The sequence below is a fragment of the Streptomyces sp. AA1529 genome (genome assembly GCF_000280905.1).
Lineage (GTDB): Bacteria > Actinomycetota > Actinomycetes > Streptomycetales > Streptomycetaceae > Streptomyces.
The window spans coordinates 1-57,671 of sequence record NZ_ALAP01000018.1 but is presented as its reverse complement, the minus strand read 5'-3'; the positions used below and the strand labels follow the sequence as shown (position 1 = coordinate 57,671).

Sequence of the window (57,671 nt, the reverse complement as noted above, 5' to 3'; positions counted from 1 at the left end):
CGGCCATCACGGGCGTGCCGTAGCTGACGGGGAAGTCGATCCCGGTGTGGATCGACATCCAGTTGACGCCTGCCTGGCCGTAGCGCGCGCTGAGCGTGTGGTTCTTGACGGGAATGACGAACTTGGGGCGCATTGCCTCCTTGCGGGCCGCCTCCTTCGCCTTGCGCTCCTTCTCCGCTTCCTGGCGCTCCTTGAGGTCGATGCGCTCCTGGGTGCGGCTGGCGCGGTCGGCGAAGTCGTCGGCGTCGGCGGAGAGCCCCTGGAGCTGGGTGTCCAGCTTGCTGTTGACGTTCGAGGGCTTCACGGGAGAGGCGTCCGGCGCCGCGACAGTGGTGCTGTCCTTGTCCTTGCCGTCGTCGCCCATCACACTCGCCGCCGCCGCGCCCGCGACCCCCATGACGGCGACGGACGGAACCGCCACGGTCATCAGCGCCCGGCGCCGGGGCTTGGGGGAGCGTCGCCGCCCGCGCCCGTGCGAGCCACCACCGCCGCTGGGCACGGCAGGCGCGTCGAGGTGCCCGTCCCGGACCTCCTCCGACTCCGACTCCGACGCCACGAAAAAGTCGGGCTCGGGGGAGTCGAACCCGTGCTCATGCGGCGGCTCGTGGCCGAAGGCATCGGCCTGCTCGTGCTCGTCCGCTCCGTGCTCGTCCTGGGCCAGCACGGAGAAGTTCCACTGCGCTGTGGCTTCCTGCTCCTGCTCGGGGTGGTGTCCGGAGGCGGCATAGCCGGGGTCGAAGCCGAACTGCGCGGTCCCGTCCGCGTAACCGGTCTCCGCACCACCGAAAGCCGCGTGGTCCCCGTAGCCGCCCTGAGGGTGGTAGCCGTCCTGCGCGGGGTGGCCGCCGGGGAAGCCGTAGCCCCCCTGGTCGTCCTGCGGCAGATCGTAGCCGCTGAACGCGGCGTGCGCGTCGTAGGCCGGAGGCGCGTCGTACGCGGCGTGCTCGAAACCGCCGTATGCGGCGCCCCCGTACGCGGCACCCTCGTACCCGGGCCGGCCGTCGTAGCCGGGACCGTGGTCGTATCCGGGCTGGCCGTCCTGGCCGAACGCCGTGCCGTGGCCGTCGGTCGTCCAGTCACCGGGTTGCGCGGCTGCGGCCTCCCAGCCGCCGGTGCCCCAGGACGTCGTGTCCCAGTTGCCCGTCTCCTGCGTACCGAAGGTCCACTGGCCGGTGCCGTCGCCCGGGACGGGGTGGCCCTGGCCGTAACCGGGGGCGGCCGAGGCGTTCACGGAACCGTCCGGGCCCGCCATCGGGTCGGGTTGATAACTCCCGGTGCCCCAGGCGGTGGTGGCGTCCCAGGAGCCGGTGGCGGCGTTGCCGCCGTCGCTGCCCGGGAGGGCGCCGAAGAGCGGATCGTCGCCGTAGGAGGGGTACGCCCCGCCCGCCGGGTAGGAGTCACCGGGAGGTGCGTAGGCACCGGCGGAGTACGCGTCGTGCGGACCGGCCTGGTAGCTCTCCTGGGGATAGGCGCCGTACGCGGACTGTCCGTGGTCCACGCCGTAGGTGCCGTACGAGAAGCCGGAACCGGGGTCGTCGTCGGGATTCGGGACTCCCGACGGATGACGGTCGTTCACCACCAACTTCTCTTTCGCCTAGGCGACAGGGGCGGAGCAATGCGGGCGACTGTACCCGGGGGTATGCGACGGCCACAATCTTCGGCAGGTTTTGGCGACGCAGGAAAAGGGCAATCGGCCGTCTTTCGGCGGACTACGGACCGGCCGCGGCAGCTGAGTTCGAAATTCGTTCGAAAGAGTGAGCCGCTCGGACGGACCAGTCCGTCGTCCCGGTGCCCGATCTGACGATCATCGCCACCGGCGCGCCCCCCGCTTCCAACTCACCCCGGAACCGGGCGGACAGGTCGCAAACCACCGGCAGCGCCACATGACCGACACCATCGTCGTCGCCCTCGAGCGCCCTGGACCGGACAACCGCACCGGTCGCTTCCGGCTGTCGGTCGGGGGACCGGGGTCCTCCTCGGAGGAGATCGGTAAGGCTGTGGCTGTGGCTGTGGCTGTGGCCGGGGTCGGGGTCGGGGTCGGGGCCGCGGTCAGGGCACGGGTCGAGGGGTGGTCCGGGCCGCGGGACTTCCGGGGGTCGTGTGTGATTTCCCCCTCCCTTGCGAGCGCGGAGCGGGACGGGTGCGGGATGCTGGAGATAACGTGCGTTCACACCCCGGGGCCCGTTCCGGCCTGGAGGTCGTCCTTGAGGGAGGCAGTGATGGATGTGACGGGTCCGATCCGCGTGGTGGTCGCCAAGCCGGGGCTCGACGGCCATGACCGCGGTGCCAAGGTCATCGCACGGGCCCTGCGCGACGCCGGTATGGAGGTCATCTACACCGGACTGCACCAGACACCGGAGCAGGTCGTGGACACCGCCATCCAGGAGGACGCGAACGCCATCGGCCTCTCCATCCTCTCCGGCGCGCACAACACGCTCTTCGCCCGCGTACTGGAGCTGCTGCGCGAGCGGGACGCCACCGACATCAAGGTGTTCGGCGGCGGCATCATCCCCGAGGACGACATCCCGCTGCTCAAGGAGCAGGGCGTCGCCGAGATCTTCACCCCGGGCGCCACCACCACCGAGGTCGTCGACTGGATCCGCACCCACGTGGGCCCGGTCGCGGCCTGAGACCACGGTCGGTCTCCGGCCTCCGGTCTCCGTTCACCCAGCCGCCCCGAGGGACGGCCCGCCCGCGGCCCGGCGGCCGACCCTTCGGCGCTTCTCCGCGCCCTCCTCGGCACAGCGCCTTCTTCGGCACCTCTCCGTGCCGCGCCCGAAGCCGCCCGCCGCTGGACCGCAGGGTCCCCCGGACCGTCCGGTCCTGGGACCGCCGGGAGCCGGGAGCCGGGAGCCGCGGTCGGGGATCCCGCGGCCCGGCGGACCGCCGCGCGCCGTCCGTCAGCCGGTCGGTCCGGACGCTTCCGGCTCTCTGTACGGCTCCCCGCTCGGCTCGCTGTCCGGCATCTCGACGTCCGGCACCTCGTTCCGGAGCTCCGCGAGCATCACGGCGCGCAACCGCAGGGTGGCCAGGAGCCGCTGGAACGACTCCGCCCAGTACGCGCCCGCACCCGGGGACTCACCTTCCTTCTCGTCGGGCACCGCGGCGAGCGGCGCCAGTCGCTCGGTGTCCGACGGGTCCAGACAGCGCTCGGCCAGCCCCATCACCCCGCTGAAGCTCCACGGATAGCTGCCCGCGTCCCGGGCGATCTCCAGCGCGTCCACCACCGCCCGTCCCAGCGGCAGCGGCCACGGCACCCCGCACATCCCCAGTACCCGGAACGCTTCCGACAGCCCGTGCGCCGCCACGAACCGCGCGGCCCACACACCTCGCTCCTCCTCGGGCAGCACCGACAGCAGCTTGGCCGGGTCGCCGGGCCCTTCGGCGAACGGCTCGGTCGGCTCACCGATGAGCGCACGGGCCCACAGGGCGTTCCGCTGCCGTACGGCGGCACCGCACCAGGCCGCGTGCAGATCGTCCCGCCACCCGTCGGCGACCGGCAGCGCGACGATCTCCGCCGGGGTCGCCCCGCCCAACTGCTCGCCCCACATCTCCAGCGGGGCCGACTCCACCAGCTGGCACAGCCACCAGGCCCGTTCGCCCCGGCCCGACGGTGGCTTGGGCGCGATCCCGTCGCGCTGCATGTCCGCATCGCACGTGCTCGGTGCCGTCACCGCGATGACGTCGCCGCCGGTCGGGTCCGGGGCCACGCAGCCGCGGGCACGGTCCGCCATCCGGGCGGCGAGGGCCGAGCCGGGCAGTGCCGCCAACAGCTCGGCCGCCGTCGCCCGCACGGTGCGGCTGCGGTCGGCCAGCGCACGCTCCAGAAAAGGCTCGTCGGAGGAGTGCAGGCCCTCGCGCAGCGAGTCCAGGAACATCAGCCGGTCCTCGGCGCGCTCGGTCTGCCAGGTGGAGGCGAGCAGTGCCGTCGCGGCGTCCGGATCGCGTCGGCGCACCGTCGTGAGCAGCGCGACCCGCTCGGCGAACAGGCCCTCCTGCCAGACCCTCTCGGTCTCGTCCGGTCCGCCGTCCGGCGCCCGGCGGCGGACGCCGTCGCGCAGCGCGAACTTCCAGTCCGCGTTGTACCGGGCCAGCCACAGCGCCCGCGGGCCGGCGAACGCCAGCGTCTCGGCGCGCAGGTCGGTACGGGCTCGTGCCGCGTCCAACAGGGCGGGCAGCAGGGCGGTCGGCGCCCGGTAGCCATGGGCGTTCGCCTCCGTCAGCCACTGCGGCAACAGCTCGCCCAGATCCGGACCCGCGCCGCGCCGCCCGGACGCCGACGTGCCGCCCGGTGCCCGGTCCGCGAGCAGCGCCGCCAGCCGCCGCGCGGCCGCGCCGGGCAGCGGCGGCCGCTCGTCGGCCGGTGCGGGCGCGGGCCGCTGCCCGGGGACCGCGGGACGGACACCCGCCCGACGGCGGACCGTCCCGGTGGCCGCGGCGTCCAGCAGAGCCGTCACGCTCCCGCCGGGCGGCCGCCGCCGCTCGGCCCCCAGCAGCGCCGCGGCCACCAACTCCCCCCAGTCCTCCCATTCCTCCTGGTTCCCCCGTTCCTCCTGGCCTGCCCGGTCCTCCCCGTGCCCCGGGTCCTCCCCGTGCCCGAGAGCCTCCTGCTTCCCGCCGGTGCCGTCATTCGACGGCTGCGCCTCGCCGAGGTGCCGTCCCGTCTCCGTGCCGACCGTCATGTTCGCCCCTCCCGTCACGCCTGCCATTCGCGGCGCCTTCCACCCGTCCGCCTGCCCGTTCGCCGCCCACCCCGGTCGGGGTCCTCCGCTCCCCTCCGGCTCCGCCGTCCTGCTCCGCTCCCACCCGGTGCCCCGTTCCCCCGCCCGACCGGGCGGGCCCTGCTTCTCCCCGACCGGGCCCACGGCCCCCCGGCGCCGTCCCGGCCGATGCCTGCCCCTTCCCTCACAGCGGGACGGCCCGGCCCTCGTGCCAGGCCGTGTGCGGGGCGAAGCCGCGGTGGCCGCACTCACCGAAGACGGTGACCGGACCCTCCGAGGAGAGCGCCAGCAGTCTCCACAGGGCTGCCGCACCGGTGCCCGGCGCCACCGGCAGTGCGGACTCCTCGTCCGCCGCCGCCAGTTGCCAACCGGCCGCACCCCGACCGGCCCGGCCGCCGCGGCCCGCCCCCGCCGTGTCGGCGTCGGAGGGCGGTACGGGCAGCACACGCTCCAGCACACACGGCCGGCTCTCCGCCCACGGATCCTCCTGGAGCATCCGCGCATAGCCCTCCAGCGCCTCCCGGACGCCCGCGCCGGAGGGTGGGAAGCCCGGCAGCAGTGCGCCATGCCGCCGGCCGAGAGCGGCCCGCAGCGAACCGGAGCCCGGGTAGTAGGCCAGCTCCGCGTCCAACGCCGCGCCCACCGGCAGCGCCAGCTCCGGAGCGCGACCGCCCGCGCCGTAGGACAGCAGCAGGGCGTGCCGTCCCGCCGCCCGGCCGTACAGCCATACGCGGCGGACCGTCAGGCGCCCCTCGTCGGTGTCCCGCTGGGCCAGGACCAGCCACTCGTCCCGGACCAGCGCCTGCTGCTCCGCCAGCAGGTCCGCCGCCTCCAGAGTCAGCCCCACTCGGGTGCGGACGGTGTCGGCCAGCGGCGCGGGCAGCTCCGCAGCCCGCCGCCAGCCGCCGACCAGCAGGTGGAGCAGCGCGCACTCGGCCAGCAGCCGACCGGGCCACCCCTCGCCGGAGCCGGGTATCGCACCCAGCTCGCGTATCCGGGCCGCCAGGCCCGGGGCCTGGGCGTCGACCATGCGGGCCGCCATCTCCTCCCATGGCGCGTACCCCCGCTGCTCCGCGCCCGCCAGCCCGCCGCGCAGCAGATCCGCCAGTCGCTGCTCCAGCTCCTGGGTGCCGGCCGTGATCCGCTCGGCGCGCTGCGCCGCACGGCGTTGCGCGGCCTCGGCCCGTGCCGCGTCGTCCGTGCCGTGCCCGGCGTCTGCCGAGGCCTGTTCGGCCTCCGGCCCGTCCGGTGCGCCGGCCGGACCGGGGCCGGCCTTCCGCTCCGCACGCCGCCTGCGGTCGCCGAGCCAGCCGTCGGCCCACTCCGGCGGCACGCCCCCCTCCACGACCGTCGTCTCGCCGCCTGCCCACAGCAGGAGCAGGCCGAGCGCGTGCTTGCAGGGGAACTTCCTGCTGGGGCAGGAGCACCGGTATCCGGGCCCCTGGCCGCCGTCGAGATCCACCACCGTCTGGTACGGCTTGCTTCCGCTGCCCCTGCACTGCCCCCAGACCGCGCCGTCGGCCCATCCGGCCTCCGACCACGGCCCGGGTGCCGAGAGTTTGTTCCCCGCGCGACGTGACGCATCGTCAGGCGCCAGCGCCATTACCTGCTCCGCCGTCCAGCGGACCGCCTGTCCACCCATGCCGAAGACGGTAGGCGGCGCCACTGACAACACCCCGTCGACCGGGCGGAAGTGCAGGTCAGAGCGATTGTCAGTGCCTGGGTGCAGAGTGGTTCACGGATCGGCCGAGGCGCTGCGGCGCGGGGGTTCCCTTCCTTGGCCATCCCCTTGTCTTTTTCCAGAACCGGTCTGCTCCGAGGGGGAATTGTGACCGAGAGCCATGTCGCGGATCCGGCTGCCGAGTCCGTGGGAGAGCCGGCCTCCGGCCCGGCCGCTCCCGCTGCCGCGCTGCGGCCGCACGCCGAGACAGCCTTCGCCGAGGAGCTGGCGGCCCTCGCCGCGGCCGACGACCGCCCGCGCCCCGCCCGCTGGCGGCTGTCCCCGTGGGCCGTGGCCACCTACCTGCTCGGCGGCGAACTCCCCGGCGGCACCGTCATCACCCCCAAGTACATCGGGCCGCGCCGCATCGTCGAGGTCGCGGTCAGCACCCTGGCCACGGACCGCGCGCTGCTCCTGCTGGGCGTGCCCGGCACCGCCAAGACGTGGGTGTCCGAGCATCTGGCGGCGGCCGTCAGCGGCGACTCGACGCTGCTCGTCCAGGGCACGGCGGGCACCGCCGAGGAGGCGATCCGCTACGGATGGAACTACGCGCAGCTGCTCGCCCAGGGCCCCAGCCGGGAGGCTCTGGTGCCGAGTCCGGTGATGCGTGCCATGGCCGAGGGCATGACGGCGCGGGTCGAGGAGCTGACCCGGATCCCGGCCGACGTGCAGGACACGCTGATCACCGTGCTCTCGGAGAAGACCCTGCCCATCCCCGAACTGGGCGAAGAGGTGCAGGCGGTCGGCGGATTCAATCTGATCGCGACGGCCAACGACCGGGACCGGGGGGTCAACGAGCTGTCCAGCGCGCTGCGCCGCCGCTTCAACACGGTGGTCCTGCCGCTGCCGGAGACCGCCGAGGCGGAGGTGGACATCGTGGCGCGCCGGGTCGGCCAGCTCGGCCGCTCCCTCGACCTGCCGCCCGCGCCCGAGGGGTTCGACGAGATCCGCCGGGTGGTCACCGTCTTCCGCGAGCTGCGCGACGGAGTCACCGGCGACGGCCGTACGAAGCTCAAGTCCCCCTCCGGGACGCTCTCCACGGCCGAGGCCATCTCGGTCGTGACCGGCGGGCTCGCGCTGGCCGCGCACTTCGGGGACGGAGTGCTGCGCGCGGGGGACGTGGCCGCCGGCATCCTCGGCGCCGTCGTCCGCGACCCGTCCGCCGACCAGGTGGTGTGGCAGGAGTACCTCGAGGCCGTCGTCCGAGAGCGGGACGGCTGGAAGGACTTCTACCGGGCCTGCCGAGAGGTGTCCGCATGACGGTCGGCGCAGGGGGCGCGGCAGGTCCGCTGCTGCTGGGGGTCCGGCACCACGGCCCCGGTTCGGCCCGGGCGGTCGGTGCCGTGCTGGAGGCGTACGAGCCGGGTGTCGTGCTGATCGAAGGCCCTCCCGAGGCCGACGCGGTGGCCGCCGCGGCGGGGGACGACGGCATGGTCCCGCCGGTGGCGCTGCTGGCCCACGCCGTCGACGAGCCGGGCCGGGCCGCCTTCTGGCCGCTGGCGGAGTTCTCACCGGAATGGGTGGCGATCCGCTGGGCCGTGCGGCGCGGGGTCCCGGTCCGCTTCATCGACCTGCCCGCCGCCCACACGCTCGCCATGAGCGAGGGCGAGCAGGAGACGGTCCCCGGCGGCACCGACGGGGGTGGTGCCGCCGGGGACGCCGAACCCGATCCCGGTGCCGGCCCGGACGCCGCACCCGAGGACGGCAGCGGCGTCCGGCTCGACCCGCTGGCGGCGCTCGCCGAGGCGGCCGGGTACGACGACCCGGAGCGCTGGTGGGAGGACGCCGTCGAGCACCGGCGCGGCGCGGCCCCCGGCGCCGACCCCTACGAGCCGTTCGCGGCGCTCGGCGAGGCGATGGCCGAACTGCGCGCGGTGCACGGCGCGGGCGGCCACCAGCGGGACCTCGTCCGGGAGGCGCACATGCGGCTGCGCCTGCGCGAGGCCCGCAAGGAGTTCGGGGACGCCGCCACCGCCGTGATCTGCGGGGCCTGGCATGTACCGGCGCTCACCGAGGCCGTCACGGTCACCGCGGACCGGCGTGCCCTCAAGGGACTCCCCAAGGTGAAGGCCGAGGTCACCTGGGTGCCCTGGACGCACCGGCGGCTGGCACGCCGGTCCGGATACGGCGCGGGCATCGCCTCGCCCGGGTGGTACCACCACCTCTTCACCGCCCCGGACCGGCCGGTGGAGCGCTGGATGACCCAGGTGGCCGGGCTGCTGCGGGAGCAGGACCACCAGGTCTCCTCCGCGCACCTCATCGAGGCCGTCCGGCTCGCCGGGACGCTGGCCACGCTGCGCGGCCGCCCGCTGGCCGGGCTGACGGAGACGACGGACGCGGTGCGGTCCGTGCTGTGCGAGGGCTCCGACGTGCCGCTGGAGCTGATCCGGGACCGGCTCGTGGTGGGTGACGTACTGGGAGAGGTGCCCGAGGGGGGTCCGGCCGTCCCTCTCCAGCGCGACCTCGCACGCTGTCAGCGCGCCGTGCGGCTCAAGCCGTCCGCCGCCGAACGCGAGCTCGACCTGGATCTGCGCAAGGAGAACGACGCGGCACGCAGCCGGCTGCTGCACCGGCTCCGGCTGCTCGGCATCGACTGGGGCGAGCCCGTCCGCTCCCGGAGCGGCAGCACCGGCACCTTCCGGGAGAGCTGGCGGCTGCGCTGGGAGCCGGAGCTGTCCGTGCGGGTGGCCGAGGCGGGGATCTGGGGCACGACCGTGCGCGAGGCGGCCACCGCCAAGGCGCGGTCCGGGGCCGTCGAACCCGGCACTGCGCTGGCCGACGTCACCGCGCTCGCCGAACTGTGCCTGCTGGCGCGGCTGCCGGACGCGCTTCCGGTGGTGATGCGGGTGCTGGCCGACCGGGCCGCGCTGGAGTCCGACGTCGGCCACCTGGCGCGGGCCCTCCCGGCGCTGGTGCGCACGCTGCGCTACGGCGATGTGCGGGGCACCGACGCCGGAGCGCTGGCGGAGGTCGCCGGCGGGATGGCCGAGCGCGTCCGGGTCGGTCTGCCGCCCGCCTGCGCGGGGCTGGACAGCGAAGGCGCCCGCGAGATGCGCGGCCATCTCGACGCCGCACATCAGGCGGTGAACCTGCTCGCCCGCGACCGGCCGGCAGCGGACGGTGCGGCGCCGCCGGACACCGAGGGCGGGGCGGCCGGAGATCTGCTGGACCGGTGGCGGACCGTACTGCGCACCCTCGCGGGCCGGGACCGGGTACCCGGCCTGCTGCGCGGCCGCTGTGCGCGGCTGCTGCTGGACGACGGCCAGTTGGCGGACACCGAGGCGGAACGGCTGGTGAGCCTGGCGCTGTCGCCGGGAACGCCTCCGGCGGAGGCCGCGGTGTGGATCGAGGGGTTCCTCGCGGGCGGCGGGATGCTGCTGGTCCACGACGAGCGGCTGCTGGCCCTCGTGGACCGCTGGCTGACGGGCGTGCCGGCGGACGCGTTCACGGATGTGCTGCCGCTGCTGCGGCGGACGTTCGCCGAGTACGAGGCGGGGGTGCGGCGCACGCTCGGCGAACTGGTGCGCCGCGGTCCCGCGGGGGAGGGCGGCCGCCGGGGGAGCGGCGAGCACACGGGACTGCCCGGGTTCGGTGCCGGGCTGGAGGCGCGGCGGGCCGACGCCGTGCTGGAGACGGTGCGGCTGCTGCTCGGCACGGCGTCCGCCGGGGACGGCTCAGGTACGGCGGACGGGAGTCACGAACGGGAGGGGGCGCGGGTATGACGGTCCGCGAAGAGCCGGCGGAGTCCGGCGGGGTGCAGCTCACCGGAGTCGAGGCGGACGAGCGGCTGCGGCGCTGGCGGCTGGTGCTGGGCGGCGGCGCGGCGGACGGCACCGGCTGTGCGCTGGGCGCCGCCGACAGCGGGATGGACGGGGCCCTGGAGGCGGTCTACGGCGGGGCCGGCGGCAGCGGCCCGGCCGGCGGCGGCAGCGGTGCCGGGACCGCGGGCGGGCTCGGCGCCTCGGCGCCGCGGATCTCGCGCTGGCTGGGCGACATCCGCACCTACTTCCCCAGCTCCGTCGTCCAGGTGATGCAGCGCGACGCGATCGACCGGCTGGGACTCTCCGCGCTGCTGCTGGAGCCGGAGATGCTGGAGGCGATCGAACCGGACGTGCACCTGGTGGGCACCCTGCTGTCGCTGAACAAGGCGATGCCGGAGACCAGCCGGGAGACCGCGCGCGCCGTGGTCCGCAAGGTGGTCGCCGAGTTGGAGAAGCGGCTCGCCGCCCGCACCCGCTCGACTCTCACCGGCGCGCTCGACCGCTCCGCGAAGATCAACCGCCCCCGGCACCGGGACATCGACTGGAACCGCACCATCCGCGCCAACCTCAAGAACTACCTGCCCGAGTACGGGACGGTCGTCCCCGAGCGGCTGATCGGGTACGGGCGGGCGGCGCAGTCCGTCAAGAAGGAGGTCATCCTCTGCATCGACCAGTCCGGGTCGATGGCGTCCTCCGTCGTCTACGCGTCCGTGTTCGGTGCGGTGCTGGCGTCGATGCGGACGCTCGACACCCGGCTCGTGGTCTTCGACACCAGCGTGGTGGATCTGACCGAAGACCTCGACGATCCCGTCGACGTGCTCTTCGGCACCCAGTTGGGCGGGGGCACGGACATCAACCGGGCGCTGGCCTACTGCCAGTCCCGGATCAGCCGCCCGGCGGAGACGGTCGTCGTACTGATCAGTGACCTGTACGAGGGAGGGATACGGCAGGAGATGCTGAAACGGGTCGCCGCGATGCAGGCGTCCGGTGTTCGCTTCGTCACCCTCCTCGCCCTCTCCGACGAGGGCGCACCCTCCTACGACCGGGACCACGCGGCCGCGCTCGCCGCGCTGGGCGCGCCCGCCTTCGCCTGTACGCCCGACCACTTCCCGGAGGTGATGGCGGCGGCGATCGAGAAGCGTCCGCTGCCCGTGCCGGAATAGCCCGCCCCGGAAGTCCCCGGGCGTCTCCGGGTGTGCGGGGCCGGTGGCGGTCGGTGCCCCGCGCACCTTCCGGGTGCGCGCTGTGACCGTTGTCACCGCGTATGTGTGAGGTGCGATTTAGGCACCGCACGCACGCAGGGCTAACCTGCAAGGCGGACATGCCGCGCGACCCGTGGACGCCGCGGCCCTGCGGCACGCCCACGCTGACATCGACCGCGAGACCACTGATTAAGGGGACGGACGCGCGTGGACCTGTTCGAGTACCAGGCGAGGGACCTCTTCGCCAAGCATGACGTACCGGTGCTGGCCGGTGAAGTCATCGAGACATCCGAGGCGGCGCGCGAGGTGACCGAGCGGCTCGGCGGCCGGGCGGTCGTCAAGGCGCAGGTCAAGACCGGCGGCCGCGGCAAGGCCGGCGGCGTCAAGCTGGCCTCCGACCCGGCGGACGCGGTCGAGAAGGCCGGCCAGATCCTGGGCATGGACATCAAGGGCCACACGGTCCACAAGGTGATGCTCGCCCAGACCGCGGACATCCAGGAGGAGTACTACGTCTCCTTCCTGCTCGACCGCACCAACCGCACCTTCCTGGCCATGGCCTCCGTCGAGGGCGGCGTGGAGATCGAGGAGGTCGCGGCCACCAAGCCGGAGGCGCTGGCCAGGATCCCGGTGGACGCCATCGAGGGCGTGACCGAGGCCAAGGCCCGCGAGATCGCCGAGGCCGCGAAGTTCCCGGCCGAACTGGTCGACCAGATCAGCAACGTGCTGGTCAAGCTGTGGGACGTCTTCGTCAAGGAGGACGCCCTCCTGGTCGAGGTCAACCCGCTGGTCAAGACGGCCGAGGGCAAGGTCATCGCGCTGGACGGCAAGGTGTCGCTGGACGCCAACGCCGACTTCCGCCAGCCCGAGCACGAGGCCCTGGAGGACAAGGCGGCGGCCAACCCGCTGGAGGCCGCGGCCAAGGCCAAGAACCTCAACTACGTCAAGCTCGACGGCCAGGTCGGGATCATCGGCAACGGCGCGGGGCTGGTCATGTCCACCCTCGACGTCGTCGCCTACGCGGGTGAGGCGCACAGCAACGTCAAGCCCGCCAACTTCCTCGACATCGGTGGCGGCGCCTCCGCCGAGGTGATGGCCAACGGCCTGGAGATCATCCTCGGTGACCCGGACGTCAAGTCCGTCTTCGTGAACGTCTTCGGTGGCATCACCGCCTGCGACGCCGTCGCCAACGGCATCGTGCAGGCGCTGGAGCTGCTCAAGTCCAAGGGCGAGGACGTCAGCAAGCCGCTGGTCGTCCGCCTCGACGGCAACAACGCCGAGCTGGGTCGCAAGATCCTGACCGACGCAGCGCACCCGCTCGTGCAGCAGGTGGACACCATGGACGGCGCGGCCGACAAGGCCGCCGAGCTGGCCGCCAAGTAAGCCCGGACGAGACCGAACGAGGACACCGACACACCATGGCTATCTTCCTCACCAAGGAGAGCAAGGTCATCGTCCAGGGGATGACCGGCTCGGAGGGCCAGAAGCACACCAAGCGGATGCTGGCCTCCGGCACCAACATCGTCGGCGGTGTGAACCCCCGCAAGGCGGGCACCACCGTTGACTTCGACGGCACCGAGGTGCCCGTCTTCGGCGGCGTCAAGGAGGCCATGGAGGCCACCGGCGCCGACGTCACCGTGATCTTCGTCCCGCCGAAGTTCAGCAAGGACGCGGTCATCGAGGCCGTCGACGCGGGCATCGGCCTCGCCGTCGTGATCACCGAGGGCATCGCCGTCCACGACACCGCCTACTTCTGGGACTACGCGGCCCAGAAGGGCAACAAGACGCGGATCGTCGGCCCGAACTGCCCCGGCCTGATCACCCCCGGCCAGTCGAACGCGGGCATCATCCCGTCCGACATCACCAAGCCGGGCCGCATCGGCCTGGTCTCCAAGTCCGGCACGCTGACGTACCAGATGATGTACGAGCTGCGCGACATCGGCTTCTCGACCTGCGTGGGCATCGGCGGCGACCCGGTCATCGGCACCACCCACATCGACGCCCTCAAGGCGTTCGAGGCCGACCCGGACACCGACCTGATCGTGATGATCGGCGAGATCGGCGGCGACGCCGAGGAGCGTGCGGCCGACTTCATCAAGGAGAACGTGTCCAAGCCGGTCGTCGGCTACGTCGCGGGCTTCACCGCGCCGGAGGGCAAGACCATGGGCCACGCGGGCGCCATCGTCTCCGGCTCGTCCGGCACCGCGCAGGCGAAGAAGGAGGCCCTGGAGGCCGCGGGCGTGAAGGTCGGCAAGACCCCGTCCGAGACCGCGCGGCTCGCGCGGGAGCGCCTCAGCGCCTGATGCCTGACGCCTGACGCCTGAGCACCGGCTTCAGCCGCCCGACGGGCCCGCACCTTCCGGGGTGCGGGCCCGTCGGCGTGTCCGGCTGCGTCCGGCTGTGTCCGGCTGTGTCCCGGATGGAGCCAGGGGAGGCCGGCCCCGGCTACCGGAGGTCGCGCAGATGCCCCCGGGTGTTGGTGGACCGCAGCTGGGGGAGATATGCCTGCCCGGCTCCTCCGGCCGGTGCCCGGACCGAGGAGCCCGCGCTGTCCCGCCCGGTCGTGGGCGTGGAGCGCGCGCCCGTCCCGGTCCCGATCCCGGCACCCGTCCCCCGGCCCCCGGCCCCGTTGCCGGGCCGCCCGGGAACATCGCCGGGGCGAACGTCACCCGCGGTACCCGCTCCCGGTCCTGCGCCGGGGCGCTGCCGCCGGTCTGGGTCGTCAGCAGCGTGAACGTGGTCGCAGCGGCCACCGCCGCCGTCAGACCGACCGAAGCGCGCGTCCACAGCCGCGTCGTCCGCGCGCTGCCGCCCCGCACCAGCTGGGCGGGGACCGGGCGCACCGGCTGTGCTGCGGCCAGCTCGCGCAACGTACCGGCCAGCACGGCACCCCGCCGACGACGCGGCGACCGTGCCAGCGGCGGCCAGCTCTCCTCCAGCGCCGCCCGCCCGTGCGCGATCCGTCCGGCCGCCGCCTCGGTGCTGCACTCCGCCTCGGCGGCCGTCTCGGTCAGGGTCAGCCCCAGTCCGTAGTGCAGCAGCAGCGCGGCCCGGTAGCTGCGCGGCAGCTCCAGGAAGGCCTCCAGCACCGCGCTGTCGGCCGACGAACCCCGGCAGACCTCAGGTCTGCGGTGTCTCGGATGGAACTGATGCCAGGGCGAGAGCGCGTAGTCGTACACCGTCGCCCGCACCGTCCGGGTCGGATCGCCCCCTGCCAGCACCCTCGGCCAGTGCTGCCAGGCCTGGTGGAACGCCCAGCGCACGGCCCGTTCCGCCACCCGGCGGTGCCCGCACAGCAGCAGTGCCTGGCGGGTCAGTGCCCGTGCCTGCCACAGGTACAGCTCGTCGAACGCGGCGACCGGATCGTCCGGCAGCGCTGTCGTCCGCCGGGCCGACCGGACGAAATCCTCGACCGGGCCGGGCACCTCCGCCACCACCTCGACCCACGGCTCCGGCTCGGGCTCCGGCTCGCTCCGCGGTGTCGGCGCCGGAACCCGCGCCGAGCCGGTCTGCGGCTGTGCCCCGCTCCGCGGGACCGGTGTGACGGGCTCTGCTTCCTCCCCGCCCCGCGTCTGCGTGTGCGTCTGCGCCGGTGTCTGTGCCGGCGTCCGGGTCCGCCGCTGCGTCTGTGCCTGCGTCTGGGCCTGCGTCTGTGTCTGGGTGTGTGTCTGCTCGGACGGCTGCTCGGGTGGCTTCTGCTGGGGCGGCTCCGGCTCCGACGGCGTGTGTTCGGTCGCGGACGTGGCACCGGCTTCGGGGTCCGGTGCGGTGTCGGATCCGGCCGTGGACCCGGGCGGTTGCGCGGGCGTGGACTCCGGGCCGGACCCGGGTGCGGGTTCGTGAGCGAGTTCGGGTTCGCCCGCGGGGTCGGATGCGGGGCCGGCCTCGGACGCGGGCCGGGCCGGTGTCGTCTCCGGGGCCTGTGCGGTGGCTCCCGGAGCCCGCGCGGCCGCCTTCGGACCCTGGGCCGCCGCCCGGCCGTCGGCGCGCTTCCCCTTCTTCCGGTTCCTCGTCCCGTGCGCCGCCCGCTCCGCGCTCTTCTCCCCGCTCTTCGCCGGCCTCTTCCCCGTCCGGGCTTTCGCCGGGGTCTTCGTCCGGGCTTTCGCCGGAGTCCGCGCGGCCGGAGCCATTCCGGCCGAGGGCGCGTCAGGAGCTTCCGTGGAACGGGGCCGGGCCGTGTTCCGGGCGTCGTCGGAGGAAGAAGAGAGAGGCATACTGCTTAGCTTGTGCGACACAGCGACAAAATGCCTGCTACTAGGGCAAAACGGGTGTTCTTGGCAGCATGGCGCTGTGAGCCCCCTGACGCACCGCGGTCCGTCGCTCTCCCCGGGCCGCCGCCGCCCTCGTCTCCTGCCCCTCACCAGCGGATGGCTGCTGGGCGGTGCGGTGGCCGCCGGACTCGGGCTCGGCCTGTCCGCCGTCGTCGTCCTGCTGCTGTGGACCGTCTCGCCGTATCCCGTCGGGGGAGCGGACGAAGCCCTGCGCACGGCGGCGGACCTGTGGTTGCTGGCGCACGGCGCGCAGCTCGTGCGGCAGGAGACACTCACCGGCCCGGTGGCACCCGTGGGGGTGACACCTCTGCTGCTGACGGCGGTACCCGTGTGGCTGCTGTGGCGCGCCACGCGGGAGGCGCTGGACGCGCGGCCGACCGCGGACGACGACTACGGGCCACCGGAAGTGGCGGTGTGGGTATCGGGCGGCTATCTCCTGGTCACCGCCGCCGTGCTGGCCTCCGCCGCCGGTGGTCCGCTCGAGGCGGAACCCGTCAGCGCGGCCTGCCACCTGCCGCTGTTCGCCCTGCTGGTGACAGGGCTGTGCGCGGCCCGCTGCCTGCCGCCCCACGCGCCGACCAGGAGCTGGGCCGGCCTGCTCGCCCGGCTGCCCGATCCGGCCCGCACCCGGTTGCGCGCCGCCCTGCGACCCGTCACCCGGGAGCGGGCGATCGTGGCCGTACAGGCGGCCGGTACGGCCACCGTGGTGCTGTGCGCCGGTGGCGCGGCACTTCTGGCGGCTGCCCTCGTCTGGAACGTCCGCGCCGTGTTCGGAGCGTTTCCGCAGCTCGCCGGAAACGCATCCGGGTATCTCGGGCTGCTGCTGCTCACCGTCGCGCTGCTGCCCAACGCGGCGCTCTGGGCGGCCTCCTATGCCCTGGGCCCCGGCTTCACGCTGGGCGCCGGTAGCGTCGCGGGCCCGCTCGCCACGACGGCGGCCCCGCCGCTCCCGCCGTTCCCGCTGCTGGCCGCCGTGCCGGAAGCAGGCTCCGGCAGCGTTCCGGAGTGGTGTCTGACCGGCCTGGTACCCCTGCTGGGAGGACTGCTGTGCGGTTGGTGGGTGGGGCGTTCCGAGGTGGCCACCGGGCCCGCAGCACGTCCCGGTCCCGGTCCCGGTCCCGGAGCCGGCCCCCGACCCCGACCCGGACCCGGTTCCGGTTCCGGGAGAGCGCCGGACGGTGTACCGGGCCTGCGCGGCACGGCCGTGACCGTCCTGCTCGCCGCCCTGTGCTGCGGGGCCGTTCTGGCGCTGCTCACCGCGAGTGCGAGCGGCCCACTCGGCGACGGGACGCTCGCTCATGTGGGGCCCCGCTGGTGGCAGGCCGGCGGTGCGGCGTGCGCGTGGATGGCCGCTGTGGGACTGCCCACCGCGCTGTGGGCCGGCTGGTGGACGCGGTACCGCAGGCGCAGGGCGACAGCTGCCGCGGCGCAGGCCCTGCAGGCCGCCGTGCTCGCCGCCCGCGGCTACGGCCCCGACCCCGCATGGCACACCGACGAGGTGCGCCGCGCACGCTGGTCCGTGATGAAGTCCGCCTCCGGCGGTCTGATGCCCGACTTCGCGCCCGACGACTTCGACGGACACCTCGACGGACACCACGGCCTCGAACGGTCCGCAGCGGGCGGGACGGAGCGAGGACGGCGGAGCATGTCGCCGTCCGCACCGCGTACCGACGCCGACCGGCCCGCGCCCGCGCCGGAGCGGCCGCTACCCGGCCGCGCCGCCGTGGCCCGCACTGACACCCCGCTCCGCGGCGACACCCGGCCCTCCGCCGACGGCTCGTCCCCCGTCGGCACTCCGGCCCGCCCGGAGGAGACGGTTCCGGCGGCCCCCGCGAAGTGATCCGCCGGGTGCCGGGGTTCGGCCGCGCGCCACAGGGGCGAGGCCGGGGGGGCCGGCGCCGTGGTGCCGGCCCGGGTCAGCGGTCCTCCAGGAAGGGCCGCAGCTCCTCGGGCAGGTGCCGGGTGCAGTCGTCCCGGGAGGACTGGGTGAGCGCGTCGTTCTGGCAGGCGTAGAAGTCGCTGTACACGAACTGGAACGCGAAGGTGGCCCCGACGATCATCAGGGTCAGGCTCGCGGTGACCAGGCCGCTGATGGCCGCCGTCCGCTTGGCCTTGGCCGCCTGGGCGGGGGTGACGGCCAGCGGTACCCGGGGCTTGCCGTCCGCGTCGTCGCCGGTGCCCTCCTGCTCCGTGCCGCGCGCCGTGCCCGCCACGTCCTCCGCGGTGGCCGCGGCACCCTTGCGTCGGCCCCTGCCGTCCTTGTCCGTCCTCCCGGCCTTCCCGGCCTTCGCCGTCTTCGTCGCGGGCTTGCCTCCCGACTTCGTCGCGGAAGCGGGCAGCTTGCCGCGCAGCGCGTTGCTGCCCCAGTAGAGCGAGAGCGCCCCGAGCAGCAGCGCGACCTGCGGCACGCTCAGCAGCGCGAAGAACAGGCCCCAGATTCCGGCGTGCAGGGAGTAGCGGGCGTGGCGCTGCAGGGGGTCGGTGGGGTCCCAGCGCATCCCGCGGGTGCCGCCGGGGCCGTCCGGGCCGCCGGGGCCGCCCGGTCCGGAAGGTCCCTGGTCGCCGTTGTTCCGGCCGACCCCGCCGCTGCCGCTGTCCGCCTTGCCGGGGCCGCCGCCGAATCCGCCGTTCTGCCGCCCGGGCTGCCGGGCGCTCCACTGGCTGCCCCAGCCCGACGCCTGCCGCTCGCCGTCCGAGTCCCCGGCGCCTTCGCGGTCCCCGCCCTGCGAGCCGCCGTCGGCCGAGCCGTCCCGGCCGTCCGTCGGGCCGCCGTCCGACGAGCCCGCGCCGGTGCCCGGCCCCTGGCCGGAGGATCCCGAGGGCCCCGAACCCGTTCCGCCGGTCCCCGGCGACCCACCGGTGCCGCGCTCGCGCGGCACCCGCGGCTCCCACGGCCGGTCCGGCTGCCCCTCCGGCGGTGGCGCGAAGGGGTTGTCCTCGCGGGAGGTGCTGTCGGATGCGGCCGCACGGCGGCGTCGGTCGGTCATCTGGTGTGTGTCTTCCTCATCGCTTCCGCGTCGCTTCCATGGCCCTGGGCCCCGAGCCCCCGCGGGAACCCAAGGAGACCGTGTCCCTGACGCTACCTTCCGCATGCGCCCCCGTCCCGTGGGGGCCGTTCCGAGTGCCGGTATCGTTGCCGACGGTCGGACGCTTCGTAGAGTTCCCCGGAATCCTCGGGTCCACGTGTTTGTACGACCGCACAATTCCGTCTCCCCGCGAGAGAGAGCCCCGTCGTGGACGCGCAGTCCTTCCGGCCCGTCGCCCCCGTGCGCCTCGTCGTCCTGGTGTCCGGTTCCGGCACGAACCTCCAGGCGCTGCTCGACGCCGCGGCCGACCCCGCGGTCGACGCCCCGTACGAGATCGTCGCCGTCGGGGCCGACCGGAGCGGTGTCGAGGGGCTGGCGCGGGCCGAGCGGGCCGGGATCCCCACCTTCGTGTGCCGGGTCAAGGACTTCGCCGACCGCGCCGAGTGGGACGCCGCCCTGACCGGGGCGACCGAGGCGCACGCCCCGGACCTGGTGGTCTCGGCGGGTTTCATGAAGGTGGTCGGCAGCCGCTTTCTGGCGCGGTTCGGCGGGCGGGTCCTGAACACGCACCCTGCGCTGCTCCCCAGTTTTCCCGGTGCCCACGGCGTACGCGACGCGCTCGCGTACGGCGCGAAGGTGACCGGATGCACCGTCCACTTCGTCGACGACGGCGTCGACACCGGTCCCGTCATCGCGCAGCGCGCGGTCGAGATCCGGGACGAGGACCACACCGACGAGGGTGCCGCCCTGCACGAGCGGATCAAGGAAGTCGAGCGACGGCTGCTCGTCGAGGTGGTGGGGCGCATCGCCCGCCACGGCTACACCCTCGAGGGGCCGAACATGAGAAGGGTACGACTGGGTCATGAGTGAGAATGCTGCGCTGGGCGCCAAGCGGCCGATCCGCCGCGCGCTGGTCAGTGTGTACGACAAGACGGGGCTTGAGGAGCTGGCGCGGGGGCTGCACGCCGCCGGGGTGCAGCTCGTCTCGACCGGTTCGACGGCGAAGCGGATCGCGGACGCCGGGGTTCCGGTCACCCCCGTCGAGGAGCTGACCGGTTTCCCCGAGTGCCTGGACGGGCGGGTCAAGACGCTGCACCCGCGCGTGCACGCGGGCATCCTCGCCGACCAGCGGCTGGCGGCGCACCGTGAGCAGTTGGGCGAGCTGGGCGTCGAGCCGTTCGAACTGGTGGTCGTCAACCTCTATCCGTTCGCGGACACCGTCGCCTCGGGCGCCTCCGACGACGCCTGCGTGGAGCAGATCGACATCGGCGGACCCTCGATGGTCCGCGCCGCGGCCAAGAACCACCCGTCCGTGGCGGTCGTGGTCAATCCGGACCGCTACGGCGAGGTCCTCGCGGCGGCCGAAGAGGGCGGCTTCGACCTGGCGGCACGGAAGCGGCTGGCGGGCGAGGCGTTCCAGCACACCGCGGCCTACGACGTCGCGGTGGCCGGCTGGTTCTCCGGCTACGCCGACGCGGCCGAGTCCGCCGACGCCGGGTCCGGTGCCGCGACCGGGACGGCAGGCGGTGGCGGCCGGGAGAACGACCCGTTCCCGTCCTTCCACGGCGTCACCCACCAGCGCAAGAACGTGCTGCGGTACGGGGAGAACCCGCACCAGCCCGCCGCGCTCTACACCTCGGGCGACGGTGGACTGGCCGAGGCGGAGCAGCTGCACGGCAAGGAGATGTCGTACAACAACTACGTCGACACCGACGCCGCGCGCCGCGCCGCCTACGACCACACCGACCCGTGCGTCGCCGTCATCAAGCACACCAACCCCTGCGGCATCGCGGTGGGCGCGGACGTCGCCGAGGCGCACCGCAAGGCGCACGCCTGCGACCCGCTGTCCGCGTACGGCGGCGTGATCGCCGTGAACCGGCCGGTGTCGCGGGAGTTGGCCGAGCAGGTCGCGGAGATCTTCACCGAGGTCGTCGTCGCCCCCGGCTACGAGGACGGGGCACTGGAGGCGCTCTCCCGCAAGAAGAACATCCGCGTGCTGCGCTGCCCGGAGGCGCCGGCCGCGCCGGTCGAGTTCCGTCCCGTCGACGGCGGCGTCCTCGCGCAGGCCAAGGACGTCTTCCAGGCGGCGGGTGACGATCCGGCGCACTGGACGCTGGCCGCGGGAGAGGCGCTCGGCGCCGACGAACTGGCCGAACTCGCCTTCGCCTGGCGGGCCTGCCGGGCCGTGAAGTCCAACGCGATCCTGCTCGCCAAGGACCGCGCCACCGTGGGCGTCGGAATGGGCCAGGTCAACCGCGTCGACTCGGCCCGGCTGGCCGTCCAGCGCGCCGGTGCGGAGCGGGCGCGCGGCGCCTACGCGGCCTCGGACGCGTTCTTCCCCTTCCCCGACGGGCTGGAGGTGCTGACCGCGGCGGGTGTGCGCGCCGTCGTCCAGCCGGGCGGCTCGGTCCGCGACGAGCAGGTGGTCGAGGCGGCGGCCGAGGCGGGCGTGACCATGTACGTCACCGGGACACGGCACTTCTTCCACTGAGCGCCACGCACCCGGGGCCCGGTCCTGCTCGCGGCGGTCCTGCCCACGAAGGTCCGGCGCAGGAACGGGGTCGGGCCCCGCACCACGGTGCGGGGCCCGACCCCGTTCCTGCGCCCGCGGGCGCCGCCGCCGGACCGCGGGCGGCAGCCGCCGGCTCAGTACTGCGGCCGGTTGAACCACTGACTCGCCGGGCTCAGGCAGCAGAAGACGAGCGTCACGACCGCGGTGGCCAGCCACAGGATGTACCAGAAGAAGATGCTCGCCGCGTCCTCGCCGCCCACGGCACTGCCCAGCGCGCCGAAGCAGCCCAGCAGCGGCAGCAGGGCGTTGACCGACGCGGCGATGATCGCGGTGACGCGGGTGCCGATACGGCCCTTCCCGAACATCGAGGCGGGCACGATGTGCAGCGCCGCGAGGCCGCCGAAGATCAGGAGCCCGAAGAACGCGACGCCCAGTGCGGCACCGCCCGCCGCGTCCACTCCGGGGATGTCGTTGACGGCGTCGTTGGCCACCAGCCCGACGAAGAAGATGAGCACGGCCAGCAGTGCCCACAACGCGCCGGCCACGAACAGCAGCACGCGGGCCGTGACGACCTGGCCCGGCATGCTGACGGTCGGCTGCATGCCCGCGCCGGGACCTCCCGGGTACGGCGGCACTCCGCCGGGGTAGCCGTAGCCCGGCTGGTTGTAGCCGGGCTGCTGGTAACCGGGCTGGTTGTAGCCGGACTGACCGGCACCCTGTCCCGGGTATCCGTAGGGAGCGCCCTGGCCGCCCTGCTGGGGCGCCGAATAGGGATTGGGCTGCTGGCCGGGCGGCGGGGGGTAGCTCACGGGCTGGTTCCTCCGACGGTGTCGAGGAGTGGATGGGGCCGAGCAATTCCGGAGAATCACGGCCTGCCCTCAGCAATGTCGCTCCCCCCGGTACGGCGCCGCACCGTCGGCCCTCCCTGCACTGCCCGACGCCGTGCACCAATGTTGCTGGTCCGACTGTCCGACTGTCCAGCCGACTTCCCCGGCTGTGGCGAAGTCGCAACGCTCAGTACGCCCCGGCCACCCGGACCCCGCTCTCCCATCCCGCGGCGGCGTGGGTCAACTTGCCGTCCAGCACCGGCAGATCCGCTTCCTGCACCAGGTCGAACCGGAGCGCGAACCGCACCAGGGCCTCGCGGACGCTCTCCGCGGCGTCCGGTGCGCGCAGCCGCAGCTTCAGCCGCAGGTAGTCGATGTTCCAGGCGACGGCCGCGGGCGAGGCGTCCGGCCACACCGGGCGCAGCCGCTCCGTCAGCTCCACGACGTCCGGCACCGGGGCCGCCGCGTCCCCGCGCAGGCTCGCCTCGCACAGTGCCGCCAGGACGAGGAAGTAGTGGCAGGTGCGGTCCAACGGGTAGGGCCGCGGGAAGGGGTCGAAGCGCCAGCCCTGCGTCCGGTCCTCGGCCGGGCCGGCGGCCCCGCCCTCGGCCGGTTCCCCGCTCCGGTCCTCGCCCCGGTTCCCGTCCCCGTGCGTCCCGCCGGGGAGGAGCGCGGCGGCGCGCCGCGCCCGGGAACGCGAGCCGCCGACGAGGGAGTCGGCGGACGCCAGGTAGTCGTGGCGCGGCGCCAGTACGTCGAATCCGCAGCCGGCCCCCGATTCGCCCGCGCACAGGCGAACGCGTGCGAACTCGAAGGGGACCGGGGCGTCCGCGCGGCCGGGTGCGACCCGGATGTGCTCCCCCGCGCCCTCGGGATTCTCGACGAGATAGGTCTGATCGCTGCTGAAGTTGGTGAGTATCCAGAAGGCGCCGGTCGCGGTGATCTCCCCGGCCGCGCACGCGACGGCGGGGTGGGAGAGGGCCAGGCCGTTGCCCGTGGGTGCCGTGCGCCCGAAGCGCAGCGTGTGGCCCGGCTCCAGCCGGTGCTGCGCCTCGAGTCCCCGGCACCCGTCCGGGACGATGATCACGCTGAACACGTCCCGCACGTTACTGACCCTCCGTACGCGTTCGCAACGGAGCGTAGGGGGAGCAGGGAGGCACATGAACCGACCTTTGCCGTCCCGTTGCCAACGGGACGCCGCGCGGGTGACGCCGGATCGCACCGCGCACGGCGGGGAGCGCACGGCCGCGCCGCGCGCCCGACCCGGGAGCCGCGGCACGCACCCGGCCTCCGCGCCCGGCCCCCGCGCCCGGCGGCCGCGCCCCGTTCGGCGGCCCCGCCGGGCACCGCGGACCGGGAGCGAGGGCACCTGAGTGGAGACCGGCGGCCCGGATCCGCGAGGATGGTGCGCATGACCGCCCAGATTCTCGATGGCAAGGCCACCGCCGCCGCGATCAAGTCCGACCTGACCACCCGTGTCGAGGCGCTCAAGGCGAAGGGCGTCACGCCCGGCCTGGGCACCCTGCTCGTCGGTGAGGACGTCGGCTCCCAGAAGTACGTCGCGGGGAAGCACCGCGACAGCCAGCAGATCGGCATCAACTCCATCCAGCGGCAGCTGCCCGCGACGGCGAGCCAGGAGGAGATCGAGGCGGTCGTCCGCGAGTTGAACGAGGACCCGGCCTGCACCGGCTACATCGTCCAGCTCCCGCTGCCCAAGGGCATCGACGTCAACCGGGTGCTGGAGCTGATGGACCCGGCCAAGGACGCCGACGGTCTGCACCCGACCAACCTGGGCCGCCTGGTCCTCAACAAGCCCGCACCGCTGCCCTGCACCCCGCAGGGCATGGTGGTGCTGCTGCGCCGCTACGGCGTCGAGCTGAACGGCGCCCACGTGGTGGTGGTCGGGCGCGGCGTGACCGCGGGCCGCCCGCTGCCGCTGCTGCTGACCCGGCGGAGCGAGAACGCCACGGTGACGCAGTGCCACACCGGGACCCGCGATCTGCCGGACCTGCTGCGCCAGGCGGACATCGTCGTCGCGGCCGCCGGGGTGCCGCACCTGATCAAGCCGGAGGACGTCCGCCCGGGCGCCGCCGTACTGGACGTGGGGGTCAGCCGGGACGAGAACGGCAAGATCGCGGGCGACGTGCACCCGGGGGTGGCCGAGGTCGCCGGCTGGATCTCGCCCAACCCGGGCGGCGTCGGCCCGATGACCCGGGCGCAGCTGCTGGTGAACGTGGTGGAGGCGGCCGAGGCGGCGGCCGGCTGAGCGAGGTCGGGGAGAACGCCGTCATGGCAGAGGACGACCGCCGCCCCGCCGCCCGGGGCGAGGGCCGCACCGGCGTCGACGCCGACCGGAGCGCCGACCGGAGCGCCGAGCGGACCGGTGGCGACAAAGCCGCGAGCGGCGCCCGGAGCGACGGCACGGACGGCGACGGGGCCGGGGGCGGCGACCGGAACGGGAATGACGGGCATGACGGGAACGGGGCCGGGGACGGCGGACTGAAGGGAGACTCCGCGATGGCGGGGCAGGAGGCGGCTCCACCGAAGAAGGCGTCGCGGCGCTTCCCGGTGCTGACCCGGGACACCGCGCGTCCCGAGGGCGGAGGGCGCGCCATAGGAGGGCACCGCCCGGCGCCGTATCGGCAGTGGCCACTGCTGGCCGTGTGCCTCGGGGTGCTGGCCGGACTGCTGGTGACCATCGCGGAGTTCCGCGCGGGCACGCTCGTCATCGGCCTGTCGCTGGTCGGCGGGGCGCTGCTGCGCTGGGGCAAGCCCTCGGTCGGCATGCTGGCGGTGCGCTCGCGCTTCACCGACATGATCACCTACGGCGTGCTGGGCCTCGCCATCGTGCTGTTGGCCCTGATGGCGCAGCCGAGCCCATGGCTCTCGCTGCCGTTCCTGGACACCATCGTGCACTTCACCGTGCGCTGACGGGCGCTCCGCGGGGCGCGGCGCCGCAGCCGCGCCCTCCCCGCGACGGTCCGCCGGTCCCGTGCGGCGAACCGGCACGTCGCCGCCTTCAGGTCAGCCGGGCCGCCGCCCGGTGGGTCCGCGGGTCCCTCGGCCTGCCGGCCCGGCGCAGGTGGCTTCCGGCGCTGTCCGAACGGTGCCGGGAGCCCGCTCCCGCACGCGCCGTCGGACGGGACGAGCCATCCGGGGACCGTGCGTGGACCGTCGGCGTCCGGAACGGCTGGCAGACTAGGGGGCGTTTGCGCGAACGAGCACCTGAGGCCGTGGCGCGACACGGGGAAGGAATGTCGAGAGCGCACTCGCGGACAAGGGGGAGGCCATGCCTCGTTGGAGGTCGCTACCGGAGGATCTGGACCCGCAGATCCGCGAGTTCGCGAGCCAGTTGCGGCGGCTCGTCGACCGCAGCGGGCTGAGCGTCGCCACCGTCGCCGACCGCACCGGGTACAGCAAGTCGTCGTGGGAGCGCTATCTGAACGGCCGGCTGCTGCCGCCCCGCGGCGCCACCCAGGCCCTCGCGGAGGTGACCGGGACGGACGTGCGGCACCTCGGCACCATGTGGGAGCTGGCCGAACGCGCGTGGAGCCGGAGCGAGATGCGCCGCGACACCACGCTGGAGGCCATCCAGATCGCCCAGGCGCGGGCCGCGCTGGACGAGGCACCGGAGCAGGCGTCCGGCAAGGGGCGAAAGCGGCGCAAGGGCAAGGGCACGGACCAGGGCGCCGCTCCCCGGGCCGGCACCTCCGCCCGCGGCGAACCCGACACGGACAGCGCTGCCCCCGCGGTGCCGCACCAGGCGCCGCCGCACCGAGCCGCCCCGCCGCAGCAGTCCGCCGCGCCGCACCAGGGCTTCGGGCCCGACGGCGGGGTGCCCCCGCAGCGGGGCACCCCGGGCCAGGGGCCGCCGCCGGGCCGGGGCGGCACTCCGCAGGATGCTCCGGGCGGCCAGGACGTGGAGACGGCGGTCCTGCGCAGGGACGCCATCCGCGCGGCGGGCGACAAGGCGGGCGCCGACCGGCCGGGCCCGGACCAGGCGGGCCCGCACGACACGAGCGCGGACAGCGAGGGCCCGGACAACGCGAGCGCGGAGAAGGCGCGTGCCCGGGAGCGGCGCCACCGGTCCGACGCGACCGACTGGGGCACCGCCGCCCCCGCGACCGGCGGGCGGTCCTCGGGCCCGGTCGGCGGCGGCCCGGCCGGCGGCCAGGGCACCGGCGGCACGCCGGGCGGCACCGGACTGCCCTCCGCCGCGGTCGGCGGCGCACCGGGCGCCCCTGTACCGGCCGCCGCACCGGGTGCCGGGGGCGACCGTGCCGCGCCGGGCGACCGCGCCGCGAAACCGTCGGGCGGCCGGCGCAGAACCACCGTGCTGCTCGCTTCCCTGGTGGCCGTCCTCGTCGTCGCCGCGGGCGCCGTGCTGTTCTTCGGCACCGGCGATGACGGCAAGGAGGAGGCCGCAGCGCCGAAGGCCACCCCCAGCAGCAGTGCGCCGCAGCTTCCCGCCGGGGTGAAGTGCTCGGGCGAGGAGTGCTCGGGCAAGGACCCGGAGGCGATGGGCTGCGGCGGCAAGCACGCCGCGACCAGCAGCTCGGCCTGGGTCGGCAGCAGCTTCGTCGAGGTCCGGCACAGCACGGTGTGCAAGGCGTCCTGGGCCCGGATCACCAGTGCGAAGACCGGGGACGCGCTGCGGATCAGCGGGCCGGGCGGCCAGGCGGAGCGCGACGAGGTGACGAGCACGAACGACGCCTACACCAGGATGGTCTCCGTCGGTTCGCAGGACGAGGCGCGGGCCTGCGCGACGCTGGCGGCGGGCGGCAAGGGCTGCACGGTGCCGGGCGAGAAGGTGCGCTGAGCGGACCCGGGGGTGCGCGGGGCGGGGGGTCGGATAGCCTGGCCGATGGGTCTCTTGACGTAGAGAGACTTCCGGCCACCCGCCAGCCACGTCAGGTACTACGGAGAACGCCATGACCCGCACTCCCGTCAGCCCCGTCACCGTCACCGTCACCGGCGCCGCAGGCCAGATCGGCTACGCGCTGCTGTTCCGGATCGCCTCCGGCCAGTTGCTGGGCCCCGATGTCCCCGTCAAGCTCCGCCTGCTGGAGATCACCCCCGCGCTGAAGGCGGCCGAGGGCACCGCCATGGAGCTGGACGACTGCGCCTTCCCGCTCCTCCAGGGCATCGACATCGCCGACGACCCGAACGTCGCCTTCGACGGCGCCAACGTGGCGCTGCTCGTCGGCGCCCGGCCCCGCACCAAGGGCATGGAGCGCGGCGACCTGCTGGAGGCCAACGGCGGCATCTTCAAGCCGCAGGGCAAGGCCATCAACGACCACGCGGCCGACGACATCAAGGTCCTGGTGGTCGGCAACCCGGCCAACACCAACGCGCTGATCGCCCGCTCGGCGGCGCCGGACGTGCCGGCCGAGCGGTTCACCGCCATGACGCGCCTGGACCACAACCGCGCCCTCACCCAGCTCGCGAAGAAGACCGGCTCGACCGTCGCCGACATCAAGAAGCTGACGATCTGGGGCAACCACTCCGCCACCCAGTACCCGGACATCTTCCACGCGGAGATCGCCGGCAAGAACGCCGCCCAGCTCGTGGACGACGAGAAGTGGCTGGCCGACGAGTTCATCCCGACCGTCGCCAAGCGCGGCGCGGCCATCATCGAGGCCCGCGGCGCCTCCTCGGCCGCCTCTGCCGCGAATGCCGCCGTCGACCACGTGCACACCTGGGTCAACGGCACCCCCGAGGGCGACTGGACCTCCATGGGCATCCCCTCGGACGGCTCCTACGGCGTGCCGGAGGGCATCATCTCCTCCTTCCCGGTGACCACGAAGGACGGCGCCTACGAGATCGTCCAGGGCCTGGAGATCAACGAGTTCTCCCGCACCCGCATCGACGCCTCGGTCCAGGAGCTGACCGAGGAGCGGGACGCGGTCAGCGGCCTCGGCCTGGTCTGAGCCGACCGCGGCACCGCCACGCACCGCCCCGAGGGCCCGTGCGGATCCAGCTGATCCGCACGGGCCCTCGGGGCTTTCCGGGGACGTGCTCCGGACGCTTCGTGCGTGTCACCCAGCGGCCCGCGCGGGCCGCGTCAGTCCTCGCCGTTGCCGTCCTCCTCGGCCATCACGTCCTCGTATGCGCGCAGGGTGGCGACGACCAGGGCGCGCTCGGCGGGGGAGAGGTCGCCCAGCACCTGGCGCCAGGCTCCGGCGCCGCGGGCCAGCCAGCGGGAGATGGTGGGCTTGTGGGCCGGAGTGATGCTCACGATGCGGCGGCGCCGGTCGTTCTCGTCCTCCTGCCGTTCCAGCATGCCCTTCCGGCTCAGCTCGCTCACCAGGAGGCTGACCGTGGTGGGGGCGACCTCCAGGCGGGTGGCGAGCTCGTTGACGGTCATCGGGCCGTCGAAGAGGAGGTACGAGAGCAGGGACAGGTGCCGGGGAGCCAGCGCCAGGGCTTGCAGCTCCTCGGGTACGGGGATGCGCTTGACCCGACCGACGATGCGCGGCATGAGCAACAGGAGCGCGCGGACGGCGTCGTCCTCGGCCAGCTCCCGCCGCCGACCCATCGGCGCCTGCCGGTCGCCTGCCGCCGGGGGCGCGGCCGCTGCTCCCGGCTTCGACGGTATCCCCGGAGCCGCTGCCTCCGGGACAGCCGTCCGGGCGGCCTCTCGTTCGGCTCCTTCGCCGGCGCCGGCCCCGTCACCGGCGCCGCTTCCCCCGCCGGTCGCCGGGTCGGCCTCCTGGGCCGCACGGGTTGCCGCCTGGTCGGTCCCTTGTCGCCCCTTTTCCTGCCCCCGTCTCTCTCTGTGACCGTCCATTGACATGGCGACGGACCTCCATTAGCTTTGCTGTCAAAGATGTTTTGCTGTCAAAGGTGATTCGTCTCGCGATGGTAGCGATCCGGGACTTCACCTTGCCGATCGGAGGGTCGTCATGCCGCACTTCGAGGTGCAAGTTCACGAGGAAGTACTGGGTGGGGAGGACGCGCCCGTGAGCGGGCAGCTCATCAAGGAGCTGACGGAGGCCGCGCTGACGGTCTATCCGGAGTCGTTCCGGGAGATGGTCGGCGTCGAGATCTTCGGTGTCCCCCGCGGAAGGTGGGGCGTGGGCGGGACGGTCACCGACGAGCCGTCGCCGGTCGTCACCCTGCGCTCCCGAGAGGGGTTCTTCCACCATCCCGACTTCGCCGGAGCCCCCGCCGGACTGATATCCGCGATCACCGACGCCGTCGCCAAGGTGCTCGGCGAGCGGGTGCGGGATCGGGTGACGGTGCTGCTGGTCGGGGTTCCGGCGGGACGTTCGGGCGTGGGCGGCGAGCTGGTCTGAGCAGGCGGCCCGAGATCCCTCGGGAGTGAGGGGCAGGCCGCGCCGTGCGCGGGGTCCCGGCCTGTTGCTCGGAGCGGGAGCGGAGCGCAGAAGCGAGGGAGAGCGTCACCGTCAGGGAGAGGGCGGCCACCAGAGTCATGGCGGTCGCGGGGGAGGTGCGTTCCGCGACGGCGCCCGCCAGCGCCGCGCCCACGCCCTGCATGGCCAGCATCCCGGAGGAGTGCAGGCCCAGCGCGTGGCCGCCGAGCTCGTCCGGCGTCCGTTCCATCAGCCGTTCCTGGAGCAGCAGACTGGCACCGAAGCCGAAGGACGCCAGCATCACCAGCCCTGCCGCGAACGGCACCGCGGGGTGCAGCACGAACAGCAGATAGGGGAAGGCGAGCAGCGCCAGCATCGGCACGGCCGACCGCTTCCGCCGACCGGGCGGCAGGCAGCGGCCGACGATCGTGTCCCCGGCCAGCATGCCCACCGCTCCGCAGGCGAACAGCAGCCCGGCCTCCCGCGGCGCGTACGGCACGAAGAGCGACTCGCACCCGACCACCAGGCCGTTGGGCACCCACAGCCCGAGATAGACGACCCGACGGGCGGGCGAGGACCACAGCAGGGAGTTGGTCCGCCAGGTCGCGGCGGGGGAGGGGCGGCCCGCGGCGCGCGCCGGACGTTGCCCGAAGCCGAGCCGGGCCGTCACCGCCCCCGTCAGGTGCAGCGCCGCCCCGACCAGCAGGGTGCCGCGTGCCGAGAGGACCGTGACGAGCAGCCCGCCGAGAGCGTAACCGCCGATCTGCATGACGCCGCTGGACATGTTGAGCACGGAACGGCCGAGGAGGTAGCCGCCCTTGGGAAGGATCTCGGAGAGCAGCCCGTAGCGCACCCCGCCGCCCAGGGAGGCCAGGATCCCGAGTATCAGCAGCACGGCGAACGCCCCCGCGACGGGCAGCCCCGGCAGGGTCTGTGCGGCGGTACCGAGCGAGAACGCCACGAGCAGCCCGGTCAGCGCGGCGCGGGGCGGCAGCCGGTCGGCGGCCGACAGCAGAGTCGCCGCGCCGATGAGCTGGGCCAGCGAGGGGCCGAACATCGCCAGCGAGGACAGCAGCGGGGAGCCGGTGGCGGTGTAGAGCAGGGTTCCCAGGGCCAGGCCGCTCACCGTCTGCCCGGCCACCTGGAAGGTGCTGGTGAGGAAGAGCGGACGGAACTCGGGGGTCCGGAACAGCTCGCGGTAGGTGCGCATGGCGGGAAGTCTCGGGAGAACCGCGGCCGCCGGTTACTGTTTCGCGGCAGGGCGAAACCCCGACGCGGACGCACCCGCGGTGCGGCCGGCCAGGGGCGGCGGAGCGGACCGGCGGGACGGACAGCCGGAGCCGACCGGCAGAGGGGCGGGGGGACATGGGATGGTGGCAGGTCAGCGCCGACACCCTGGCGGGCAGCCGCTTCGTGGTGTCCCCGCTCGCCGAGACGATCGCCGGTCTCAAGGTGCTGGAGCGCGGCAGCGCGGCCCACCCCGGCGAACGCGCCTGGCTCGCCGCCCACCGGCCCGCCTACCGTGCCCGCCAGGCCGCCGACCCGGTCACGGAACAGCTCATCCGTGCCGCGCTCGGCCCCACCTGGAACGCGGACTTCCTCACCCCGCCACCCGACCCCGGCGCACACGGCGCCGCTGCCGCGTCCTTCGCGGCGGAACTCGCGTGCATCCGCGCCACCCCGCCCCAGGTGGCCCGCGCCGACCTGCTGGTGTCCCTGGGTTCGGGGCCGCTGCCCGGCATCCTGGACCGTGACGACCTGCCGCACCGCACGGCCGAAACGCTGGAGTGGGTGTGGCACGAGACGGTGCTGCCGTACTGGCCGCGGCGCCGCCGGATCATCGAGGCCGACGTGGTGGCGCGCACCGCGCAACTCGGCCGGGGCGGCTGGGCCGCGGCGCTCGACGACATGCGGCCGGGCATGCGCTGGCTCGGCGGCAGCCGCCTCCAGATCAACGCGCGGAACTATCCGCCGCGCGAACTGGACGGCGCACGACTGATGTTCGTCCCCGTCACTCCGCACACCGGATGGGTGAGCTGGGAGGCGCTCCCCGTCGGCGTGCCGCAGGGCCAGGCCCGTCCGCCCACCGGGGTCCGTCCCCGCTACGCCGTGGTCTATCCCTGCTCCGGAACGCTCGCCGACACCGGACATCCCGCTGTGCCACAGGCGTTGGGGGCGCTGCTCGGCCCCGCGCGGGCCGCCGTCCTGGTGCTCCTCGACTCCCCGAAGAGCACCACGCAGCTCGTCGCGCTCACCGGACAGGGACTGGGCTCGGTCGGCCGCCATCTGCGGGTGCTGCGGGACGCCCGGCTGATCCAGGGGCGCCGGGCGGGCCGCTCGGTGCTCTACCACCGCACCGCCGCGGGCGAGGGCCTGCTGCGGGCCCAGGAGTGACGGCCCGGCCGGGGCCGGCCGCGGGGGCTCGCGCCCCCCCGTGTCCGGCGACGCCCCGGCAGCTGGTCGATGACCCGGCAGGTAATCGCGCCGCCGCCGCCGGGCGGCGATCCTCGGGGCATGACCGGAACGCACACACGCCACACGCCCGCGACGACCGCCCCGAGGAGGAGCCCGGTCGCCGACGCCCCGAAGACCGGCCGGGCGCCCACAGCCGACCCCGTCACCACGGCCCCCGCCCCGGAGGCGCGTGCCGTCGTCGAGGAGTTCCTCTCCCGCGTCGGTGCGGGGGACCCGGAGCGGATCGCCGCGCTGTTCGCCGAGCAGGTGGACTGGATGATCGCCGACAACCCCGTGGTGCCCTGGGTGCGTCCGCGGCCGACCCGGGCGGACGTGGCCGCGCACTTCCGGGAGCTGGCCGCCGGGGTGGAGCCGATGGCGCCCCGCGGGCGGCCCCTGGAGGCGCTCGTCGTGGAGGGGGACGAGGCGGTCGTGACCGGCAACCTGGCCGGCCGGGTCCGCGCGACCGGCAAGGAGTTCGTCTCGCCCTTCGCGCTGCGGCTGACCGTCGAGCGGGGACTGGTGGTGCGCTACCACCTCTACGAGGACGGGGTGGCGGTCGCGGCCGCCTGCACCCCGGACGAGGCGGACCGGGCGCCGGAGTCCGGGGCCTGACCACGCGGTGAGCCCGGATGCCCCGGCCGCCGGAGGCCCGGTCGTCTGCCGCCCGGGTTTCGGCGGCACCGACTCCCGGCTACACCGACTCCGAAGGGGGCTCGTCCTGCCCGGAGCCGTCCAGGTGCCGGCGGAGCTGCTCGACGGAGACGGTGCGGTCCGCGGGCGGCGTGGCGCGGGAGACGGGCCGGTTGAAGCGGCCCAGGTCGATCTCGTCGTGGTTGCTGCCCGCCTTCCGCTCCAGGCGCAGCGGGTAGGGCTTGCCCTCCGTCGAGACGTGCATGGTGACGCGGGCCTGCTGCCGGGTGCGGGTGACGGGGACGGCGTGGTGGCCGTGCACGTCCCCCTGGTGGCCCCGCTTCCAGTGCGGGCCGGAGGAGCCGGTCACTCCGGAGGCGGCGCGGAAGGCGTTCAGGTCGCAGGCCGTGGCCAGACCCCCGCCGCCGAGCTTGTCGCTGCCCTGGGCGCTGCCCTTGATGTAGTGCCCCTTGAACTTCTCGGCCGCCTTCGCGCCCTTCTCGGGGCCGAGCTGCGCCCGCCAGAACGCCGCGTCCGGTTTGATCCAGACGGTGCCGCCGCGCTTGATGAGCCGCATGGAGCCCTTGCCCGGGACCCCGACTTCTCCGGAGCAGTTCGCCTTTTCGTCGAGAGTCAGGTCGAGCCGGAGATCCGGTGCTTTCATTCTGAGCCGCATGGAGTGCGCGGAATTCAGCTCGTGCGACGCTTTTTCCGCTATTTCCTCGCCTGACAACTCTTCTATATCCGGCCCGTCACGCTGCGTGGCCGTGGGGGCGGCATGAGCCGGGGCCAGGAGCCCGCCGGAGGCCGTCGCCGCAGCGCAAACGGCTACAACCAGTGAGGTTCGGTACTGCTTACGCATTGCTGGCTCCGATCCGCCGGAGAGGAGTCCGGTGTCGCCGTGCCGGCGCACCGGGCCGCCAAATACGGACAAAGACCTACTCACCGTACGGTCCGCAGGGGGGTGCCGCACTTCGACCCGTGATGAAGGCCACTTGGGGACGCCTTCTGGACATGCAACCGGAAGAACGGGGCAGGGTTCCCGATTGCCATCTACCCAGGGTTGTGGCAAAAGCCCCCAACGGGGCACCGGGGTCGCCCCGGAGAAAGCAGTAAGTAACGGAAGGCAGTACCGAAGGTGTCCGTTCTGGAGAGCATTCACATCGATGGCGCGTGGCGCACGGCCGCAGCCGGCGGCACCCGGGAGGTGCTGGACCCCGCGGACGCCACCACGCTCGCCGTCGTCGCCGAGGGCGACGCATCGGACACCGACGCGGCGGTCGCCGCGGCCCGCCGCGCGTTCGACGAGGGCCCCTGGCCGCACACGCCCACCGCGGAGCGCGCCGCGCTGCTGCGCCGCGTCGCCGACCTCCTCCAGCGGGACCGGGAGCAGATCGCACTGACCGAGTCCCGGGACACCGGCAAGACCCTCGAAGAGGGCCGGGTGGACGTGGACGACGTCACCAACGCGTTCCGCTACTTCGCCGACCTGGTCATGAACGAGTCCGGCGGCCGGGTCGTGGACGCCGGCAGCCCGGATGTGCACAGCGTGGTCGTGCACGAACCCGTCGGCGTCTGCGCCATGATCACCCCCTGGAACTACCCCCTGCTCCAGGCGAGCTGGAAGGTCGCCCCGGCGCTGGCGGCGGGCGACACCTTCGTCATCAAGCCCAGCGAGGTCACCCCGCTCTCGACCGTCCACCTGGTGAAGCTGGTGATCGAGGCCGGTGCCCCGGCCGGGGTCGCCAACATCGTCACCGGCGCGGGCCTGCCCGTCGGCCAGCGCCTGGCCGAGCACCCGGACGTGGACCTCTTCTCCTTCACCGGCGGACTCGTCAGCGGCACCAAGGCCGGCGCCGCCGCCGTCGCCGGCGCCAAGAAGGTCGCCCTGGAGCTCGGCGGCAAGAACCCCAACGTGGTCTTCGCCGACGCCTGCGCCACCGAGGAGGGCTTCGACACCGCCGTCGACCAGGCCCTGAACGCCGCCTTCATCCACAGCGGCCAGGTCTGCTCGGCCGGTGCGCGGCTGATCGTCGAGGAGTCCGTCAAGGACCGCTTCGTCGCCGAGCTCGTCGCCCGCGCGCAGCGCATCAAGCTGGGCCGGGGTACCGAGGAAGGCGTCGAGTGCGGCCCCCTGGTCTCCCGGCAGCAGCTGGAGAAGACCGAGGACTACGTCGCCTCGGCGCTCGCCGAGGGCGCCGAGCTGCGGTGCGGCGGGGAGCGCCCGCAGCCGTCCGAGGTGCGGCCCGAGGGCGGCTTCTTCTACGCGCCGACCGTGCTGGACAACTGCCACCGCGGGATGCGGGTCATCCGCGAGGAGACCTTTGGCCCAATCTTGACGGTAGAGAGCTTCAGCACCGAGGACGAAGCTGTAACGCTGGCCAACGACACCGAGTACGGCCTCGCGGGCGCCGTCTTCTCGGGCGACACCGCTCGCGCGCGCAGGGTTGCCGCGCGACTGCGCCACGGCACGGTCTGGATCAACGACTTCCACCCGTACCTGCCGCAGGCCGAGTGGGGAGGCTTCGGCAAGTCCGGCATCGGCCGTGAGCTGGGCCCCCACGGGCTGGCCGAGTACCGCGAGACCAAACACGTGTACGAGAACCTGCGGCCTGCCCCGGTCCGCTGGTTCGCCGGCTGAGCCGGGCAACGGAGCCCGGCCACCGGCCCCCTCCCACCGCGCGCCCCGAACCCCGAACAGAGCGCGACGGCGGCTCGACCGGTCGAGCCGCCGCGGCGCACCCGTACCAACCGCCCGCCCCCTCGCCGGAAAGTTCTCAAGGAGCAGCACCCCTATGCCCAGCTATGACTATGTGATCGTCGGAGGTGGGACGGCCGGATCGGTGATCGCCTCGCGGCTCGCCGAGGACCCGGACGTCACCGTCGCCCTCATCGAAGGCGGCCCCTCGGACATCGACCGGCCCGAGGTCCTCACCCTCCGCAAATGGCTGGGCCTGCTGGGCGGGGAGCTCGACTACGAGTACACGACCACCGAGCAGCCCCGCGGCAACTCGCACATCCTGCACAGCCGCGCCAAGGTGCTCGGCGGCTGCTCGTCGCACAACACCCTGATCTCCTTCAAGCCGCTGCCCTCCGACTGGGACGAGTGGGAGGCGGCGGGCGCCACCGGCTGGGGCGCCCAGGCCATGGAGCCCTACTTCGGCAAGCTGCGCAACAACGTGGTGCGGGTCGCCAAGAAGGACCAGAACGAGATCGCGCAGGACTGGATCGACGCCGCGCAGGAGGCCCTCGGCCTTCCCGAGGTCGTCGGCTTCAACGACCGGCCCTTCGAGGAGGGCGTCGGCTTCTTCGACCTCTCCTACCACCCGGAGGACAACAAGCGCTCCTCCGCCTCCGTCGCCTACCTGCACCCGCACATCGAGGCCGGCGACCGCCCCAACCTGCACATCCTGCTGGAGACGTGGGCGTACAAGCTGGAGATCGGCGGCGCCGACGGCAAGACCGTCAGCGGCGTGCACGTGCGCGGCAAGGACGGGGCGGAGCGACTGCTGACCGCCGGCCGCGAGGTGCTGGTGTGCGCGGGCGCCGTGGACACCCCGCGGCTGCTGATGCACTCGGGCGTCGGCCGCCGGGAGGACCTCCAGGAGCTGGGCATCCCCGTCGTCCACGACCTGCCGGGCGTCGGCGAGAACCTCATCGACCACCCCGAGTCGGTGATCGTGTGGGAGACCGACGGACCGATCCCGGACAACTCGGCGATGGACTCCGACGCGGGCCTGTTCGTCAAGCGGGACCCGGAGCACCAGGGCCCCGACCTGATGTTCCACTTCTACCAGATCCCCTTCACCGACAACCCCGAGCGACTGGGCTACGAACGCCCCGAGCACGGCGTGTCGATGACCCCCAACATCCCCAAGTCGCGCAGCCGCGGCCGGGTCTACCTGACCTCCGCCGACCCCGAGGTCAAGCCCGCGCTCGACTTCAAGTACTTCGAGCCCGACGAGAACGGCTTCGACTACGACGGCCGGACGCTCGTCGACGGCATCAAACTCGCCCGCAAGGTCGCCCAGGCCGAGCCGTTCGCCAAGTGGCTCAAGCGGGAGGTCTTCCCCGGCCCCGAGGTGACCGACGACGAGGAGATCAGCGAGCTGGTGCGCAAGGCCGCGCACACCGTGTACCACCCGGCGGGCACCTGCCGGATGGGCGCGGAGGACGACGCGCTCGCCGTCGTCGACCCCCGGCTGCGCGTACGCGGCCTGACGGGCATCCGCATCGCGGACGCCTCCGTCTTCCCGACCATGCCCGCCGTCAACCCGATGATCGGGGTGCTGATGCTCGGCGAGAAGGCGGTCGACCTCATCCGACCCACGCAGACCGACAAACAAGCGACTACGGCACCGGGAGGTGTTGCCTGATGTCCGAGACCGCTGAAGCCACGGCAGCCGGCGAGCACGAGAACGCGCACGAGCACGGCGACCAGGCGGGCCCCGCCATCTCCGTCCGCAACCTGTGGAAGGTCTTCGGCCCCAAGGCCGACCGGATCCCCCACGACGCCTCCCACGCCGGACTCTCGCAGAGCGAACTGCGCGAGCAGACCGGCTGCACCGCAGCCGTCCGCGACGTCTCCTTCGACGTGCACCAGGGCGAGGTCTTCGTCGTCATGGGCCTCTCCGGCTCCGGCAAGTCCACCCTGGTGCGCTGCCTGACCCGGCTGATCGAACCCACCGCCGGCGCGCTGGAGTTCAACGGCGAGGACGTCATCGGCATGGGCGCCGACGCGCTGCGCGAACTGCGTCGGCACCGGGCCTCCATGGTGTTCCAGAACTTCGGTCTGCTCCCGCACCGCACCGTCGTGGACAACGTCGCCTACGGCCTGGAGATCCAGGGCATGGGCAAGACCGAACGGCGCGAACGCGCCGCCGAGATGGTCGCCAAGGTCGGCCTGGACGGACTGGGCGAGCGCCGCCCCGGCCAGCTCTCCGGCGGCCAGCAGCAGCGCGTCGGCCTCGCCCGCGCACTGGCCGTCGACCCCGAAGTGCTGCTCTTCGACGAGCCGTTCAGCGCGCTGGACCCGCTGATCCGCCGCGACATGCAGGAAGAGGTCATCCGGCTGCACCACGAAGAGGGCCGCACGATGGTCTTCATCACCCACGACCTGTCCGAGGCGCTGCGCCTGGGCGACCGCATCGCCCTGATGCGCGACGGCGAGGTCGTCCAGCTCGGCACCCCCGAGGAGATCGTCGCCAACCCGGCCGACGACTACGTCCGCGACTTCGTCCGCGACGTCCCCCGCGAGCAGGTCATCTCGGTGCGCCGCGCGATGCGCCCCGCCGAGGGCGCCGAGGCGGAGACCGGCACCGAGGTCGCCCCCGACACCCTCGTCTCGACCGCGATCGAGACCGTCGCCCGCACCGGCGAGCACTGCCGCGTCGTCGAGGACGGCCGGCTGCTCGGCGTCGTCGACCACGCGAGCCTGCTGATCGTCGTCGCCGGGCTCGACAAGGACGCCGACCCCGAGGACGCCGCTCCCGAGGACGGCACGGAACGGGAGGTGGCAGCCGTATGAGCGCCACACGCCACAGCACCGCGGAGGCGGTCCATACCGGCGGGGGGCTGATATGAGCTCCCCGACCCTCACCAAGGACGAGGCCGCGAACCCCGCGCCCGCCCCGAAGGAGCCCGCCGAGGCCCCGCAGGAAGCCGCAGCGCCCTCGGCGCTCGCCCGCTTCCTCGGCAACCCCAAGACCCTCGCCCTGCTGGTCGCGATCCTGGTCGTCGTGGTCAGCGCCCTGGTCACCGGCGCCGGCACCTGGCCGCGCTCGCTGACCGCCGATGTGCAGTCGCCGCTCAACGACCTGGACAACTGGCTCGTCGACAACCGCGAATCGCACTGGATCTTCCTGTACTTCCTGCTGCACATCAGCAACTTCGCGCAGGCGTCGTACGACACGCTGCTGAGCCTGCTGGAGTCGATGAGCTACGTCGGCGTCATCGTCGTCGGCACCCTGATCGCCTGGGCCGCGGGCGGCGCCGACCTCTCCCGGCGCGCGCTGCGCACCGGCGGCACGGCACTCGCGGTCTTCGTGGTGTGCGGGGTGCTGGACGTGTGGGAACCGACGATGGAGACGCTGGCGCTGATGATCGTCTCGATCATCCTCGCCGCCCTCCTCGGCGCCCTGCTCGGCCTGGCCTCCGGAGTCTCCGACCGCTTCGAGAAGATCCTGCGGCCCGTCTTCGACACCATGCAGGTCATGCCGGCGTTCGCCTACCTGCTGCCGCTGGTGCTGATGTTCGACATCGGCGTCCCGTCCGCGCTCATCGCGACGGTGATCTACGCGGCGCCGCCGATGGCCCGCCTCACCTCGCTCGGCCTGCGCCAGGCCGACCCGACCGCGCTGGAGGCGGCCACCTCGCTGGGCGCCGACGCCCGGCAGCGGCTGCTGACCGCCCGGCTGCCACTGGCCCGCAAGCAGATGATGCTGGGCCTCAACCAGACGATCATGATGTGTCTGTCCATGGTCGTGCTCGCGTCGCTGATCGGCGCCGGCGGCCTGGGCTCCGAGGTCTACGAGGCCCTCGGCGCGCTGAAGAACGGTGACGCGCTGGTCGCCGGTGTCGCCGTCGTGCTGCTGGCCGTACTGCTGGACCGCACCACGGCCGCGGCCGGCGAGCGGATCGACGACGTCGCCACCACGAGCTTCTCCCGCGCCGCCGCACAGCTGCGGATCGTCGTCTGGGGCGGCATCGCCGCACTCACCGCCCTCTTCGCCGCGATCGGCACCGCCGTCGCCGGAGACGAGTGGCCCGAGAACTGGGTCGTCGACTTCACCAACTCCATCGACTCGGCCGTCAACTGGTTCACCGACCACCTGGGCTCCGGCATCCCCGTCCTGGGCGGCACCATCACCTGGGCCGAGGGCTTCACCGAGATCGTCCTCAACCCGCTGCGCAATGGTCTGCAGACCACCCCCTGGTGGGCGCTGGCCCTGCTCGTGGCCGTGATCGGCTGGATCGTCGGCACCTGGCGCGCCGCCCTCACCGGCGTGGTCTGCCTGGCCCTGATCGGCTGGATGCGGCTGTGGAACGTGGCCATGGACACCCTCTCGCAGGTGCTCGCGGGCCTGCTGCTCACCGTCGTCGTCGGCGTGCTCGTCGGCGTGCTGTGCGCCCGCGTCGAACGGGTGGACAAGCTCATGCGGCCGGTGCTCGACACCATGCAGACGATGCCGCAGTTCGTGTACCTGATCCCGGTGATCGCGCTGGTCGGCCAGAACCGTACCGGTGGCATCCTCGCCGCGGTCATCTACGCGGCACCCGCGGTCATCCGCATCACCGCACAGGGACTGCGCCACGTCGACCCGGCCGCCATGGAGGCGTCCAACTCGCTGGGAGCCACCGGCAGGCAGCAACTGTTCGGCGTACAGCTGCCGCTGGCCAGGAACTCCATGCTGGTCGCCCTCAACCAGGGCGTCGTGCTGGTGCTGTCGATGGTCGTCGTCGCCGGCCTCATCGGCGGCGGCGCACTCGGCTACATGGTGGTCCGCGGCCTGTCGAAGGGCGACCTGTCGCAGGGCTTCCCCGCCGGCATCGCCATCGTCTGCCTCGGCATCATGCTCGACCGCCTGTCCCAGCCGGCCGCGAAGCGCAACCGCGACTGAGACCTCCGTCCCCCGAGATCCCCCCGACGGGTCCCCCCACCCCGTCCCACAGGAAAGAGAAATTCGCATGAGAATCAAGCGCGTAAGCACCATCGGAGTGGCCGGCGTCGGCCTGCTGGGCGTGCTCGCCCTCACCACCGGCTGCGCCGCCGACACCAAGGCCGGCGGCGGCGGCGACGACAAGGTCGTCCTCGCCGAGCCGTCCTGGGTGGGTGCCACCGCCAACGCGGCCGTCGTCAAGAAGCTCCTCGAGGACGAGATGGACGTCAAGGTCGAGGCCAAGCAGATGGACGAGCCCGTCGCCTTCGACGCGCTCAACAGCGGCAAGGCCGACGTCATCCTCGAGGACTGGCACGGCGTCCCGAAGAAGCAGAAGAAGTACGTCGAGGAGAAGAAGACCGTCGTCTCCGGCGGCGACCTCGGCGTCGTCGGCCACATCGGCTGGTTCGTGCCGAAGTACTACGCCGACAAGCACCCCGACATCCTGAAGAGCTACAAGAACCTCAACAAGCACTACAAGGACTTCAGGACCTCCGAGAGCGGCGACCTGGGCCACTTCATCGGTGCCGCCCCGTCCTACTCGCAGCACGACAAGGCCCTCATCAAGAACCTCGGGCTCAAGTTCAAGCACATCCCCTCCGGCGCCGAAGCGGCCCAGCTGAAGGAGCTCAAGCGGCTCTACGACGCCAAGAAGCCGTTCCTCACCTACTGGTGGGAGCCGCAGTGGATGAACGAGAAGATCGACCTGGTCGAGGTGCCGCTGCCCAAGTACACCAAGGGCTGCGAGATCCCCGAGTCCAAGGCCAAGTGCGGCTACGAGACCAACCAGCTCGAGAAGTTCATGAACAAGGACTTCGCGAACGGTGACAGCAAGGCCGCCGAGTTCATCAAGAACTTCCACTGGTCCACCAAGGACCAGAACGAGGTCGCCGGAATGATCGCCGGAAAGAAGATGGACCCCGAGGACGCCGCCGCCAAGTGGATCAAGGACAACAAGTCCACGTGGGAGAAGTGGATCCCCAAGGACTGATCCCGCACCGCGGCGCGGCTGTCGCCGCTGCCGCACGCACTACCGGCCCCCGCGACGCTTGTCGTCGCGGGGGCCGGTGCGTTCCCCTTCGCGGGGGCGTGTTCGCGGGGTCGGATCCCCTCCGCGGAGTGCGTTTGCGTTGTGGGGGCACGCCCCAGTTGTTTTCGGCCCCCCCGCTAAGGGGGCGGAGCCCCCTTAGAATCCCCTAGCCGCATCCCTCGGATCCTTTCCGCACGTGTGCTCCGGACCAGGTTCGGTCCGGTACAGGCCAGGTCGATCAACCACGAGTGTCGACCTGCTGTGCCTGATTCGAGATCAGATTTACGCTCTCGCCCGCCTTGCTCTGGAATTGCTCACCCTGGTTCCTCAGTCGCGTTTGAGGTTCCGATAGCGCACCCAGGCAATTCCGAGGCCCGGGGGTACCAGAATCAGAGGTGCGCTGAGGGAAGAGAGAATGTCACCCCCGGTGGTCACGGCAACCAGGAACCAGATGACATACAGGAGTGCGAATGCCAGAAACACTTGAAGCATTGCTCTCCGCATTGAAGGCGGGGGGTCCGGCCGTGGCATTTATTTCCCTTCTCTAGGATAGCCAGCTTTCCACTAGGGTGCTGGTGTTGGCTCCGGCCGCAAAGCAGCCGACGGATGAGACGAAGCCCGTCTCGGGGCCGGTGGCTGCCGTGCACACTGTGCCGACGACGAAGCCAGCGGTGAAACTTGCAGAACCCTTGGCTGCCTCTGTGAAGTCTCCGGAAGCCAGGTCTTTTCCTACGCTGACCAAATCCATTGCATCCTGAAACTTGCCCACGGCTCCTGGAATATCGAGAAGCCCTCCAGGGTCGATGCGGTTGACCGGGTCGCCTTCGGCGTAGAGGTAGGGGTTCTTTTCCTGGCCGGAGGGGTCGGGTTGGGTGAAGCGGCCGATGCGGGGGTCGTAGTAGCGGGCGCCCATGTGGTACATCGCGGTGGCGTCCTGGTAGGTGCCGGCGAAGCGGTAGGGCTGGCCCTTGCCGTCGTCTTCGTCGGCGACGGTGACACCGCGGGGGCTGTAGTAGTACGAGGCTGTCTTCTTCCCCTGCTCGTCGACCATCGCCACCGTGGAACCGAGCGCGTCGGTCAGGTAGTAGTAGCTCTTCCCGCCCCTCGTCACGGAATTCAGCGTGCCCGGCGCTTCGCGGACGAATCCTGTGTCCTGGCCGCCGGTGCTGGTGGCTGAGAGGCCGAGGGGGCCGTGGTGGAAGTAGGTGGCACCGATCTTGACGCGCTCGCTGTTGTCCGTGGAGGCGTACTGGCCGTCGTAGGTCTTCCCGCCCACGGTGGTGGAGGTGAGCTGGGAGAACTCCGACCAGGTGCCCTCGGTGCGGGCGGTCTGCGGGGTGGGGGCGCCGGAGGTTTCGTTGCCGGCGCGGTCGTAGGACCAGCCGGAGTAGTCGCCGTTCTTCTGGGTGATCTGTCCGGCGTCGTTGTAGTCGTAGGTGGTACCGCGGGGGCAGCCTTCGGTGATGCCCTGTGAGGTGAGGTTGCCCGCCGGGTCGTAGCAGTACTGCCAGGAGTTGTTCCGCTCGCCGTCCTTGGTCTCCTCGGCGTAGGAGAAGCGGCCCGCGCTGTCGTAGGTGTGGGTGCGCTTCAGGTCGTCCACGGCGTCGGTGACGGTGCGGAACTTCGTGCCGTCGACCGTCCTGCCGCCCGAGGCGTAGCTGTAGGTGTAGGACAGGTCGACCAGTGTCGTGTCACCGTGGGTGGCTTTGATCCGGGTGGGACGGTTCGACTTGTCCACCGTGATGGCCTGCTCGGTGCCACCGGGGTAGGTGGTGGAGGTGCGGGTGTCGTTGTTGTTGTACCCGTAGGTGGTCTTCTTGCCGTCGGGCGCGGTCAGGTCGGTGAGGCGGTTGGCAGCGTCGTAGCGGTACCGGGTGGTGCCGCCGGGGTCCTCGTACGAGGCGACGTTGCCGTCGGCGGTGTAGGTCAGCACCGTCTGGGAGCCGTCCTGGAGGGTGCGCACGGTCTCACGGGACAGCGGGTCGAAGGCGTACTTGACCACACCGGTGCTGTCGTCGCGCTGGCGCAGGTTGCCGTCCCCGTCGTAGTGGTAGGTGACCGTCTTGGAGGGGCCGGTGACCTTGGTGACCCGGTCGCGCTGGTCGTAGCTGTAGGTGAGTTCGGTGCCGCGCCCGTCGGTGACGGTGGCCGGGCGGCCCTTCTCGTCATAGGTGTAGGTCGTCTCACCCATCGGGGAGGGCGGGTCGGCCTCGGTCAGGTTGCCGTGGTCGTCGTAGGAGAACTTCGTCTTCTTGTCCCGCTCGTCTGTCGCCGAGCACACCTGGCCCTCGAAACCCCCGCAGTCCGGGTCGGTCTCGTTGTAGTCCATGGTGCGCTCGCCGCCGCCGTCGCCGGATACCGCGACGGAGGTGGTGTTGCCCTTGGTGTCGTAGGAGTACTCCGTCTCCTGGCCGTCGGGCATCTTGACCGTGCCGGGCAGGTCGGCCCCGGCGATGGTCTGGTAGCCGGTCAGGGAACTGGTCGCGCCGGTGGGCAGCGTGGCCGAGGTCGGGTTGTTGCGCCCGTCCCACCCGTAGGCGGTCACGTTGCCCGGGTTGCCGCCGGTGCCCATCGCGTCGGTGGCGGTGGCCAGGTTGCGGTTGGCGTCATAGGTGCGGGAACGGTGGTGCCCCAGCGGGTCGGTGACCTCGGAGACCTCGCCGTCGCTGTTGTGTTCGTACTCGGTCGCGTCGCCCAGCGGGTCGGTGACGGTTGTGGTGCCCGCCTTGTCCGGGGCGTCGGCGGTGTAGCTGTAGCGGTAGGTGGGGCCCGCGTGCTCGTCACCGTTGAAGTGGGTGGCCCGCAGTATGGAGGTGACCCGGTTCCGGTCGTCGTAGGTGAAGACCGTCACCCGCCCCTCCGGCGTGGTGATCCTCGTCAGACGGCGGGAGGAGTCGTAGCCGAAGGTGGTGGTCTTTCCCTCGGTGTCGGTGGTCTTGGCCAGGTCGCCCGCGCTGTTGAGGTCGAAGACGGCGGTGCGGCCAGTGTGGTCCTTGGCCTGCCACTGCGAGGCGTCCGTCTTCACCAGGTCGATCCAGCGCCCCGAACGCTTGCCGGTGAGCTTGAAGCCCTTGTTCTCGCCGTCTTCGTCGTGCTGGGCCACGGTGATCTCGCCGTGGTTCCTGTCGGTGATCTTCGTCAGACTGCCGTACTCGTTGTAGGTGTCCTTCACGCCCGACTTGCGGTCGGTGAGGGTGTAGGTGCCGTCCGAGTTCTTCTCCAGATCCTCGGAGTAGCCCTTGGGCGTGGTGTACGCGTCGCCGTCCTTGGCGAAACGGAGACTCTCGCCGGTCTTGCCGTAGAGGACGACCTCGTCGTCGGCGAGGTGCAGGTAGCGCTCATACCCCTGCCACCAGCGCTGCGACATTCTGCCCCAGGGGGCGTCGAGCGAGTTGTACGTGCGGGTGAGTTGCAGTCTCCGGCCGACGCCGGAGATGTCGAAGTCGGTCGCCGCCAGCATCAGGTTGCCGGTCGAGTAGTTGACCCGGGCCACCAGGGAGTCGGTGATCCGGAAGTCGGATATCTCGTGCCAGGGAACGTCCCCCTGTCCTGCCGGTACGACCTCGGACGCGGCCGCTGCGGACTTTCGTGTCTTCTTCTCCTCGGTGGCGCCGGACGGCCGATCGGCGCGTTCCTGCTGCGCCTTGCGCCAGGCCGCCACCTCCGGGGAGGGCTCGGCCTCATCCTCGTTGGCGGCCGGTTCGGTCTCTCCCACCTTCACCGGCGGGACCTTTGCGTCCGGCCGGCTCGTGCCCCACGCCGACCCCGGCGCTCCCTTCGCCGGGGCCGCGGCACTCGCGGTGGCCGGAAGCGCCGCCGCGCCGGTCGCGGTAGCCGCCAGCAGGGCGATCGCGGCAGTGACGGAACGTCTGGACTGTTTTCGGGCACGCCACATGGACGTGCCCGAAGCACGTAACAGCATCTTCCCCCTGGGAATCATGCCCCCGACCGCTCTGGCCGGAAGCGCCTGCGACGGTTCCACACCGTGGCGACTCAGATCCAGAGGGCGCACACATTCCGCTCGGAAATTTTTGCTCACAGACAACAGACGCGGAGTTGCATACCGAGGGGGGAACGATCCGGGTCTGCTGTACAGCCCCTGCGCGATGTCAGTGGGCGGAGTGCGCATCGCGGGAACGTCGCCTCGCACTCCGCGAGAGCTGCTGTGGCGGCTGACATCCGCGCCGCGCTCCGGAGCCTTTTCGGGCCTGCTGCGGAAGGAGTTGGGTGCGGCAAGCGCCAACTTCGTCCGTGGTCCTCAGCGCATCGGGACGGACGCGAGAGGAGATCGCCGCAACACCGTCCGTTGCGGCGCCCCCGCGAAGGGGGGCGCCCGGCGTCAGGAGGCGAGCAGGCGGTCCGCGAGGGCCTGGACGCCCGCGTAGGCGCGGGCCGCGAGGCCGCCGCCGAAGGTGACCCGCGCGGCACCGGCGGCGGCCAGCTCCGCGGGGTGGGGGCCGTCTTCCTGGGCCAGCGCGTTGACCGGCACCGGCAGCGCGCGGGCGAGGACCGCGAGGTCCTCCGTCGGCGCGCCGATCGGGTACACCCCGTCCGCGCCGGCCGCGACGTAGGCGCTGCCCCGTGCCAGGGCTTCCGCGAGCGGCTCCGCGGCGCCCCGGATGTAGACGTCGATCCGTGCGTTCAGGAAGGGTGCGGAGCCCAGTGCGGCCCGTACGTCCGCCAGGAAGCCGGCCTGGTCCCCGGTCGGCAGCAGCACTCCGTCCGCCGAGTCCTCCAGGTTGCAGCCGACGGCCCCGGCGGTGCGGAGGCGGGCGGCGATCTCGGTCGGGGGCAGCCCGTATCCCCGTTCGATGTCCGCGCTCACCGGGATGGTGACGGCGCGGGTGATCCGGGCGACGGCGGCGAACATCTCGTCGGCGGGGCACGCGCCGTCCTCGTGTCCGAGCGAGGCCGCCACCCCGGCGCTGGGGGTGGCCAGCGCGGAGAACCCCGCCTGGGCGAAGATCTGTGCGGAGGCCGGGTCCCAGGCGCCGGGCAGCACCAGCGCCTCGCCCGGCTTCCGGTCGTGGTGCAGCCGGCGGAACCGGGCGGCCGCGGCCGCAGCGTGGTCCGCGGTGTCCATCAGGCGGCCCGACCGCCGTCCCGCAGGCTCTGCGGAAGGCCCCGCACGGTCACGTTGAACCGGTTCCAGGCGTTGATGGCCACGATCTGCCCGATCAGCGCCGCGAGTTCGGCCTCCTCGAAGTGCGCGGCGGCGCGCGCGTACACCGCGTCCGGCACGAAGCCGTCCGTCAGTTCGGTGACGGCCTCCGTCAGGGCGAGTGCGGCCCGCTCCCGCTCCGTGAACAGGTCGCCGCTCTCCTCCCAGGCGGCGAGCAGGTCCAGCCGCAGCTGCGACTCGCCTTGCTTGCGGGCGTCGGCGAGGTGCATGTCCAGGCAGTAGGCGCAGCGGTTGATCTGCGAGGCGCGGATCTTGACCAGTTCGCCGATCACGGGTTCGAGTCCCGCCGCCGAGGCGGCCTCCTGGAAGGCGTACATGCCCTTCATCATCCGGGGTGCGGTCTGCCAGATGTCCATCCGCGGTGTCGTCGTCATGGCTGCGAGCCTATGCGGAAGTGGTTCAGATGTATGGTCCACTTCCATGGCAGATTCGTGGGCCAATTCTTCTTCCGGGGACGGCTCCCGGGCATCTCGCGCATCCCGCACGCCCCGCACCGGCAGCGACCTCCACCTGGACCTGGCTCTCGGCCCGACCGGCGATTCCGGCACGCACCGGCCCCGCGCAGCCCTGCTGGCCGCCCTCCGCGACGCGGTCCGCAGCGGACGGCTCACCCCGGGCACCCGGCTGCCGTCCTCCCGTGCGCTCGCCGCCGACCTCGGGCTGGCCCGCAACACGGTCGCCGCCGCGTACGCCGAACTCGTCGCGGAGGGGTGGCTGTCGGCGCGGCAGGGGTCGGGCACCCGGGTGGCCGAGCGCGCGGAGCCGCTGCCGCCCGGCCGTCCGCGCACCCCGCCCCGGACCGACGGCGCCGAAAGCGGTGTGCTCTCGCGGTACCGGCGCTGGGCCGAGCGCCCCCGGCACGATCTGCGCACCGGGGCGCCGGACGTCTCGGCGTTCCCGCGCCCGGCCTGGCTGGCCTCGGCGCGCCGCGCGCTGACCGCCGCGCCCGCGGCCGCCTTCTCGCACGGCGATCCGCGCGGCACCGCGGAGCTGCGGCGGGCCCTCGCCGACTACCTGGCCCGGTCCCGCGGGGTGCGCGTGGCGCCGGAACGCATCGTGGTGTGCGCCGGGTTCGGGCAGGGGCTGGCGCTGCTGGCCCGCGCGGTGCCGGCGGAGCCGGCCGTCGAGGAGTACGGGCTGCCCTTCCACCGCGAACTGCTGGAATCCGCCCCGGGCCGCACCCGTCCGCTGCCGGTGGACGCGCACGGCGCCCGCACCCCGCTGCTGGACTCCGATCCGCGCTTCGCCGACGTCCGCGCCGTGCTGCTCACCCCCGCGCACCAGTACCCGGTCGGCGTCCCGCTGCATCCCGACCGCAGGGCGGCGGTCGTGGACTGGGCCGGGCGGACCGGCGGGCTGGTGCTGGAGGACGACTACGACGGCGAGTTCCGGTACGACAGGGAGCCCGTGGGGGCTTTGCAGGGGCTCGACCCCGACCGGGTCGTCCATCTGGGCACCGCCAGCAAGGCCCTGGCGCCGGCTCTGCGGCTGGCCTGGATGGTGCTGCCCGACCACCTCGTGGAGGCGGTGCTGGCGGCGAAGACACCCGCGGAGTGGACCACCGGCGCCCTCGACCAGCTCACGCTCGCCGACTTCCTGGAAAGCGGCGCCTACGACCGCCATGTACGCGCCATGCGGCAGCGCTACCGCGCACGCCGCGACCGGCTCGTCGGCCGACTGGCCGCCCGCGTCCCCGAGGTGCGCGCCACCGGTATCGCCGCGGGCCTGCACGCCCTCCTCCGGCTGCCGCCGGGCACGACGGAGGAGGACACCCTGCGCGCGCTGCACCGCGCCGGGGTCGCCCTCGACCCGCTGTCCGCCTTCCGGCACCCGGCGGCCCCCGCCCAGCCGCCGCCGGATCCGGCCCTGGTGGTCGGCTACGGCACCCCGCCCGAACACGCCTGCACCGCCGCACTGGACGCCCTGTGCGGGGCGCTGGCGCGCGCCTGTCACTCCGGGGGACGGCTGTAGCGCTCCAGCGTCGCCTTGCTGGTGGAGCTGTGCGTCCTGCGCATCGCGCACAGCCGGGGGCTCCGGCTCGGGGTCTGCGACGACGGGTAGCCGGGGCCGTGGCGCGGGGCCGCGCTGCCGGCAGGCTCCGCGCCGCGCCCGGCTTCGGCTGCCTCCCCGCGAAGCGGGACAGTGGCACGCCGGGAGTCACCCGCGACGCACACGGCGCCGCCGCCCGGAGGGGCCGGGCGGCGGCGCCGTGCCGTGCGGGCCGTGTCAGTCGACCCGGCGGCGGGGTCAGCTCGTGAGCACGGACCTGAGCTGGTCCAGGCCCCAGTCCAGGTCCTCCCGGGAGATGCACAGCGGCGGGGCCAGCCGGATGGTGGAGCCGTGGGTGTCCTTGGCCAGCACCCCGCGGGCCAGCAGCCGTTCGGAGATCTCGCGGCCGGTGCCGTACGACGGGTCGATGTCGACACCCGCCCACAGGCCGCGCCCGCGGACCTCGCGGACGGCCGTGGTCGGGAGCTCGCGCAGCTCCCGGTGCAGGTGCTCGCCCAGATCCTTGGCGCGCTGCTGGTACTCGCCGCTGCGCAGCATGTCCAGGACCTCCAGCGCCACCGCGCAGGCCAGCGGGTTGCCGCCGAACGTCGAGCCGTGTTCGCCGGGGCGGAAGACGCCCAGCACCTCGCGGGTGGAGACGACGGCCGAGACGGGCACCACGCCGCCGCCCAGCGCCTTGCCCAGCACGTACATGTCGGGGACGACGCCCTCCTGCTCGCAGGCGAAGGTGGCGCCGGTGCGGCCGAGGCCGGACTGGATCTCGTCGGCGATGAACAGCACCCCGCGGGAGCGGGTCAGCTCACGGACCCCGGCGAGGTACCCGGGCGGGGGCTCCAGGACGCCCGCCTCGCCCTGGATCGGCTCCAGGAGGACGGCCACCGTGTGCGCGTCGACGGCCTCCTCCAGCGCCGCGAGATCGCCGTAGGGGACGATCTCGAAGCCCGGTGTGTACGGCCCGTAGTCGGCTCGGGCCTCCTCGTCGGTGGAGAAGCTGATGATCGTCGTGGTGCGGCCGTGGAAGTTGTTGTCGGCGACGACGATCTTCGCCTGCCCGTCGGGGACCCCCTTGACCTGGTAGCCCCACTTGCGCGCCGTCTTGACCGCGGTCTCCACCGCCTCGGCGCCGGTGTTCATGGGCAGCACCATCTCCATGCCGCACAGCTCCGCGAGCTGCGCGGCGAAGTCCGCGAAGCGGTCGTTGTGGAAGGCGCGGGAGGTGAGGGTCGCCCGGTCCAGCTGGGTCCTGGCCGCCTCGATCAGGCGCGGGTTGCGGTGGCCGAAGTTCAGCGCCGAGTAACCGGCCAGCATGTCGAGATAGCGGCGGCCCTCGACGTCGGTCACCCACGCGCCGTCCGCGGTGGCGATGACGACAGGGAGCGGATGGTAGTTGTGCGCGCTGTGAGCCTCCGCTGTGGCGATGCTCTGCGCGCTCGAGGCGCTTGAGAGGGTGGGCTGCGTCGACATCGTCGTCTCCGTTCCTCCGTGCAAACCGGCGTACCTGCCCGGTGGGGCTGCACCTTTCTATCGTCCCTCGGCAGGCGGTGGGTGCGGGAGCGCCCGATCGGTTCCTCCGCGCGCCCCCGGCCCGGGCCGTGAGCCCCCGTGACTCCGTGCCCGGCCCGCGTGCTCCCGCGGATCTCTCCCGTGCCCCAGGTCACCCGGGACGGGGGCACCGGCCGGTCCGGACACCTGAGAGAATGACGGCATGGTCAATGATCGTCCTCGTGTGCTGTCCGGTATCCAGCCCACTGCCGGTTCGTTCCATCTCGGCAACTACCTCGGTGCCGTGCGCCAGTGGGTGGCCCTCCAGGAGACCCACGACGCCTTCTACATGGTCGTCGACCTGCACGCCCTGACGATCCCCAAGGACCCGGCCGACCTGCGCGACAACTCTCGGCTGGCCGCGGCGCAGCTCCTGGCCGCCGGACTGGACCCGCAGCGGTGCACCCTCTTCCTGCAGAGCCACGTCCCCGAGCACACCCAGCTGAGCTGGATCGTGGAGTGCCTCACCGGGTTCGGCGAGGCCGCGCGCATGACGCAGTTCAAGGACAAGTCGGCCAAGCAGGGCACCGACCACACCAGCGTCGGGCTGTTCACCTACCCGGCGCTGATGGTCGCGGACATCCTGGTCTACCAGGCCCACCAGGTCCCGGTCGGCGAGGACCAGCGCCAGCACCTGGAGCTGACCCGCACCATCGCCGAGCGCTTCAACGGGCGGTACGGCGCCACCTTCCCCGTCCCCGAGGCGTACATCCTCAAGGAGACGGCGAAGATCTACGACCTCCAGGACCCCGGGGTCAAGATGAGCAAGTCGGCGTCCACCCCCAAGGGGCTCGTCGAGCTGCTGGACGAGCCGAAGACCACCGCGAAGAAGATCAAGAGCGCGGTCACCGACACCGACACCGTCATCCGGTTCGACCAGGACAAGAAGCCCGGCATCAGCAACCTGCTGACGATCTACGCCACGCTCACCGGTTCCGGAATCCAGGAACTGGAGGATAAGTACGCGGGCAAGGGCTACGGTGCGCTGAAGACGGACCTCGCGGAGATCGTCACGGACTGGGTGACACCGTTCCGCACCCGGACGCAGGAATTCATGGACGACCCGGCGGCGCTGGACAAGATCCTGGCCGACGGCGCGGAGAAGGCCAGGGCCGTGGCGAGCGAGACGCTGCGGACCGTGTACGACAAGGTGGGCCTCGTGCCCGGCAGGCAGTGAAGGGAGAACCTATGGGCGCGGGAGCGACCGTCACCCTCGGCGTATCGCTCGCTGTCCCGGAGCCGTACGGCACACTGCTCCAGGACCGGCGGGCCTCTTTCGGCGACGCCGCCGCCCATGGCATCCCCACCCACATCACGCTGCTGCCGCCCACCGAGGTGCCCGCCGCGGCCCGGCCGGAGATCGAGGCGCACCTGGCGGCCGTGGCGCTGGCCGGACGGGCCTTCCCGGTGCGGCTCTCCGGTACGGGCACCTTCCGGCCGCTCTCACCGGTGGTCTTCGTCCAGGTCGTGGAAGGCGCCACGGCCTGCTCCCGGCTCCAGGAGCAGGTCCGCGACCCGCAGGGCCCGCTCGACCGAGTCCTGCACTTCCCGTACCACCCGCATGTGACGGTCGCGCACGGCATCCCGGAGCCCGCCATGGACCGCGCCCACCGGGAGCTGGCCGACTTCGAGTGCGCCTGGACGGCCGCCGGGTTCGCCCTCTACGAGCAGGGTGCCGACCAGGTGTGGCGGCTCAAGCGCGAGTTCCCGTTCGCGCAGCACCCGAGCGCCGGCCCGGGCCCCGCAGCCGGATCCGGCCATCCGCAGGGCCCGGGGGTGGAGGCCTCCCCGACCTTCGAGGTCACCCTCCCGTCCGGGACCTGCCGCCCGCCGTACCAGCGGCGCTCGGCCCGCCCGCCCGCCACGCTCTGACCGCCTCCCCCGGACGGGCAACGCCGAGCAGGGCAGCGCGCCCGGGGCCTGCGGTACGCGATACCGTCCGGTGACGGCTGGAGTGCACGGGGCGGGGCAGGTGGCTGGTGTGGAAAGACTGACGAAGCTGCCGATCGTGGGCTCGTCCCTCGCCCGGCTCCGCGCCACCCGGCTCTGGCGGATCTACGAGCACCTGGACAGCCGGAAGTGGACCCGGCTCGCCGCCGCCATCACCTTCAACAGCTTCCTCGCGCTGTTCCCGATGCTCGCCGTGGGCGCGGCCGTGGCGGCCGCGCTGCTCTCGCACGGCCAGATGACCCGGCTCCAGAACACCCTGACCGAGCAGGTGCCCGGCATCTCCGACCAGCTGGAACTCCAGTCCCTGGTGGACAACGCGGGCACCGTCGGCGGCATCGCGGGCGGACTGCTGCTGCTCACCGGCGGCCGCTGGGTCGGGGTGCTGCGCGAGAGCCTGCGGGCCATGTGGGACCTGGAGGAGGACCCCGGCAACCTCGTCGTGCGCCGCGCGGTCGACGTCGGCATCCTGCTGGGCCTCGGCGTCGTCGGGCTGGTCTCCTTCGGCGGCTCCGCCTTCGCCGTGACCGCCGTCACCCGCGTCGCCGAGCGCCTGGAGCTGGCCGAGGGCGGAGTGGGCACGGTGCTGCTGCGCACCGCCGCCTATGCCGCGGCCGTCGCCGCCGACTTCCTGCTGCTGTGGTACGTCCTCACCCTGTTGCCCCGGGTGCGGCCCCCGCGCCGCGCGACGGTGGCGGCCGCCCTCCAGGGCGCGGTCGGCTTCGAACTGCTGAAGCTGCTGCTCGGCGGCTACCTGCAGCAGGTCGCCGCCAAGAACCTCTACGGCGCCTTCGGCGTCCCCATCGCGCTGTTGCTGTGGATCAGCTTCATGACCAAGCTGCTGCTCTACTGTGCGGCCTGGACGGCCACGGCCCCGGCGCCCGACGGAGGCCCCGAGGACCGGCAGCCGATCAGGGACCTGGCCGCGAGCGGTGAGGACTCACCCGACGAGGAGACCGCCGACGGCGGCGGGGCGGCTCCCGAAGGCGAGGAGGGCGCCGGAGGCGGCGAGGCCGCTCCCGGCGGTGCGGCGGCCCTCGGCGGTGCGGCGGCCCCCGGCGAGAAGGAGCCCGCCGCGGGTACCGACAGCACCGGCCAGGACGATCCGGCCGCCGCCGCGGACGGCAGTACGGGCCCGGACACCACCGCAGGAGGCAGCACGGACCCGGAAGCCACCGGCGGCCGGCACGCCACCGGTGGCGCGGACGTCACCCGCGACGGCGGCGGGCCAGCTCCGGAAGAGGCCAGCGACGGTGCACCCCGTACGCCACCAGAGCCAGGACGACCAGAACACCGGCTGTGATGCCCAGCGCAGTGCCGGCCCCGCCGGAGGGCTTGTCGGCGGCGTGCGCGGCGGCGCGGGCTCCCGAGCCGCCCGCCTCGCCGTCCTTGCCCGCCGGGGCGCCCCCGCCGTTCGTCGCGTCACCGGGCGCCGCCAGGAGACCGACCGGCTCGACCTTGCCGTCGGCGTCGAAGCCCCAGTCCAGCAGCTTGGCGGCCTCCTTGTAGACGCTGTGCGTCTCCTTCGTGTCCGGGTGCATCACCGTCACCAGCAGTACCCGGTCGCCGCGCTGCGCGACGCCGGTGAAGGTGTTGCCCGCGTTCGTCGTGAAGCCGTTCTTGACACCCGCGATGCCCGGGTAGGGGTCGACACCGACGTCGCCGGTCAGCAGGCGGTTGGTGTTCTGGATCTGGAAGCTCCCGCGCTTGGTCTTCCCGGTCTTCTTGTCCTTCTTCGTCTCGCCGGGGAACTTCGCGGTGGCGGTGGCCGCGTACTCGCGGAACTCCTCGTTCTGCAGCCCGGAGCGCGCGAACAGCGTCAGATCGTAGGCGGAGGAGACCTGGCCCTCGTGGTCGTAGCCGTCTGGGCTGAGCACCTTGGTGTCGTCCGCGTGCAGCGCCCGGGCCTTCTCGTTCATCTCCCGGACCGTCTTCGGCACGCCGCCGTTCATCGCCGAGAGCACGTGCACCGCGTCGTTGCCCGACCGCAGGAAGACGCCGAGCCACAGGTCGTGCACCGTGTACGACTCGCCCTCCTTCACCCCGACGAGACTGCTGCCCTCGCCCATCCCCTCCAGGTCCGACGGGACCACCTTGTGGCTGCGGTCCTTCGGCAGCTTGGGCAGCACCGTGTCGGCGAAGAGCATCTTCAGCGTGCTGGCGGGAGGCAGCCGCCAGTGCGCGTTGTGCGCGGCCAGCACCCTGCCCGACTCGGCGTCCGAGACGATCCATGAACGCCCCGAGAGCTTCTCGGGCAGCTCGGGCGCGCCCTCCTTCAGATTCACCTGGGTGCCCGGCCGGCCCAGCTGCTCGCCGCCGATGGTCGACATCTGCGCGGGAGGCTTCGGCTCGGCGGGCCTGCCGCCCGGCTCGTTCTCCTCCGCGTAGGAGGGCTGGGCGCCCGCGGCAGCCAGCAGGCAGAGGGCCAGGGCGGCGGACGCGAGGCCACCGCGCGCCGCCGTACGCCGCGTGCGCGCGGTGCCGCGCGGGCACGGGCGCGCGGCGGGAGCTGAATAATGCGAAGAAATGGGCACCCTGCGAACGTACAGGCCCATCGGCGCGCCGGGGACGCCGAGGCCCGCCAACCACGGGTTCAAGTAGCCCAACTCGCCCAGTGCCGTAGGCCAATGGGGTGTGGGGGCGGCACACCGGCCCGCCGCGGACCATCCCGCGGGCCTTCCAGGGGGGCGCCCGGAAGCCCCCGACGGCACACCGGCCATACTGGACATCATGCGCGACGCCTCCACCACCCCGCCCACCGCGGACCCCGGCCCGGAGCCGGAGCCGGAGTCCCCGGCCAGGCGGCGCACCGGGCTGGTGCTCTCCCGGCGCGTCTCCTGGTTCCTGCTCGCCTTCGGCGTCTGGTCCTGGTTCGTGTGGATCACCTTCGTCAAGAATCTCTGGAAGGACAGCAGCGGACTGGCCTTCGACGACGCCGGTGCGCCCACGGGCTACTTCTGGGTCCACCTGCTGCTGGCGATCACCTCGTTCCTGCTGGGAACGGCCATCGGCGTGCTCGGACTGCGCGGACTGCGGGCGGCCCGGCGCACCTGAGGCGGGCGCGGAATCCGGTGAGCGGGGGAGACGAGGGGGAGGGACGACTGACATGGCGGCTGTGTTCGTACTGATCGGGCTCGTCGTGCTGGGCCTGCTGGCCGGTACGCACCTGTACCTGTGGCGGCGCTTCGTACGCGACGTGTCCGCGCCGGGCAGCCTGTGGCGCCGCCTGGGCACCGTGCTGGCGGTGCTGCTGCCGGTCACCACCCTCGGGGCGCTCGTGTCCGGCCGGGCCGGTGCCCCCTTCCTGGTGGAGCAGATACTCGCCTGGCCGGGCTTCCTGTGGCTGGCCTGCCTGCTCTACCTGACCCTGGCGCTGCTCGCCGGAGAACTGGTGCGGTTCGTCCTGCGGCGCACCCCCTGGGGAAGGGCCCGGTCGGTCCAGGCCCCGGCCGCGGAGCCGGCCCCGGCCGTGCAGGAGTCGGCGCGCGTCGCGGAGCCGGTCACCCCCGCGGGCGGCCCGTCCCCGTCGGCCGGGACGGCCGTCCCGGCGGACGCCGGTCCCGCCGCCCCGGAGGCCGGCCCTGCCGCCGCGGACGCCGGTGCGACCGGATCCGCCGTCGCCGGGCCGTCCGGCGACGGCGCGCACACCGTGCCCCTCGCCGCGCCCGTACCCTCCCGCCGCGTCTTCCTCGCCCGCACCCTCGCCGTCACAGCCGGCGCCGCCGGGCTCGGCACCACCGCGGCCGGCGCCTACAGCGTGCTGAACGGGCCGACCCTCAAGCACGTCACCGTCCCGCTGGCCAAGCTCGGCCGCCGCACCCACGGCTACCGCGTCGCCGTCGTCAGCGACATCCACCTCGGGCCGATCCTGGGCCGCGGCCACACCCGGCGCATCGTCGACGCCATCAACGGCACCCAGCCCGACCTGGTGACCATCGTCGGGGACCTGGTCGACGGCAGCGTCGCGCACCTCGGCCCCGCAGCCGAGCCGCTGCGCGAGCTGCGCTCCCGGCACGGGACGTTCTTCGTGACCGGCAACCACGAGTACTTCGGCGACGCCCGCGCATGGATCGACCACCTGCGGGAGCTGAACGTCCACCCGCTGGAGAACACCCGCCGCGAACTGCCCGGCTTCGACCTCGCCGGGGTCAACGACCTCGCCGGCGAGGACCAGGGCGAAGGACCCGACTTCGACCGGGCGCTCCGCGACCGGGACACCGAACGGGCCTGCGTGCTCATGGCGCACCAGCCCGTGCAGATCCACGAGGCCGTGGACCACGGCGTCGACCTCCAGCTCTCCGGCCACACCCACGGCGGCCAGCTGTGGCCCGGCAACCACCTCGCGGCGCTCGCCAACCCGACCGTCGCCGGACTCGAACGCTACGGCGACACCCAGCTCTACGTCACCCGCGGCGCGGGCGCCTGGGGCCCGCCGGTCCGCGTCGGCGCCGACTCGGACATCACCGTCGTCACCCTCGCCGCGAAGCAGGCCTGACGCGGGTTGCGCCGCGCGGGCCGCGGCTCGCCTGCGGTGCGGGCCGCCTGCGGTGCGGGTCGCCGTCCGTCCGCTGCGCGGGCCGTCGCTCAGCTGTCCAGCAGGTCGAGAGCCCGCGGCCAGGAGCTGCCGCGTGCCGCCTGGTCCGCCGCCGCGGTGGCGGCGACGGCGCCGTCCCGTCCGCCCTCCTGGCCCGGCTGGCCCAACGGGAACCAGTTCACATGGTGGCCGGCGTCCGGATACACCAGCTTCTTCGCGCCCTGCCGCGCCATGGCGGCGGCCGAGGCGGCCGAACCCCACATCTTGTCGTTGCCGCCCGCGACGGCGAGCACCGTGCCGCGCACCCGGTCCAGCGGGATCGGCCCGGTCGGGATCGGCTCCCCGTGATCGGTCCAGGCGGTGGTGCCGCTCAGATAGGGGCCGTTGACCTTGGACGACGGCGCGTACGCGAGCACGTCGCGGAACACCTCGGGGCGCCGCTGCCCGAGCAGCTGCGCGGCCTCGCTGCCGCGCGAGTTGCCCATCACGGCCAGCTTCTCGGGATCGGCGCCCCGCTGCTTGCGGAGCAGCCGACCGGCCCGCGTGAAATAGTCCAGATCGATGCCGTCGATGCCGTTCGGGCGCCCGGAATCCTTCCCGCACCGGAAGTAGCACACCGACATCGCCGGGTGCCCGTGCGAGGCCAGCAGCGCCGCCGTGTACGTGCCGGAGTTGCCGCCCTCCGAGCCGCCGAACACCAGCACGGGGGCTTTCGCGCTGTCGCCGCCCCGCCCTTCGGGCGGCAGATAGAGATCGCCCGCCACCTTGTCCCCGGCGACGGTCAGTTCACGGTGCGTGGTGCCCTTCGTCAGCCACTGCCGGACCAGGTCGCGGCGTGCCACCCGCTCGCCCTTGTCCCTCCCGGACAGCGCGGTGGCGGTGAGCCGCACCGAGTAGGAGCGCTGCCGCCCGGGCGGGCCCGGATGGTACGAGAACGCCTTGCCGCTGCCGATCAGCTTCTTCGCCCGGCCGCCGGTCGGCAGCATGCGCTCCAGCAGGTCCGCGGTGCCACCACTGCCCAGGTCGACGGCGCCGTTCTCGTCCGCCGTCCGCCGCACCGTCGCGGCCCACCGCTGATCGTGCCGGTCCTTCGCCCCGGCGGTGATGCTGACCTTCGTGCCCGGGGCGATTCCTTCGAGCCGTACATGCACGGGCGCGTCCGCGCGGGCGACCGGGTGGTCCGCCGCGAAACGCACTCCGTGCTGCCCGGTCGGCTTCGGCTCCGGGTGCGCCTTCGCGGGGTCGCTCGCCCCGCAGGCCGTCGCGGCGAGGGCCATGGCCACTGCCGTTGCCGTCGGTGCGATCCGTATGCGTCCCATCGTCCGCAC

Annotated in this window: 43 protein-coding genes (1 of these 43 running past the window's edge); 27 read left to right on the top strand and 16 right to left on the bottom strand. The window is 73.1% G+C overall.

The window, feature by feature from the left end:
* Positions 1-1,576, bottom strand: the 5' portion of a protein-coding gene (locus A949_RS35875; RefSeq protein ID WP_019354844.1) for a peptidoglycan DD-metalloendopeptidase family protein. 269 nt of this gene lie to the left of the window's left edge; only the first 1,576 of its 1,845 coding nucleotides appear in the window; the start codon lies at positions 1,574-1,576; the stop codon falls past the left edge of the window.
* 643 nt (positions 1,577-2,219) lie between these two features.
* Here A949_RS35875 and A949_RS0104635 point away from each other — a divergent pair.
* Entirely contained in the window at positions 2,220-2,630 is a 411-nt protein-coding gene (locus A949_RS0104635; RefSeq protein WP_019354843.1) for a cobalamin B12-binding domain-containing protein, read from the top strand.
* 270 nt (positions 2,631-2,900) lie between these two features.
* Here A949_RS0104635 and A949_RS0104630 read toward each other — a convergent pair whose 3' ends face one another.
* Complete coding sequence (locus A949_RS0104630) at positions 2,901-4,682, bottom strand: DUF5691 domain-containing protein (protein ID WP_019354842.1); 1,782 nt, start codon at positions 4,680-4,682, stop codon at positions 2,901-2,903.
* 223 nt (positions 4,683-4,905) lie between these two features.
* A complete protein-coding gene (locus A949_RS0104625; RefSeq protein ID WP_026004342.1) occupies positions 4,906-6,363 on the bottom strand; it encodes an SWIM zinc finger family protein in 1,458 nt (485 codons plus the stop codon).
* Positions 6,364-6,588: 225 nt separating this feature from the next.
* Between A949_RS0104625 and A949_RS0104620 the strand changes: the two genes are divergently transcribed.
* The 5 genes from A949_RS0104620 to sucD all read left to right on the top strand — a co-directional run bounded on the left by A949_RS0104620 (position 6,589) and on the right by sucD (position 13,704).
* Positions 6,589-7,701 carry an ATP-binding protein gene (locus A949_RS0104620; protein WP_106428742.1) on the top strand — a complete coding sequence of 371 codons (1,113 nt, stop codon included), beginning with the start codon at positions 6,589-6,591 and terminating at the stop codon, positions 7,699-7,701.
* Positions 7,698-10,163 (top strand): DUF5682 family protein, encoded by a 2,466-nt coding sequence (locus A949_RS0104615; protein WP_019354839.1) that lies wholly within the window; start codon positions 7,698-7,700, stop codon positions 10,161-10,163. The genes A949_RS0104620 and A949_RS0104615 overlap by 4 nt, the downstream gene beginning before the upstream one ends.
* Positions 10,160-11,365: a VWA domain-containing protein gene (locus tag A949_RS0104610; RefSeq protein ID WP_019354838.1), complete on the top strand. Its 1,206-nt coding sequence runs from the start codon at positions 10,160-10,162 to the stop codon at positions 11,363-11,365. Before A949_RS0104615 ends, A949_RS0104610 begins: the two co-directional genes overlap by 4 nt.
* Positions 11,366-11,611: 246 nt before the next feature.
* Positions 11,612-12,784, top strand: coding sequence for an ADP-forming succinate--CoA ligase subunit beta (gene sucC, locus A949_RS0104605; protein WP_019354837.1), 1,173 nt, complete (start codon positions 11,612-11,614; stop codon positions 12,782-12,784).
* Positions 12,785-12,819: 35 nt separating this feature from the next.
* The gene (sucD, locus tag A949_RS0104600; protein ID WP_019354836.1) at positions 12,820-13,704 is read left to right on the top strand and encodes a succinate--CoA ligase subunit alpha; all 885 of its coding nucleotides are present in this window, start codon (positions 12,820-12,822) and stop codon (positions 13,702-13,704) included.
* A gap of 30 nt (positions 13,705-13,734) precedes the next feature.
* Here sucD and A949_RS37950 read toward each other — a convergent pair whose 3' ends face one another.
* On the bottom strand, positions 13,735-14,826 hold the full coding sequence (locus tag A949_RS37950) for an RNA polymerase sigma factor (protein WP_158687540.1): 1,092 nt from the start codon (positions 14,824-14,826) through the stop codon (positions 13,735-13,737).
* Positions 14,827-15,691: 865 nt separating this feature from the next.
* On the opposite strand from A949_RS37950, the gene A949_RS32485 reads away from it, so the two are divergent.
* Complete coding sequence (locus A949_RS32485) at positions 15,692-17,512, top strand: cell division protein PerM (protein ID WP_158687539.1); 1,821 nt, start codon at positions 15,692-15,694, stop codon at positions 17,510-17,512.
* A gap of 76 nt (positions 17,513-17,588) precedes the next feature.
* Here A949_RS32485 and A949_RS0104585 read toward each other — a convergent pair whose 3' ends face one another.
* Positions 17,589-18,659, bottom strand: a complete 1,071-nt coding sequence (locus tag A949_RS0104585; RefSeq protein WP_019354833.1) for a hypothetical protein — start codon at positions 18,657-18,659, stop codon at positions 17,589-17,591.
* Positions 18,660-18,905: 246 nt separating this feature from the next.
* Here A949_RS0104585 and purN point away from each other — a divergent pair, with 246 nt between their 5' ends.
* Positions 18,906-19,568, top strand: a complete 663-nt coding sequence (purN, locus tag A949_RS0104580; protein WP_019354832.1) for a phosphoribosylglycinamide formyltransferase — start codon at positions 18,906-18,908, stop codon at positions 19,566-19,568.
* On the top strand, positions 19,561-21,189 hold the full coding sequence (gene purH / locus A949_RS0104575; protein WP_019354831.1) for a bifunctional phosphoribosylaminoimidazolecarboxamide formyltransferase/IMP cyclohydrolase: 1,629 nt from the start codon (positions 19,561-19,563) through the stop codon (positions 21,187-21,189). Before purN ends, purH begins: the two co-directional genes overlap by 8 nt.
* Positions 21,190-21,344: 155 nt before the next feature.
* Here the strand turns inward: purH and A949_RS0104570 are convergent, their stop codons facing one another.
* Entirely contained in the window at positions 21,345-22,019 is a 675-nt protein-coding gene (locus A949_RS0104570) for a hypothetical protein (protein ID WP_019354830.1), read from the bottom strand.
* Between the two features lie 205 nt (positions 22,020-22,224).
* Positions 22,225-23,133, bottom strand: a complete 909-nt coding sequence (locus A949_RS0104565; protein WP_443332985.1) for a hypothetical protein — start codon at positions 23,131-23,133, stop codon at positions 22,225-22,227.
* Positions 23,134-23,448: 315 nt separating this feature from the next.
* Between A949_RS0104565 and A949_RS0104560 the strand changes: the two genes are divergently transcribed.
* The 4 genes from A949_RS0104560 (at position 23,449) to A949_RS0104545 (ending at position 27,967) form a co-directional block, all read left to right on the top strand.
* Positions 23,449-24,303, top strand: coding sequence for a bifunctional methylenetetrahydrofolate dehydrogenase/methenyltetrahydrofolate cyclohydrolase (locus A949_RS0104560; RefSeq protein WP_026004340.1), 855 nt, complete (start codon positions 23,449-23,451; stop codon positions 24,301-24,303).
* Positions 24,304-24,326: 23 nt separating this feature from the next.
* Positions 24,327-24,968, top strand: coding sequence for a DUF3017 domain-containing protein (locus A949_RS38455; RefSeq protein WP_019354827.1), 642 nt, complete (start codon positions 24,327-24,329; stop codon positions 24,966-24,968).
* A 358-nt stretch (positions 24,969-25,326) separates the two neighbouring features.
* Entirely contained in the window at positions 25,327-26,856 is a 1,530-nt protein-coding gene (locus A949_RS0104550; RefSeq protein ID WP_037705877.1) for a helix-turn-helix domain-containing protein, read from the top strand.
* A gap of 112 nt (positions 26,857-26,968) precedes the next feature.
* Positions 26,969-27,967, top strand: coding sequence for a malate dehydrogenase (locus A949_RS0104545; RefSeq protein ID WP_019354825.1), 999 nt, complete (start codon positions 26,969-26,971; stop codon positions 27,965-27,967).
* A 134-nt stretch (positions 27,968-28,101) separates the two neighbouring features.
* On the opposite strand, the gene A949_RS0104540 is transcribed toward A949_RS0104545, so the two are convergent.
* Positions 28,102-28,575 carry a MarR family winged helix-turn-helix transcriptional regulator gene (locus A949_RS0104540; RefSeq protein WP_019354824.1) on the bottom strand — a complete coding sequence of 158 codons (474 nt, stop codon included), beginning with the start codon at positions 28,573-28,575 and terminating at the stop codon, positions 28,102-28,104.
* 367 nt (positions 28,576-28,942) lie between these two features.
* On the opposite strand from A949_RS0104540, the gene A949_RS36115 reads away from it, so the two are divergent.
* The gene (locus A949_RS36115; protein WP_027760819.1) at positions 28,943-29,335 is read left to right on the top strand and encodes a tautomerase family protein; all 393 of its coding nucleotides are present in this window, start codon (positions 28,943-28,945) and stop codon (positions 29,333-29,335) included.
* On the opposite strand, the gene A949_RS0104535 is transcribed toward A949_RS36115, so the two are convergent.
* Positions 29,226-30,563 carry an MFS transporter gene (locus A949_RS0104535; RefSeq protein ID WP_019354823.1) on the bottom strand — a complete coding sequence of 446 codons (1,338 nt, stop codon included), beginning with the start codon at positions 30,561-30,563 and terminating at the stop codon, positions 29,226-29,228. The two genes, A949_RS36115 and A949_RS0104535, sit on opposite strands and share 110 nt — an antisense overlap.
* A gap of 155 nt (positions 30,564-30,718) precedes the next feature.
* Here A949_RS0104535 and A949_RS0104530 point away from each other — a divergent pair, with 155 nt between their 5' ends.
* Positions 30,719-31,747, top strand: coding sequence for an ArsR/SmtB family transcription factor (locus A949_RS0104530; protein WP_019354822.1), 1,029 nt, complete (start codon positions 30,719-30,721; stop codon positions 31,745-31,747).
* A gap of 120 nt (positions 31,748-31,867) precedes the next feature.
* Entirely contained in the window at positions 31,868-32,422 is a 555-nt protein-coding gene (locus A949_RS32480) for a nuclear transport factor 2 family protein (RefSeq protein WP_019354821.1), read from the top strand.
* A gap of 79 nt (positions 32,423-32,501) precedes the next feature.
* Here A949_RS32480 and A949_RS0104520 read toward each other — a convergent pair whose 3' ends face one another.
* Complete coding sequence (locus A949_RS0104520; protein WP_019354820.1) at positions 32,502-33,104, bottom strand: hypothetical protein; 603 nt, start codon at positions 33,102-33,104, stop codon at positions 32,502-32,504.
* A 474-nt stretch (positions 33,105-33,578) separates the two neighbouring features.
* On the opposite strand from A949_RS0104520, the gene A949_RS0104515 reads away from it, so the two are divergent.
* From A949_RS0104515 to A949_RS0104495, 5 genes are all read left to right on the top strand, one after another.
* The gene (locus tag A949_RS0104515) at positions 33,579-35,081 is read left to right on the top strand and encodes an aldehyde dehydrogenase family protein (RefSeq protein ID WP_019354819.1); all 1,503 of its coding nucleotides are present in this window, start codon (positions 33,579-33,581) and stop codon (positions 35,079-35,081) included.
* 154 nt (positions 35,082-35,235) lie between these two features.
* Positions 35,236-36,816: a GMC family oxidoreductase gene (locus A949_RS0104510; RefSeq protein WP_019354818.1), complete on the top strand. Its 1,581-nt coding sequence runs from the start codon at positions 35,236-35,238 to the stop codon at positions 36,814-36,816.
* Positions 36,816-37,967 (top strand): quaternary amine ABC transporter ATP-binding protein, encoded by a 1,152-nt coding sequence (locus tag A949_RS0104505; protein ID WP_019354817.1) that lies wholly within the window; start codon positions 36,816-36,818, stop codon positions 37,965-37,967. Before A949_RS0104510 ends, A949_RS0104505 begins: the two co-directional genes overlap by 1 nt.
* Positions 37,968-38,019: 52 nt before the next feature.
* Positions 38,020-40,059 (top strand): ABC transporter permease, encoded by a 2,040-nt coding sequence (locus tag A949_RS0104500; RefSeq protein WP_019354816.1) that lies wholly within the window; start codon positions 38,020-38,022, stop codon positions 40,057-40,059.
* A gap of 67 nt (positions 40,060-40,126) precedes the next feature.
* The gene (locus A949_RS0104495; RefSeq protein WP_019354815.1) at positions 40,127-41,089 is read left to right on the top strand and encodes a glycine betaine ABC transporter substrate-binding protein; all 963 of its coding nucleotides are present in this window, start codon (positions 40,127-40,129) and stop codon (positions 41,087-41,089) included.
* Between the two features lie 583 nt (positions 41,090-41,672).
* On the opposite strand, the gene A949_RS32475 is transcribed toward A949_RS0104495, so the two are convergent.
* From A949_RS32475 to A949_RS0104480, 3 genes are all read right to left on the bottom strand, one after another.
* On the bottom strand, positions 41,673-44,849 hold the full coding sequence (locus tag A949_RS32475) for an RHS repeat-associated core domain-containing protein (RefSeq protein ID WP_019354814.1): 3,177 nt from the start codon (positions 44,847-44,849) through the stop codon (positions 41,673-41,675).
* 618 nt (positions 44,850-45,467) lie between these two features.
* On the bottom strand, positions 45,468-46,211 hold the full coding sequence (locus A949_RS0104485) for an isocitrate lyase/PEP mutase family protein (protein ID WP_019354813.1): 744 nt from the start codon (positions 46,209-46,211) through the stop codon (positions 45,468-45,470).
* A complete protein-coding gene (locus A949_RS0104480) occupies positions 46,211-46,684 on the bottom strand; it encodes a carboxymuconolactone decarboxylase family protein (RefSeq protein WP_026004336.1) in 474 nt (157 codons plus the stop codon). Before A949_RS0104480 ends, A949_RS0104485 begins: the two co-directional genes overlap by 1 nt.
* Positions 46,685-46,730: 46 nt before the next feature.
* Here A949_RS0104480 and pdxR point away from each other — a divergent pair, with 46 nt between their 5' ends.
* A complete protein-coding gene (pdxR, locus tag A949_RS0104475) occupies positions 46,731-48,281 on the top strand; it encodes a MocR-like pyridoxine biosynthesis transcription factor PdxR (RefSeq protein ID WP_019354811.1) in 1,551 nt (516 codons plus the stop codon).
* Positions 48,282-48,557: 276 nt separating this feature from the next.
* On the opposite strand, the gene rocD is transcribed toward pdxR, so the two are convergent.
* The gene (rocD, locus tag A949_RS0104470; protein WP_019354810.1) at positions 48,558-49,784 is read right to left on the bottom strand and encodes an ornithine--oxo-acid transaminase; all 1,227 of its coding nucleotides are present in this window, start codon (positions 49,782-49,784) and stop codon (positions 48,558-48,560) included.
* Between the two features lie 241 nt (positions 49,785-50,025).
* On the opposite strand from rocD, the gene trpS reads away from it, so the two are divergent.
* The 3 genes from trpS to A949_RS0104455 all read left to right on the top strand — a co-directional run bounded on the left by trpS (position 50,026) and on the right by A949_RS0104455 (position 53,112).
* Positions 50,026-51,039 carry a tryptophan--tRNA ligase gene (trpS, locus tag A949_RS0104465; protein ID WP_037705876.1) on the top strand — a complete coding sequence of 338 codons (1,014 nt, stop codon included), beginning with the start codon at positions 50,026-50,028 and terminating at the stop codon, positions 51,037-51,039.
* 11 nt (positions 51,040-51,050) lie between these two features.
* Positions 51,051-51,734 (top strand): 2'-5' RNA ligase family protein, encoded by a 684-nt coding sequence (locus A949_RS0104460; RefSeq protein WP_019354808.1) that lies wholly within the window; start codon positions 51,051-51,053, stop codon positions 51,732-51,734.
* Between the two features lie 109 nt (positions 51,735-51,843).
* Complete coding sequence (locus A949_RS0104455) at positions 51,844-53,112, top strand: YhjD/YihY/BrkB family envelope integrity protein (protein ID WP_019354807.1); 1,269 nt, start codon at positions 51,844-51,846, stop codon at positions 53,110-53,112.
* Here the strand turns inward: A949_RS0104455 and A949_RS32470 are convergent.
* The gene (locus A949_RS32470) at positions 53,018-54,139 is read right to left on the bottom strand and encodes a D-alanyl-D-alanine carboxypeptidase family protein (RefSeq protein ID WP_019354806.1); all 1,122 of its coding nucleotides are present in this window, start codon (positions 54,137-54,139) and stop codon (positions 53,018-53,020) included. The two genes, A949_RS0104455 and A949_RS32470, sit on opposite strands and share 95 nt — an antisense overlap.
* A 484-nt stretch (positions 54,140-54,623) precedes the next feature.
* Here A949_RS32470 and A949_RS0104445 point away from each other — a divergent pair, with 484 nt between their 5' ends.
* Positions 54,624-54,863, top strand: a complete 240-nt coding sequence (locus A949_RS0104445; protein ID WP_026004335.1) for an SCO4848 family membrane protein — start codon at positions 54,624-54,626, stop codon at positions 54,861-54,863.
* Positions 54,864-54,915: 52 nt separating this feature from the next.
* A complete protein-coding gene (locus tag A949_RS0104440) occupies positions 54,916-56,304 on the top strand; it encodes a metallophosphoesterase (RefSeq protein ID WP_019354804.1) in 1,389 nt (462 codons plus the stop codon).
* An 89-nt stretch (positions 56,305-56,393) separates the two neighbouring features.
* Here A949_RS0104440 and A949_RS0104435 read toward each other — a convergent pair.
* A partial coding sequence (locus A949_RS0104435; protein ID WP_337463041.1) for an acyl-CoA thioesterase/bile acid-CoA:amino acid N-acyltransferase family protein occupies positions 56,394-57,671 on the bottom strand: 1,278 nt, incomplete at its 5' end.

Bases quoted from the DNA above. Each gene is read 5' to 3' on its own strand.
- pdxR (WP_019354811.1), top strand. From the start codon at position 46,731: ATGGCAGATTCGTGGGCCAATTCTTCTTCCGGGGACGGCTCCCGGGCA.
- sucD (WP_019354836.1), top strand. From the start codon at position 12,820: ATGGCTATCTTCCTCACCAAGGAGAGCAAGGTCATCGTCCAGGGGATG.
- A949_RS0104630 (WP_019354842.1), bottom strand. From the start codon at position 4,682: ATGACGGTCGGCACGGAGACGGGACGGCACCTCGGCGAGGCGCAGCCG.
- A949_RS0104500 (WP_019354816.1), top strand. From the start codon at position 38,020: ATGAGCTCCCCGACCCTCACCAAGGACGAGGCCGCGAACCCCGCGCCC.
- A949_RS32480 (WP_019354821.1), top strand. From the start codon at position 31,868: ATGACCGGAACGCACACACGCCACACGCCCGCGACGACCGCCCCGAGG.
- A949_RS0104520 (WP_019354820.1), bottom strand. From the start codon at position 33,104: ATGAAAGCACCGGATCTCCGGCTCGACCTGACTCTCGACGAAAAGGCG.
- A949_RS0104495 (WP_019354815.1), top strand. From the start codon at position 40,127: ATGAGAATCAAGCGCGTAAGCACCATCGGAGTGGCCGGCGTCGGCCTG.
- A949_RS0104545 (WP_019354825.1), top strand. From the start codon at position 26,969: ATGACCCGCACTCCCGTCAGCCCCGTCACCGTCACCGTCACCGGCGCC.
- A949_RS38455 (WP_019354827.1), top strand. From the start codon at position 24,327: ATGGCAGAGGACGACCGCCGCCCCGCCGCCCGGGGCGAGGGCCGCACC.
- A949_RS0104615 (WP_019354839.1), top strand. From the start codon at position 7,698: ATGACGGTCGGCGCAGGGGGCGCGGCAGGTCCGCTGCTGCTGGGGGTC.
- A949_RS0104635 (WP_019354843.1), top strand. From the start codon at position 2,220: ATGGATGTGACGGGTCCGATCCGCGTGGTGGTCGCCAAGCCGGGGCTC.
- A949_RS0104440 (WP_019354804.1), top strand. From the start codon at position 54,916: ATGGCGGCTGTGTTCGTACTGATCGGGCTCGTCGTGCTGGGCCTGCTG.
- A949_RS0104625 (WP_026004342.1), bottom strand. From the start codon at position 6,363: ATGGGTGGACAGGCGGTCCGCTGGACGGCGGAGCAGGTAATGGCGCTG.
- A949_RS0104530 (WP_019354822.1), top strand. From the start codon at position 30,719: ATGGGATGGTGGCAGGTCAGCGCCGACACCCTGGCGGGCAGCCGCTTC.
- trpS (WP_037705876.1), top strand. From the start codon at position 50,026: ATGGTCAATGATCGTCCTCGTGTGCTGTCCGGTATCCAGCCCACTGCC.
- A949_RS0104505 (WP_019354817.1), top strand. From the start codon at position 36,816: ATGTCCGAGACCGCTGAAGCCACGGCAGCCGGCGAGCACGAGAACGCG.
- A949_RS0104485 (WP_019354813.1), bottom strand. From the start codon at position 46,211: ATGGACACCGCGGACCACGCTGCGGCCGCGGCCGCCCGGTTCCGCCGG.
- A949_RS0104540 (WP_019354824.1), bottom strand. From the start codon at position 28,575: ATGGGTCGGCGGCGGGAGCTGGCCGAGGACGACGCCGTCCGCGCGCTC.
- A949_RS0104535 (WP_019354823.1), bottom strand. From the start codon at position 30,563: ATGCGCACCTACCGCGAGCTGTTCCGGACCCCCGAGTTCCGTCCGCTC.
- purH (WP_019354831.1), top strand. From the start codon at position 19,561: ATGAGTGAGAATGCTGCGCTGGGCGCCAAGCGGCCGATCCGCCGCGCG.
- A949_RS0104480 (WP_026004336.1), bottom strand. From the start codon at position 46,684: ATGACGACGACACCGCGGATGGACATCTGGCAGACCGCACCCCGGATG.
- A949_RS0104560 (WP_026004340.1), top strand. From the start codon at position 23,449: ATGACCGCCCAGATTCTCGATGGCAAGGCCACCGCCGCCGCGATCAAG.
- A949_RS0104610 (WP_019354838.1), top strand. From the start codon at position 10,160: ATGACGGTCCGCGAAGAGCCGGCGGAGTCCGGCGGGGTGCAGCTCACC.
- A949_RS0104510 (WP_019354818.1), top strand. From the start codon at position 35,236: ATGCCCAGCTATGACTATGTGATCGTCGGAGGTGGGACGGCCGGATCG.
- A949_RS0104460 (WP_019354808.1), top strand. From the start codon at position 51,051: ATGGGCGCGGGAGCGACCGTCACCCTCGGCGTATCGCTCGCTGTCCCG.
- rocD (WP_019354810.1), bottom strand. From the start codon at position 49,784: ATGTCGACGCAGCCCACCCTCTCAAGCGCCTCGAGCGCGCAGAGCATC.
- A949_RS32470 (WP_019354806.1), bottom strand. From the start codon at position 54,139: ATGTCGACCATCGGCGGCGAGCAGCTGGGCCGGCCGGGCACCCAGGTG.
- A949_RS36115 (WP_027760819.1), top strand. From the start codon at position 28,943: ATGCCGCACTTCGAGGTGCAAGTTCACGAGGAAGTACTGGGTGGGGAG.
- A949_RS0104585 (WP_019354833.1), bottom strand. From the start codon at position 18,659: ATGACCGACCGACGCCGCCGTGCGGCCGCATCCGACAGCACCTCCCGC.
- A949_RS0104550 (WP_037705877.1), top strand. From the start codon at position 25,327: ATGCCTCGTTGGAGGTCGCTACCGGAGGATCTGGACCCGCAGATCCGC.